Consider the following 54,546-nt stretch of genomic DNA (forward strand, 5'->3'; position numbering starts at 1 on the left):
CACACTTATCGGTTGTTTAATTGTTAAAGAGCGGTACTGCTAAATTCGGTACTACATACGGCTGCGCTGATTTCTCAGCGCCTAGCAGCTATCGAAATGTCAGGGTAAACCCTAATTTTTCGGCAACCGCCAAGCCCTCCACTATAACACAGCTTTTGCAGATTATGCAACCGGCTTCTGCCTGATTTGCACCCTATCTTGCAACCCCGCTTAACTTGCAAGCGGCCCTGAATTTCAGGGGCTGGTTACCGCACAGGTGGTTGATGATGCCTGCCAGGGAAATCCCTAATTCGTTATCACCAACCGAGCCCAAGACTATAGCACAATTTTTGCTGGTTGCGCAACTGGCTTCTGCCTGATTTGCCTCAACTCTTGCAATAACCGCTGCGCTTTCATTTCTGATCGCTTCTGCGGCGGGCCGGAAAACCGACTGACCCGTTGCACCTGCCTGGCTTCGCGATTCAGAACTGTGTGAACTGCGAAGGAGCGAGACTATAGCACAGAATTTTGAGCTGTGTGCCTGGCACGACACCCGTTTTGCAGAAATATGAATTATTGGGGGGACGCACCGCCCTTTGGCGTCTGGAGACGCCGCTGGCCGCCACGCGCACCGCGTCCGCCCGCCTTCACGCCCCTGGAGGAAGAGCGGCGTATCCGGAGAGCCCCTACATATATATAGAGAGCAACGCAAAGCCAGCGGTCCTGGCGGAGCGACCTCTTACTTATATACGCGGGAACGCACTCCCTATATAGAGCCCAGTCACTATATATATATATAGCGCCCGTCTACGGAGCCTATATAGCGCCCATCTTCGGCGCCGCCCCCACGAACGACGGCGCCCTCAGTATGAGCGCCCAGTGACGGGCTTTCCTGCCCCTCGGGTGGTCAGATACGCAGCTCGGTGGTCTCCTTGATCTGCTGAAGGGCGAAGAAGGAGCGCATGTCCACTACCGCCGGGTGGCGCATGAGCGTATCCATTGCGAACCGCGAAAAATGGGCGAGGTCCGCAACCTGGATGCGCAGGAGGTAGTCCATGTCGCCAGACATGGCGTAGCACTCGACTACCTCTGGCCAGAGCTGGACATCTCGGGAGAAGTCGCTCATGGGCGCATGGCTGGAGCCGCTGTGCTTGTTCAGACGGATGTTCACGTACGCCAACAAGCCCAGCCCTACTTTTGCGGCATCAATAAGCGCCACGTATTTCTTGATGAACCCCTGCTCTTCCAGGCGGCGGACCCGACGCAGGCAGGGACTGGGCGACAAGGAAACGCGGTCGGCAAGTTCCTGGTTGCTGAGGCGCCCGTCCCTCTGCAATTCGGCCAGGATCTTTAGATCTGTCCTATCAAGCTCGATACCAGACATTTTCAACCTCATAATTTAAACATTCGGCAATATTATTGCTCCAAAGCCGCACTTCTGCGCCATGTTTGCAATTGTCTGCCCGGCCTTCCTACCTACAATCTGCGTCTAGACTTGAACAACAAGTCGTCCTCACAAAACATGCAAGGGAGCAGACTTATGAGCAGCGCTTTCCAACCCTGGGACAACCCGATGGGCACCGCCGGGTTCGAGTTCATTGAATACGCCGCGCCGGACCCCGCAGCGCTGCGCAAGGTGTTTGAGCTGCTGGGCTTCAAGGCCATTGCCAAGCACCGTCACAAGGACGTCACCCTGTACCGCCAAGGCGGCGTGAATTTCCTGATCAACGCCGAACCGGATTCTTTCGCGCAGCGCTTCGCGCGGCTGCACGGCCCGTCGATCTGTGCGATTGGATTCCGAGTTCAGGACGCCAACGCGGCGTACAAGCGCGCCCTGGAGTTGGGCGCCTGGGGCTTTGACTCGCATAGCGGCCCCATGGAACTGAATATTCCCGCGATCAAGGGCATCGGCGATTCGCTGATCTATCTGGTGGACCGCTGGGCCGGCAAGGAAGGCCATGGCGGGATTGGCGACATCAGCATCTACGACGTGGACTTCATTCCCCTGGATCCCGCCAACGCGCAGACCGACGTGGCCTGGCGCGGCGCCGGCCTGACCTTGGTGGATCACCTGACGCACAACGTCCACAAGGGACGCATGGCGGAGTGGTCCGAGTTCTACGAGCGCCTCTTCAACTTCCGGGAAGTGCGGTACTTCGACATCGAAGGCAAGGTGACGGGCGTGAAGTCGAAGGCTATGACGTCACCCTGCGGCAACATCCGCATTCCGATCAACGAGGAAGGCACGGACGAGAAGGGCCAGATCCAGGAATACCTGGATTTGTACCGCGGCGAAGGCATCCAGCACATTGCCATGGCGACCGACGACATCTACGCCACGATCGAAGCCCTGCGGCAGACGGGCGTGGTGTTCCTTGACACGCCGGAGACTTACTACGAACTGCTGGACCGCCGCCTGCCGAATCATGGCGAAGACGTGGCCCGTCTGCAGAAGAACCGCATCCTGCTCGACGGCGCGCCCGGCGGCGGGCTGCTTCTGCAGATCTTCACCGAGAACCAGATCGGCCCGATCTTCTTCGAGATCATCCAGCGCAAGGGAAATGACGGTTTCGGCGAAGGCAACTTCAAGGCCTTGTTCGAATCGATCGAACTGGACCAGATGCGCCGCGGCGTGCTGAAGACCGTCGAATAAGCGTACACGCAGCAATACACGGCACCCCTACGGGGCGTCGGCTTCAAGGCCCCGCAGCATGGCGGGGCCTTTTCACGTCCGGCATGGAAAAAGATTCGGCCCCTCTGCGGCAGGAGCATGTCCTGCCGCAGAGGGGCCGTTTTGGCCATAAGGCTTGATGACCCGGATCAGCGCTTGAGGCGATCCTGGAACTGCTTGCGGAACTTGGCGACTTTGGGAGCAATCACGAACTGGCAATAGCCTTGCTCGGGATGCAGCGCAAAGTAGTTGCTGTGATAGTCCTCGGCTTGCCAGAACCGCGCGGGAGCCAACACCTTGGTGACGATCGGAGCGTCGTAGACCTGTTGATCGTTGACCTCGGCGATGACTGATTCGGCCTGCTCGCGCTGCGATTCGTCCTGCCAGAAAATCGCCGATTCATATTGCGGACCGATGTCGTTGCCCTGACGGCCCGGTGTGGTGGGATCGTGCGTGGCGAAGAAGACGCGCAGCAGATCGCTATAAGACAGCTCGGCCGGATCGTATTCGATGCGGGCGACTTCGATGTGGCCGGTGTCCTTGCCGCAGACCTGCTCGTAGCTGGGATTGTCCACGTGGCCGCCGCTGTAGCCGGGCAATACGCTCTTCACACCCCGCAGATCGGTGAACACTGCTTCGACGCACCAAAAGCACCCGCCGCCAAGAACGGCGACTTCATTGCCCGGTGATGGTTGTTCTGCCATGACGATTCCTTCCTGATCGGCGGCCGCTGCGCGCGGCCCGCGCCCCCGGCTCGATGCCGGGGCATGTGATTAAGGCTACTGCTTTGGCGGCGCCAGCGACAAGATCCATTCCGACAACGCGCGAGCGTCCTCGGCGGAAACGTGGGTCTGGGCCGGCATGGGCACGGCGCCCCAGGCGCCCCGGCCGCCGCCGCGGATTTTGCCAGCCAGGTAGTCCACCATGGCGTCGCCCTGCCCCGCGTACCTTTCGGCCACGCCTTTCAAGGGAGGTCCTACACGTTTGGCTTCTACCTGATGACAGGCCATACAGGCCTTGCTCTTGGCCAGATCCAGGCCAGTGGTTTGCGCATGCGCCGCGCCAGCGCCCAGGACGCCGGCCGCGGCCACCAACAGACTAATCTTCAAATGCATCGGTTACTGCCCCACGGCTCGCGGTGCTGGCGAGCTTGCCAAACTTGGCGAGCACACCGCGTGTATAACGCGGCTTGGGCTGGACCCAGGCCTGGCGACGAGCCGCCATGTCCTCGTCGCTGATGTTGAGCTGCAGCAGCAGCTTGTGGGCATCGATGGTAACCGAATCGCCCTCCTGAATCAGCGCGATGGGACCGCCGACATAGGCCTCGGGCGCGACATGGCCGACCACCATGCCCCACGTGCCGCCCGAAAAGCGGCCATCGGTGATCAAGCCCACGGTTTCGCCAAGCCCCTGGCCCACCAGCGCCGACGTGGGGGCAAGCATCTCGCGCATGCCCGGCCCGCCCTTGGGCCCTTCATAGCGGATGACGACGACGTCGCCGTCGCGGATCTGCTGGGCCATGATGGCCGTCATGGCATCGTCCTCGGAATCGAAGACGCGCGCGGGGCCCGTGATGACGGGATTTTTCAGGCCCGTGATCTTGGCGACGCAGCCCTCCGGCGACAGATTGCCTTTCAGGATGGCCAGATGCCCCTGAGGATAGAGTGCGCGATCGATAGGCATGATGACGTCCTGATCCGCGCGCGGCGCATCGGGCACGTCAGCCAGGGTTTCGGCGATGGTCTTGCCAGTGATGGTGATGCAGTCGGCATGCAGCAAGCCGGCGTTCAAGAGCAGCTTCATGACCTGTGGAATGCCGCCGGCGCGATGCAGGTCGGTAGCCACGTACTTGCCCGATGGCTTCAGGTCGCAGAGCACCGGCACGCGCTTGCGGATACGTTCGAAATCGTCGATGGTCCAGGGCACTTCGGCGGCATGGGCGATAGCCAGGAAGTGCAGCACCGCGTTGGTGGACCCGCCAGTGGCCATGATCACGGATACGGCGTTTTCGATGGACTCGCGCGTGATGATGTCGCGTGGGCGCAGGTTGCGCTTGACGGCGTCCACCAGCACGCGAGCCGATTCGGCGGCCGACGTGACCTTCTCCTCGTCTTCGTTGGCCATGGTGCTGGAGTACGGCAGGCTCATGCCCATGGCTTCAAAGGCGGAACTCATCGTGTTCGCGGTGTACATGCCGCCGCAAGAGCCCGAGCCGGGGATCGCGCACTTTTCGATCTGCTTGAAATCTTCTTCGGGCATGCGGCCCATCGTGTATTCGCCCACGGCTTCGAAGACGGACACGATGGTGAGGTCATTGCCTTTGTAGCGGCCGGGCTTGATCGTGCCGCCATATACGTAGATGCCTGGCACATTGGTGCGAGCCAGGGCGATCATGCCGCCGGGCATGTTCTTGTCGCAGCCGCCGATCACGACAACGCCATCCATCCACTGGCCTTGCGCGGCGGTTTCGATGCAGTCCGCGATAACCTCGCGCGAGACCAGCGAGTACTTCATGCCCTCAGTGCCCATCGACATGCCGTCGGAGATGGTGGGCGTGCCGAACACCTGCGGGTTGGCGCGGGACGAGCGGATGGCGTCGATCGCGGCATCGGCCAGGCGCTGCAGGCCGCTATTACAGGGAGTGATCGTCGAATGGCCGTTGGCCACGCCGATCATGGAATTGTCGAAGTCGGTTTCCTTGTAGCCCAGCGCGTAATACATGGCGCGGTTGGGCGCGCGCGCGACGCCTTGCGTGATATGGCGGGAACGTTCGTTGTGCGGCATGGTCAGTGTCTCCTGTCGGCCGTCGGGGCGCGGACATGGCGAACGCACCCGGGGGAAGCTGGCTCGCTTGCATGCGAATCTTCAGTGCTCGCCGGTTATTATCATTCAACTTTATTGTGTCGGGCAGAACATGCTGCAATATCCAAAATTCGACCCCATCGCCCTGCAGATCGGGCCGCTGGCCATCCACTGGTACGGACTGATGTACCTGGCGGGCTTCGCGCTCGTGTATTTGCTGGGCCGCCATCGCATCAAGAGCGGGCACACCACGTCGCTGAACGTGCGCGACCTTGAAGACCTGATCTTCTATAGCGTGCTGGGCGTGGTGCTGGGGGGCCGGCTGGGATACGTGCTGTTCTACAAGCCGGGCTACTACCTGTCACATCCGCTGGAAGTGCTGTACCTGTGGCAAGGCGGCATGTCGTTCCACGGCGGCCTGATCGGCGTGATCCTGGTGATGTTTCTTTTCGCGCGCAAGAAGCGCCTGCCGTTTTTTGCGATCAGCGACTTCATCGCGCCGCTGATTCCGCTGGGCCTCGGGTTCGGCCGCCTGGGCAATTTCATCAACGGCGAGTTGTGGGGCCGTCCCACGGATGTGCCGTGGGCCATGGTGTTCCCGGATAGCGGCGACGGGTTGCCGCGCCATCCGTCGCAGCTCTATGAGCTGGGCCTGGAAGGCATTGTGCTGTTTGCGCTGTTGTGGTGGTTTTCCAGCAAGCCGCGCCCGCTGGGACAGGTGAGCGGGCTGTTCCTGATGGGCTATGGAACGTTCCGCTTCCTGGTGGAGTTCACCCGCGAGCCCGACAACTTCCTGGGTCTGCTCGCGGGCGGTCTGAGCATGGGACAGTGGCTGTCCGTGCCGATGGTGGCGCTGGGCGCCATCATGTTCAGCCTTACTGCAAAACGATCGTCCCGTTGACCGACACGCTGACCGTCACGTTCCCGGCTTCAAGGGGAACGCTGGCGCCAGCGCTGCTGAAGGACGAGTCCTTGGCCATTGCCGCGCCCATCATGCGCGGCATCGGCACGGGGCCACCGGAACCGCCGAGTTCAAGCTTGGAAAGGCGATAGCCGGAAAAACCGAAGGCGTTGGCTGCGGCCAACGCGCGATCCTTGAACGCCTGCGCGGCTTCCTTCAGCAGCTTGCGTTCTTCGGCCTCGCGGGCGGCCGGCGACAGCGAAAAGCTGATGTTGGAAATTGCCGTTTTGTCGGACAGCTTGGAAGCCAGCGCGGCGGCAGCCGCGAAGTCCTTGGACTCCAGCACGATCTCGCCCTGGCCGCGCCACGAGGCGATCTTTCCCTTGTTGTTCATGTTGGGCCAGACATTGAAGTTGCTGGTGCGCACTTCCACGTCCTTCGTGTCGCGCGCGCGCTTGACCGCGTCTTCGAGCGCGGCGGTCAGCTTCTGGCCTGCGGCGGGCTGGTCCGGCGCGTCGACTTCGGCGGACAAAGCGATGCGAACGGTGTCTTGCTTGACCTCGGAAGAGGCCATGGCCTGCAGGGTCAGTTCGGGCGAACGGCTGGCGGCGGGTTCGACAGCGGGCGCCGCGGCGGGCGCCTGCGCCTGTGCGTAAACGGGCTGCGCGGCAGCGATGGCGGCCACGGCTGCGCACGCTGCACCAAGCTTGGTCAGCGAAAAAACACGGTGTTTGAACATGGACTGGTCCTAGGAGGGAGGACGGAGGGGAATTGCCTGGGGAGGCTCCCGGCGCGGACCTGCACGCATGGCAGGTCCGCTGGGATAGATGCCCCGCCTGTGCCGTCAAGGCCGGCATCTCGAACCCTGAGGTTCAAGGTGGTCGCGTTCCGAAGAGCATCGGGTTCGTCTGCAAGAGACAATCACTCCAGCTCTGCACTCCCGCAACCAATATGCCAAAAAGACATAGGTTCAGAGAATGTATGGCCTAGTCACGAACACGGCAGGGACAAACTGAAAATTCTTGAATACTGCTTATGAACGTTAGAGCAGTTTTTCCTGACCCGACAAGGCGTCATCGAGTACTGCGTTCATGTCCTCAATTCTACGCTTGAAGTCGCCGACCGCCAAACCGCCCAGCGGACCATCGGGCGCCTTCATGGCGAGCAGCTCACCAGCGACCTGCAATGCAGCCATCACGGCGATGCGCTCGTTGCTGGAGACCTTGCCCGTGCCCTGGATGCGCAGCATGAGCTGATCAACATGACGAACGGCGGCCATCAGCGTGGGCTTTTCTTCGGCCGAGCACGCCAGTGAGTACTCACGGCCCAGGATCGATACGTCTACACGTTCCATTAGTGTTGCTCTCCGGACGGCGCACCCGGCAAGCGGGCCAGGACGGCGTCGATGCGCTCGCGGGCCGACGCGGCGGCCACACGCAAGCGCTGTAGTTCTGTGTCGCGATTCTGCAGAGTGCCCTGCAGTTCGCTTTCGCGAGCGGCAAACCGCGACTCGAGCGCTTGACGCTCGGCGGTCTCGCGCGACAGTTGCTCGCGCAGCGCGGCTTCCGCCTGCTTGGCCTGTTCGAGCATGGCGGACACCGCGCCGTCGTGATCCTGCAGCTTGCTTTGCAGCGTGACGACTTCGGCTTCGCGGTCAGAGGCGCGCTGCTTGAGCGTGCGCTGCTCGGCTTCGAATTCGTTCAGGCGAAGACGCAACGCGTCACGCTCGGCGTGGAGTTGGCGGGTGCGTTGCACCAGTTGCCCGATTCGGGCGGCGAGTTGGTCTAGATCTTGCAGCATGGGCGCTATCGTAAACCATCCTGGGTTGGACCGGGCCTCTTCACGCAAGGTGAGAAACCCGGCAATATTCAGTAGGAAATACGGTGGGTGAACGGCGCGCGAAGGTTACCGATTCTTCAATGCCCTGAAAAGTCCCATCCGCCGAAATTGCCGCATCCGGCCGATCCGGCTTTCGCATTTCTTTCTATAAACTTTCACTTAGCTTTCAAAAAGCCCTCAATCTTCCCGCGCCGTTACAAACGGGGGTCGGGAGTTCCCCAATTTTAGGGAAAACCCCAGGCTTTCACAGACCTTACAGGGTTTGCAGCGTGGCGGGCGTCCATTACCATTCGGCCTTTCAAGAAACCACGTCGTCGCTTTCAGAATAACTAATGGCACCCCGAAGTGCCTTTTTTGTGCCTGTCACTCGCCTTTCGGAGAGTGACTCATCCGGCTACAAACCTCTTTTATCTACATGCTGTAAACAGGAGCCAACCAATCATGCAGCTACGCAATCGACAGGACTTCTGGTCGGGGGTGATGTTCATCGCCCTTGGACTGGGATTCGCCTGGCAGGCCAGCAGCTACCAAATGGGTACTGCTGCCCGAATGGGCCCAGGGTACTTTCCTTTCTGGCTAGGCATTGTTCTCGCATTGCTGGGCGCCATCGTGCTGCTTGGCTCGCTGTCCAAGAAAGCCCACGAAACTCACGTTGACAAGTTCGACTGGCGCATCGTCTTCCTGGTGGTGGGCTCCGTCGTGCTGTATGGCCTGGTCCTCAAACTGCTGGGTGTGTACATCTCGGTGTTCGTGCTGGTGGTCATCAGCAGCCTTGCCAGCCATGAATTCAGCCTGAAGGTCGCCGTCGCCAACGGTATCTTCCTGGTGGTGTTCACGTACCTGGCATTCATCAAGGGGCTGGGGCTGATCTTCCCGCTGTGGCCGTCGTTTCTGGGCATGAACTGAGGAGCAATCGGCCATGGAATTGTTTGACAACCTGATGATGGGCTTCTCGGTGGCGTTCACGCCCGAGAACCTGCTGTACGCACTGCTGGGCTGCATCCTGGGTACGCTGATTGGCGTGCTGCCGGGCATCGGCCCCGTTCCGACCATTGCAATGCTGCTTCCGATCACGTACGTGCTGCCCCCGGTGGCCGGCCTGATCATGCTGGCGGGTATTTACTACGGCGCCCAGTACGGCGGCTCGACAACAGCCATTCTTGTGGCGTTGCCAGGGGAAACGTCAGCGGTGGTGACCGTGCTTGACGGTCACCAGATGGCACGCAACGGCCGTGCGGGCGCAGCGCTGGCTATCGCCGCGCTGGGTTCGTTCTTTGCCGGTTGCGTCGCCACGCTGCTGCTCGCCGCCTTCGCGCCTCCTCTGGCTGAAGTCGCGTTCAAGTTCGGCCCCGCCGAGTACTTCTCGCTGATGTGTCTGGGCCTGGTTGGCGCCGTGGTGCTGGCTTCCGGTTCGCTGCCCAAGGCGATCTCGATGATCATCCTGGGCCTGCTGCTGGGCATGGTCGGCACCGATGTGAACTCGGGTGTTGCCCGCTTCGACTTCGGTGTGCCGGAACTGCAAGACGGCATCGACTTCGCCATCGTGGCCATGGGCGTGTTCGGCTTTGCCGAAATCATGACCAACCTGGAGCAGAAGGAAAACCGCGTCGACATTACCGACAAGATCGGCACCCTGTACCCGAACAAGCAGGAATTCAAGGAAGCCGCTCCCGCCGTGCTGCGCGGCACGGCTCTGGGTTCGGCCCTGGGTATCCTGCCGGGCGGTGGCGCGGTGCTGTCGTCGTTCGCTTCCTACACGCTGGAAAAGAAGATCTCGAAGAATCCGGAACGCTTCGGCAAGGGCCACCCGGCCGGCCTGGCGGGCCCGGAATCGGCGAACAACGCTGCGGCCCAGACTTCGTTCATCCCGTTGCTGACGCTGGGTATTCCCGGCAACGCCGTGATGGCGCTGATGGTCGGCGCAATGACGATCCACAACATCCAGCCCGGCCCGCAAGTGATGACGAGCCACCCCGAGCTGTTCTGGGGCCTGATCGCCTCGATGTGGATCGGCAACCTGATGCTGGTGGTTCTGAACCTGCCGCTGATCGGCCTTTGGGTCAAGCTGCTGAAGGTGCCCTACCGCATCCTGTTCCCGGCGATCCTGGTGTTCTGCACGATCGGTGTGTATTCGCTTAACTACAACCCGTTCGACATCTTCACCACCGCCATGTTCGGCATCATCGGCTACGTGTGGTCGAAGCTGAAGTGCGAAGGCGCCCCGCTGCTGCTGGGCCTGGTGCTGGGCCCCATGATGGAAGAAAACTTCCGTCGCGCCCTGCTGCTGTCGCGCGGCGATTTCACCACCTTCGTGACGCGTCCGTTGTCGGCCACGCTGCTGGCGGTGGCGGTCTTCCTGGTGATCCTGGTCGCCCTGCCGGCCATCCGCAAGAAGCGCGAAGAGACCTTCGTCGAAGAAGAGTAAACGGCAACGCGCCGGCCAATGGCCGCGCCCTTGCTACCGAACCCCCGGCCCCGCCGGGGGTTTTTTATTGCGCGGACGGATGAGCCCCCCGGAAAGCTACAACTAATTACAGCGCGCAACCATTCGTACATAGGCGCTTTCAACTACGTTAAGCTACGGGTTTACCCCACGCGATGATTCGCCATGAATTTCGACTGGAAGAATCCCTATACGACCACCCGCAGGCCCGTATTCGCGCGCAACGTCGTCGCCACCTCACAACCCTTGGCCGCCCAGGCCGGGCTGCGCATCCTGGCCCAGGGTGGCAATGCGGTAGACGCCGCCATTGCAGCGGCTTCCACGCTGGCGTTGACCGAACCCGTAAGCAACGGTCTGGGATCCGACTGCTTTGCGATCGTATGGGACGGCGCGAGGCTTCACGGACTGAACGCATCGGGCACGGCGCCGGCTGCATGGAACGTGGATTACTTCCGGCGCAAGCACCAGGGTTCGGTGCCGGCGCGGGGCTGGGATAGCGTGACTGTCCCGGGCTGTGTCGCCGGTTGGGGAGCCCTGCACGAAAAGCTGGGGCGCCTGTCCTTCGCCGATATCCTGGCGCCTGCCATCGAATACGCGGAACGGGGCTTCGCGATCTCGCCCGTCGTGCACGACAAATGGGCGGCGCAAGCCGACATCCTGCAACCGCAGCCGGGTTTCGCCCAGCATTTCTTGCCGCGCGGTCGCGCGCCGCACATCGGAGAGCACTTCGTCCTGCAGGGCGCCGCCGCCACGCTGAAGCGCATAGCCGCCAGCGGCGGCCGGGATTTCTACGAAGGCGAAACGGCGCACAAGCTGGTTGCGCATGCCCAGGCGCATGATGCCGCCATGACGTTGGCGGACTTGCGCGACTACACGCCGGAATGGGTCACGCCGATCAGCCAGTCCTACCGCGGGCACACGTTGCACCAGATTCCGCCCAACGGCCAGGGCATCGCCGCGCTGATCGCGCTGGGCATTTTGCAGAACTTTGACGTGGCGGCCCGCCCGGTCGATCATCCCGAGACGCAACACCTGTTGATCGAAGCGATGAAACTGGCCTTTGCCGATGTCTACGCGCACGTGGCCGATGCACGGCACATGCGCGTTGCCCCGGAAGAAATGCTGCGCGCCGACTATCTGGCCGAGCGCGCTCGACTGATCAATCCGCGGTCGGCCCAGGCGTTTGCTTCGGGTCATGCTCCGCAAGGCGGCACGGTCTACCTGACCGCCGCCGACCGCAACGGCATGATGGTGAGCTTCATCCAATCCAACTACATGGGTTTCGGATCGGGCGTCGTGGTGCCCGGCACCGGTGTCAGCCTGCAGAACCGCGGACACTGCTTCAGCACCGACCCGAACCATCCCAACGTCGTCGCCGGCGGCAAACGGCCGTTTCACACGATCATCCCGGGCTTTCTGATGCGCGACGGCGCGCCGGTCATGAGCTTTGGCGTCATGGGCGGCAATATGCAGCCGCAAGGACAGATGCAGGCGCTCGTGCGTTTGCTGGACTACGGACAGCAGCCGCAGGCCGCCTGCGACGCGCCCCGCTGGAAATGGAACCAGGGTCTGGAGGTGGATCTGGAACCGACGATTTCCGCGGCCGTTGCGCAGGGGCTTCGCGACCGCGGCCATGTCCTGCAAGGCCAGGACGATCCCTACATGGACTTCGGATCCGGCCAGTTCATCTGGCGCCTGGGCGATCCCGCCGTCGATGGCTACGTCAGCGCCAGCGACAGTCGCCGAGATGGGCTCGCCGCCGGCTTTTGATTGCGTTAAGGTTAGTGTCCTGAAACAGACCTACCCTTTTTACGCGGAGTCCATTGCATGGCAACGATCGGTACCAAGAGCTACGACGCGGTCGTAGCCCAGAAAGTCGCTTTCCTCGGCTTGGGCGTCATGGGCTTGCCCATGGCCGGGCATCTGGCCCGCGCCGGGCACGATGTCACCGTCTACAACCGTACCCCCGCCAAAGCGCAGGCCTGGGTTGCCGAGTTCGGCGGCCGTCACGCCGCCACGCCGCGCGAAGCCGTTGCCGACGCCCAGATCGTCTTTGCCTGCGTGGGCAACGACGATGACCTGCGCAGCGTCGTACTGGGTCCGGATGGCGCCTTCGCCGGCATGGCGCCCGGCGCCGTGTTCGTCGACCATACGACGGCCTCCGCGGACGTCGCTCGGGAACTCCATGCGCAAGCCAAGGAACTGGGCCTGAATTTCATCGACGCGCCTGTGTCCGGCGGCCAGGCCGGCGCGGTCAACGGCGTGCTGACGATCATGTGCGGCGGCGAGCAGGCCGTGTTCGACGCCATCAAACCCGTGGCGCAGTGCTTCGGCCGCGCGGTCACGTTGGTGGGCCCTCCGGGCGCGGGCCAGTTGGCCAAGATGGTCAACCAGATCTGCATCGCCGGCATCGTGCAAGGATTGTCCGAAGCCATCGCTTTTGGCCAGGCTGCCGATCTGGACATGAAGGTCGTGCTGGACGTGATCAGCAAGGGCGCGGCGCAAAGCTGGCAGATGGAAAACCGCGGCGGCACCATGGTCGACGACAAGTTCGACTTCGGTTTTGCGGTGGATTGGATGCGCAAGGACCTGGGCCTGGTGCTGGCCGAGGCCCGCAACAACGGCGCCCGCGTGCCAGTGACCGCCCTGGTCGACCAGTTCTATGGCGACGTCCAGAAGCTGGGCGGCGGACGCTGGGATACGTCCAGCCTGATCAAGCGCCTGCGCGACTGATCCTGGCGTGTCGACGCCCGGCGTATCGACGCCCGGCCTGTCGACGCATGGAAAAAAAGGCGAGCCTGGCGGCTCGCCTTTTGCATGGCGCGCATTGTGCGTTTACGCGGCAAGAGCATCCTGTCCGGCGCTCGGAACCAGCGCGTCGATGCGCTGCTTGGCCAAGGCCAGGCCTTCCAGAGCAGCCACTTCGCCCATCGCCATGCCTTCGGCGGCGATGAAGTTCACGTCGGTCATTCCCAGGAAGCCCAGCATCTGACGCAGATACGGCGTCAGGGTGTCCGAGGGAGTGCCCTCGGCCTTGCCGCCACGCGACGTCAGCACGAACACCTGTTTACCCTTGACGAGGCCTTCCGGCACGCCTTCAGGCGTATAACGGAACGTGACGCCGGCCCGGGCCAGGTGGTCCAGATAGCTCTTGAACTGCGCGGGCAGGTTGAAGTTGTACACCGGCACGGCGAAGACGACGCGGTCGGCTTCCATCAGTTCGGCGACGAGGGAATCGCTCAGTTCGACCAAGCGCTGCTGCTCGACGCTGCGGGCTTCGGCGGGGGTGAACAGGGCGCCGGCGGTGTTGCCGTCGAAATACGGGATGGGCTGGGCGCCGATGTCGCGAACCTTCACGACGGCGGCGGGATTGGAAGTCTTGATTCGGGCAATCAGGTGATCGGCTAATTGCTTGCTGTTGGAACGCTCGCCGAGAATCGAGGAAAGGATGACCAGGGTTTTCATGACAAATATCTCCAGTGATGGCCCGCAGCCGCGGGCGGTCAGCATCTGTCAGCGCCGCGCCCGAAGAACCGGGCCGGGCCTGCCGCCGACTGCGGCGTTGGCAGATGCCGAATGCATGGCGTCACTGTAGACCGGTCAATTCGATACATAAATACGGGTATCATGAACTGTTCGTTCCAAACTTAGAACAATCATGCAAGATCTCAATGACCTCTACTACTTCTCCCAAGTCGTCGAGCAAGGCGGATTCAGCGCCGCGGCCCGGGCGCTGGACATCCCGAAGTCGCGCCTGTCCCGCCGGATCTCGCACCTGGAGGAAAGCCTGGGGGTGCGTCTCTTGCAACGCACCACGCGCCGGCTGCGGCTGACGTCCGCCGGCGAGCGCTACCTGCACTACTGCCGCGAGATGGCCGCATCGGCGCGCGCGGCGGAAGACGCCATGCGTCAGTTGCAGTCCGAACCCGCCGGCCCGGTGATCGTGAGCTGCCCGGTGTCGATCGCCCAGGACGTGCTGGCGCCGATACTGCCCGAATTTCTTGATGCCTGGCCGGCGATCTCGGTGCAATTGCTGGTCACGAACCGCCGCGTGGACCTGATCCGCGAAGGCGTTGACCTGGCGCTGCGCGTGCGGACCAAGCTGGACACGGATGCCGAACTGGTCGTGAGGCACCTGGGCACGGCACGCGGAACGCTGGTGGCCAGCCCTGGATATTTGCAGCGCCACGGCGCACCGGACACGCCTCAGGACCTGGCCTCGCACACGACCCTGAGCTTCAGCGATCCCCAGAACGAAGTGCGATGGCCGCTGCGCAACGACAAGGGCGAAGAGGTGCAGATCGAATTGAAGCCGCAGTTGTCGTGCAACGATTTCATCGTGCTGACGGAAGCCGCCGTGCGCGGCCGCGGGATTGCCTTGCTGCCGTCGATCGCCACGCAGGAAGAGCTGCGCCGCGGACAACTGGTGCCAGTCCTGCCGCAATGGCAGTCGCCCGAGGGCATCGTGCACTGCATCTATCCGTCACGGCGGGGCATGATGCCCGCCGTGCGCACGCTGCTGGACTTCCTGTCGCAGCGCTTGCCCTCGATGTACCAGCGGCTTGAAAAAGCCGCTGTCCCGGCGCCTCAGTAACCGCGCGAGCGCTCTACCACGCCGGAGATGGACTCTCCGCGCAGCAGTTGGGCAACCTTGCCGGCGATCTGCGCAATGCTTTCGTCGCGCAGCGTGCGCGCCGCGATATGCGGCGTGACGTGGACGCGCGAGTCGCGCCAAAACGGATGGTCCTTCGGCAACGGCTCGGTATGGAAGACGTCCAAGGTCGCGCCCGCGATTTCGCCTTCTTCGAGCATCTGGACCAGGTCGTCCTCGACCAGGTGCTCGCCGCGGCCCACGTTGACCAGATGCGCGTCGGGCAGAAGTTGGGACAGCGTCTCGCGGTTGAGGATGCCGTGCGTGTCGGGCGTGAGCGGCAGCACGTTCACGAGGAAGCGGGTGCGCGCCAGAAAGGCCGGCAAGGCGTCCTGGCCTGCGAAGGATTCCACGCCCGGGATGTCGCGCGGCGAACGCGACCAGCCGGCCACGGGGTAGCCGAACTCGGCCAGGGTCTGGGCGACGCGCGCGCCCACTTGCCCCAGGCCCAGCACGCCCACGGGCCAATCGGCCTGGCGCGTGCCATCGCGAGTGTCCCAGTGCTGGCGCGCCTGTGCGTGGTCGAAAGCTTCAAAGTCGCGCGAGACGCGCAGCAAGGCATACAGCGCGTACTCGGCCATCTGCACCGACATGCCGGCGTCTTCGAGGCGCACGATACGCACGTGCGCCGGGATCTCGGGCATCTTCAGCAAAGCGTCCACGCCCGCCCCCAGGTTGAAGAGGGTCTGGAGCTGGGTTTCGTGCTTGAAGAGTTCGACCGGCGGACGCCATACCAAAGCAACTTCGGCGCCTGACGGCGGGCCGTCGGGATTCCACACGGAAATGCGGCAGCCGGGCATGGCGGCTTCAAGGCGAGGCACCCAGGAGTCGGGATCGTGGTGGGGACAGGCAAAGAGAATATGCATGGTCGGCAGCGCAAGCGATGGAAACCCCAAGCATGAGGGATGCCGCCGCACAAATCAAACGGCCCGGCATGAAGCCGGGCCGCGATCACTCGGATGCCACCGGATCACGCGGTCTGCGGCACCTGGGGCTTGTTCTTGCCCTTGCTGCGACGCACGAAGGCCCAGACCTGCAGCGCGATCAGCAAGGCGCTGGCGCCAATGAACCAAGCGCTGATCGGACGTTCGATGAACACCGCCAGATCGCCACGGGACAGCAGCAAAGCACGTCGGAAGTTCTCTTCGACCATCGGGCCCAGCACGAATCCCAGCAGGATCGGCGCGACGGAGAATTCCAGCGTCATGAGGATGGCGCCGATGACCCCGAAGGCAAGCACTTCCCAGATCTGGAAGAGGCTGTTCTGCGTGCTGAACACCCCCACCGCGATGAAGAACAGCGCCGACGGGAAGAGGTAGCGGTACGGCACCTGCAGCAGCTTGACCCACACGCCGATGAGCGGCACGTTCAGCACCATCAGCAACACGTTGCCTACCCAGAAGCTGGCGATCAGGCCCCAGAAGATGTCCGGATGCTCGGTGATGAGCTGCGGACCGGGCTGGATGCCCTGGATCAGCAGCGCCCCCAGGATCAACGCCATCACGGCATCGCCGGGAATGCCCAGGCTCATCGTCGGAATGAAGTCGACCTGGGTCTTGGAGTGCGAAGAGGCCTCGGGCGACGCCACGCCGGCGATCATGCCCGTGCCGAATTTCTCGGGCGTCTTGGAGATCTTGCGCTCGAGCGCATAAGCCACGAACGTCGTGATGGTGGGACCCGTGCCCGGCATCGCGCCGAACAGCGTGCCGACGGCCGTGCCGCGCACCATGGGCCAGAAGGCGGTCTTCAGTTCCTGCTTGCTGGGCCGCATGTCGCGCAGGCGCAGTTTGGCGCCGCTGCCGATGATGGTCATGCGGTTCACGCTCATCAGGAAGTCGGCCACACCAAACAGGCCCATCGAAATCGCCACCAGCTCCAGGCCGTCGGACAGGTCCAGCAGGCCGAATGAAAAGCGGATGGTGCCGGTGTTCACGTCGGTGCCGACAACGCCGCACATCAGGCCGAACAACGTCATCGCGACGCCCTTGAGCGGGGAGCCGCGCGACATGGTGGCGCCGGCAAGCAGGCCGAGCAGCATGATCGAGAAGATCTCGGTCGGACCGAACTTGAACGCCACTTCCACGAGCAAGGGCGATGCAAAGATCATCACGATGATGCCGACGGACGCCGCGAAGAACGAGCAGATCATCGTTATGCCCAGCGCCGTGCCGCCCTTGCCCTGTTTGGTCAATGGATAACCGTCAAGGCAGGTGACCGCGTGCGGCGGATGCGAAGGCAGATTGAGAAGAATGGCGCCGATCGCGCCGCCATACTGCGATCCGTAGAAGATACCGGCCAGCATCAGGATGGCCGGCACGGGCTGCATGACGTAGGTCAGCGGCAGCAGGATGGAGATCGCGGACAGTGCGCCCATGCCGGGCAGCACGCCGATGAGGTTGCCGACGAGCACCCCGAAGAACGACCACATCAGGTTGTGCCATTGGAACGCAACGCCGAAGCCGTACCAAAGGTCTACCAGTGCTTGAGAGATCATGGCGCTTCAACCCCAACGAAACAGCGGCAGCTGCAATTGCAACGCCCACCAGAAAACGACGACCGCGATCGCGGACATGGCGACCGACAGCAGGATTGCCTGCTTGATCGTGTTCGTGCGGTCGCCCAGCGCCGAGATGAAGACGATGGCGAACGTGGCGGGCAACAGACCGCCGTAGTGGCCCAGCAGCAGGAAGGCCAGGATGCCCAGCAGGATGCAGATGCTGCCGCGCATGTCAGGCATGCCTGTCGGGTGACCCTCTGCCGGCGCCGGCGAAGCGGGTTCGCCGGAGCGCGCGGATATCGCGATCAGCAAACCGGTCAGCGCCAACAGGCCGCCAAGCGCGGCGGGGAAAAAGCCGGGGCCCATGTGGCTGAGCGTGCCGATGTGATAGTCGGTCCCGCCGTAGACGGCGCCCAGTCCGATCAGGACCATCAGCGCACCGCCGTAGTAGTCCTTTCTGTTAATTGTTTTTTGCACTTCCATCCTCCTTCCTCGTGCGGGACCGTGCAGGCCCTTGATGCGCGCCCGGAACGAGCAACGCCCGGCCCTTGACGACAGGCCGGAAGGCAGATTACGGAAGGAAGCTGCTAATCCGCTTTCTGTGCGCTGTCGCGTTCCTGAATCCGGGGGTTATCCCTGATCGGTTGCCGCGACGGGCAAGAAAAATGCGGTGAGAAGGCGTGCAGCCGGGCTATTGGTCGCCCTTGAGCTGGACCTCGGTGGGCTGCGGATATTGGGATACGGTGTGAGCGCGTGGCAGCCAAAGCACCGACGCCAGGCCGACGCCGCCGTGGTCGTTGGCTTCGCCGTCGCGCAGTTCGATGTCGCCATCGTTGCGCCTGGCGTAGGCCCGCGCGATTCCCAGGCCCAGGCCGGAGCCCGACGAGGCCACGGGCTTGTCCGTGCCCACGCGCTCGAAACGCGTGAAGGCGCGCACCCGCAGCACGGGTTCCAGGCCGGGCCCGTTGTCGGACACCACGACTTCGACGCGGTTTTCCACCCGGCATACAGACACCGTGATGCGCGCCCCCATCGGCGCGTAGTGGATGGCGTTATGGACGAGGTTCGACAAGGCTTCGTGCAGTTCGGCCTCGTTGCCGGACACCGGAACGGACGTCTCCTGCCCTTCTTCGGCATCCGCTTGCACCCAGCCCAGGTCCTGCTGCTTTTCGTGCGCAAGCGGCAAGTACTGCAGCACGACTTCGCGCGACACGGCGTTCATGTCGAGCAGTTGCCGCGGAAGCTGGCTGGCCTGGTTGGCATGCGCCAGCGAAAGCAACTGCTCGGTCAGCCGGCGCGTGCGGCCGAGCTGGTCGACGATGGCCCGGAGCCCCTCCCGCGCCCGCGCGGGATCGCGTTCGCGCAGCGTGTACTGCGCCTGCGTCAGCATGATGGCCAGCGGCGTGCGCAGTTGATGCGAGGCGTCGGCAAGGAATTGTGATTGCTCGTCCAGCACCCGCCGATAGCGGGCGATGTGGTGATTGACGGCCTCGACCAGCGGCGCGACTTCGCTGGGCACGCGAGACGAGTCCAGCGGCGTCAGGTCGTCGGGGCGGCGCCCCCGGATATCCGCCTGCAGCCGCCGCAACGGCTTCAAGGCCCATGACACCCCCCACCAGACCAGCACCACGACGAGCGCCAGCATGCGCGCGTCGCGCAGGATTTCCTGGCGGCGCGCATTGTTCTCGGCTTCGATGCGTTTGCCGGTGCTTTCCGCCACTACCACGAGCACCTGGCGATGCTGGCCCTGGTAGTAGAGATCGCGCACCACCGACACCACGCGCACGGGATCGTTGCGGTACACGCTGTCGTAGAAGATGGGCTGGCCGTTGGAGCGAGGCCAGGTGGGCGGGCGAGGCATTTCCGGCATGCCCAGCAAGGTCTTGCCCTGGACCTGCGGCACGGGAGCGCCGTCGGGCAATGGAGGGTCGATTTCCTCGATGCGGAAATACTTGCGCAGGCCCGCGCGGGATTCAAGCATGACCTGCGCGTACAGCGGCGTCGCCACCTGCAGGTTGCCATCGGGCGTGAATTCCAGGCTGCTTTCCAGCACGCGCGCGGGCTCCACCAACGCGCTGTCGTAGGCTTCGTTGGTGATTTCGGCCAGCGTGCGGTAGTCGTTCAGGCTGTCGATGACCAGCAGGGCCACGACGCCGGGAAGCAGCAGGATGATCAGCAGCGCGCGGATGCCGACTCGCGGCAATCCCGGTATCCGCAGGCTCACTTAGGATTCCGCGGACTCGCTGGCGACGCTTTCCAGCATGTAGCCCAGCCCGCGCACGGTCACGATGCGCACGTCGCTGCCGGCCAGCTTTTTACGCAGGCGATGCAGCACGACCTCGATGGCGTCCGGATTGGCTTCGCTGTCGTGCGTGAACACCTTGCCGAACAGTTGCGACTTGTCCACCGGATAGCCGCTGCGCGTCAGCAGCGCCGCCAGCGCGGCATGTTCGCGGGGCGTGAGGAACAGCAGGGACCCGTCCAGCGTGAACGCGCGGCTTTCGCTGTCGTAGGAGAGCGAGCCGCACTGCAGGCGCGGATGCTGGCGACCGCGGCTGCGGCGCACCAGCGCCGTCAATCGGGCTTCGAGTTCTTCCAGCGCGAACGGCTTGGTCAGGAAATCGTCCGCGCCCAGGTTCAGGCCGCGCACCCGATCCTGCAAGGCGCCCTGGGCGGTGAGCAGCAGCACGGGCGTGCGGTCGTCGCGGTTGCGCATTTCGCGCAGGACGACCAACCCGTGCTTGTCAGGCAGGCGCAAGTCCATGACGATGGCATCGTATTCGGTGCCCGCCATGAAGGCTTCGGCCGTGCGGGCGTCGGCGGCGTGGTCGGGCACGAACCCGCTTTGGGCGAGCGCGCGCATCAGCCAGGACGCCATGTCCCGTTCGTCTTCAACCAACAATATGCGCATGACCGTCCGTTCCTTCGGGCAAATTCTCTGCAGCCCGCTGCCCATGCACGCGCTGGCGCAGGTAGCGGGTTTCGTGATGACGCCGAAAGAGGATAGCCGACAACTCGTTCAACGCCTGGGTATAGACGTCTCGCTTGAACTCGATGACGGCATCCAGCGGAACCCAGTACTGGCTCCAGCGCCAGGCGTCGAATTCCGGATGCTGCGTCGCGCGCAAGCAAACATCACTGTCACGTCCCACCAGGCGCAACAAGAACCAAATCTGTTTTTGTCCTTTATAGTGGCCACGCCACTCACGCCGGACAAAGTGATCGGGCACGTTATAACGTAACCAATCGCGTGTACGCCCCAAAATCCGGACATGCTCGGGCTTCAAGCCCACTTCTTCATGGAGTTCGCGATACATGGCCTGCACCGGGCTTTCGCCATACTTGATGCCGCCCTGGGGGAACTGCCACGCATGTTCCCTGATACGCTTGCCCCAAAAGACCTCGTTTCTAGTGTTGACGAGAATGATGCCGACATTGGGGCGGTAGCCTTCGCGGTCAAGCATGGGCCACCCCCACCGAATTCAATACAATTACGGTCGATTATACGTATCTGCTGCCACCTTTAAACATGCGCGCATCCAACTACCATATCAACACCCTCAAAGAAGCCCCGTCCGAAGCGGAAGTCGCCAGCCACCAGCTGATGACGCGCGCCGGGATGATCCGCAAGCTTGCGGGCGGCATCTACACCTACATGCCCCTGGGCCTGAAGATCATCCGCAAGGTCGAGGCCATCATTCGGGACGAAATGAACTCGGCTGGCGCCATCGAGCTGCTGATGCCGGTGGTGCAACCCGCGGAACTCTGGCAGGAATCGGGTCGCTGGGAGCAGTACGGCGCGGAACTGCTGCGCATCAAAGACCGCCACCAGCGCGATTTCGTGCTGCAGCCGACGTCCGAGGAAGTCATCACGGACATTGCGCGCAACGAAATCCACAGCTACCGCCAGTTGCCGCTGAATTTCTATCACATTCAGACCAAGTTCCGGGACGAGCGTCGCCCCCGCTTCGGCCTGATGCGCGGCCGCGAATTCACCATGAAGGACGCCTACTCCTTCGACCGCGACGAAGCTGGCGCCCAGCGCAGCTACGACACAATGTTCAACGCCTACATGCGCATTTTCGGCCGCCTTGGCCTGGAATTCCGCGCTGTGTCGGCCGATACGGGGTCCATCGGGGGCACGCGCAGCCATGAATTCCAGGTCATCGCCGACACGGGCGAAGACCTGCTGGTCTACAACGCGGATTCCGACTACGCCGCCAACATCGAGCTGGCGGAAGCGCCCTCTCTGTACCCCACCCGCGCCGCGGCCGCCCAGGCCATGGAAGACGTGGCGACGCCGGGCGCCGCCAAGTGCGAGGACGTGGCCAAGCTGCTGGATATCCCGCTGGAACGCACGATCAAGTCGATCGTGCTGGCGACCGACGGCGAAAAGGGCAAGGTCGACATCTGGCTGCTGCTTCTGCGCGGCGACCACGAACTCAACGAAATCAAGGCGGGCAAGCTGCCCGGCCTGTCGGGCTTCCGCTTTGCCACGGAATCCGAGATCGTCGAGTACTTCGGCTGCAAGCCCGGTTACCTGGGCCCGGTCAAGACGGCCAAGCCCGTCCACGTGATCGCCGACCGCACGGTCGCCAACATGGCCGACTTCGTCTGCGGCGCAAACCGTGAAGATTTCCACACCCAGGGCGTGAACTGGGGCCGCGACCTGCCCGAACCGGACCTCGTGGCCGACCTGCGCAACGTCGTGGCCGGTGATCCGTCCCCCGACGGCAAGGGCACGCTGTCGATCCAGCGCGGCATCGAAGTGGGCCATGTCTTCTATCTGGGCAAGAAGTACTCCGAAGCCCTGAAGGCCACCTTCCTGGACGAAACCGGCAAGCCCGCCGTGCTGGAAATGGGCTGCTACGGCATTGGCGTCACCCGCATCGTGGGCGCCGCCATCGAACAGAACCACGACGCGCGCGGCATCATCTGGCCCCGCGCGATCGCGCCATTCGAGGTCGTGATCTGCCCGGTGGGCTGGGGCAAAAGTGAAACGGTGCGTGACACCGCCCAAAAGCTGTATGAATCGCTGCTGGCGCGGGGCGTGGACGTCATTCTGGACGACCGGGACGCCCGCCCCGGCGTCATGTTCGCCGAGTGGGAATTGATCGGCGCGCCGCTGCGCGTAACAGTTGGAGAACGCGGCCTGAACGACGGTGTGGTGGAATTGCAGGCCCGTCGGGAAACCGAAGCAGCCAAGATTGCGGTAGAGTCCGCGCTTGAAGCGGTGCTGACCAAACTCGACACCCTGTAACCCTATAGCAACTACGGACTTTTCGCGTCCCGACCCGCACCTTTCTTTTATCCGCATCGTGACCGATCCGAAGTCCCCAGAGTCCACCCTGCAGGTCCGTGTCTACTATGAAGACACGGACGCCGGCGGGGTGGTCTTCTACGCTAACTACCTGAAATTCCTGGAGCGCGCCCGCACCGAGTGGCTGCGCGATCTTGGAGTCAACCAATCCGGACTGGCGGCCAGCGAACAAAGACTGTTCGTTGTCCGCGCCCTGGACATGTCGTACCGCAAACCGGCCAGACTGGACGATTTGCTTACCATACGCAGCCGAGTCACCAAACTGGGCCGCGCTTCGATACACTTCGCGCAGCGCGCGGAGCGCAACGGGGAACTGCTTGCCGAAGGCAACATCCAAGTCTGTTGCGTCGATGCCATTCACATGCGGCCGGCAGAGTTGCCGGCTGACATCCGCGCAAAACTGGAATTCATTCAGGAATAACCATGCAAGTCACCAACGACATGTCGTTGCTTTCGCTGATTTCGCACGCCAGCGTGCCGGTCCAGCTGATCATGCTGATGCTGTTGGGCATCTCGATCATGTCGTGGACCTATATCTTCGCCAAGCGGATGGCGATCAAGCGCGCGCACGACCAGACCCGCCGCTTCGAAGACGACTTCTGGTCGGGCGGCGACCTGTCCATGCTGCAGCAGGCCGTGGCGTCGCGCCGCGACGAACAAGGCGCTCTGGCCCGCATCTTCGATGCCGGCATGACCGAATTCCTGAAGGCCCGCCGGGGCAACGCCGGCAGCGATGCAACGGCATTGCTGGACGGCCCGCGCCGCGCCATGCGCGCCGCCTACCAGCGCGAAATGGATTCGCTGGAATCCCACCTGAACTTCCTGGCCTCCGCCGGCTCGGTGTCGCCGTACATCGGCCTGCTGGGTACTGTCTGGGGGATCATGCACGCGTTCATCGGCCTGTCGAACATGCAGCAGGCCACGCTGGCCTCGGTGGCGCCCGGCATCGCCGAAGCGCTGATCGCAACCGCCATCGGCCTGTTCGCCGCCATCCCGGCCGTCGTTGCCTACAACCGCTTCACGAATGACATCGACCGGATCTCGATCCGTTTCGACAGCTTTGTCGATGAATTCCTGAACATTCTGCAACGGCAGGTGCGCTAATGCCCTCGGTAAGCTCACGCGGCAGGTCCGGCCGCCGCATGAAGGCCGACATCAATGTGGTGCCGTACATCGACGTGATGCTGGTGCTGCTGGTCATCTTCATGGTGACCGCGCCCCTGATCACGCCGGGCCTGATCCAGCTTCCGTCGGTGGGCGCCGCCTCCGACGTGCCGGTCAAGCCCCTGGAAGTCCAGATTTCAGAAGACGGCAAGATCGCCCTGCGCATGCGCGAACCCGGCGCAACCATGCAGGACATCGCGCGTCCCGAGCTGGTGGCTCAAGTGCGCTCGCGCATTACCGCGGAAACCCCCGTGGTCATTGCCGCCGACGGCAAGGTGCCCTACGAAACGGTCGTGAAGGTCATGGACGAGCTGCGCACCAACGGCATCACCCGCCTGGGCCTGCTGGTGGACCAGTCCGCCGGGGCCGCTCAGCCCGCACCCGCCCAGAAACGCTAACGCGCCGCCTTCCGCCGGCCCGGCCGGCATGCACCGCACATGACGCCACCCATAATTCGACACCGCAGCGGCCCGCCGGCCACTCCGCCCAACAACGACAACCGGAATTCGCTGATTCTGGCCGTGGCGGTGCACCTGCTGCTGCTGGTCGCCCTGATCTTTGGCGTGAACTGGCACACCGAGAACCCTGGCCCCGTCCAGGTGGAACTCTGGGCAGACGGCAATTCGCCCGTCTCGCCGCCGCCCACGCCCCAGCCCGAACCTCCCAAGCCGCAACCCAAACCGCAGCCTCAGCCCGAGCCCGAAAAGACGCCCGAGCCCCCGCCTCCGCCGCCGCCTCCTCCTCCGCCTGAACCGGAACCCCAGGTTCAGCCCAAAACCGAGGAAGCCGATCCCGAGATCGCCATCCAGGAAGCGAAGAAGAAGCGCGAGCAGGAAGAGAAGGCGCGCGAAGCCGCCGAGGCCGCCAAGGAAAAGGCGCGTCTTGAAGAAGAGCGCAAGCAGGCTGAACTGAAGGAAAAGAAGCGCATCGAACAGGAACGCCAGGCCGCCGAAAAGGCCGCTGCCGAGAAGGCTGCCGCGCAGAAGGCGGCAGCGGAAAAGGCCGCCGCCGAGAAAGCAGCTGCGGAAAAGGTTGCTGCCGAGAAGGCCGCCGCTGAAAAGAAGGCGAAGGACGACGCTGCCAAGAAGGCGGCCGCCGAAAAGGCCGCCGCGGAGAAGGCTGCCGCTGAAAAGGCCGAAAAAGCTGCTGCCGAAAAGGCGGCTGCTGAGAAGGCCGCCGCTGAAAAGGCGGCCGCCGAGAAAGCTGCCGCCGCGAAGAAGGCCGCCGCCGACAAGGCCCTGAAGGACGCCTTCCGCAACGACGCCCTGGGCGCAGCCGGCATTCCGGGAGGCACCGCCGACCGGAACCAGGCTGGCGGCGGGCGCGACAGCGGATATGGCGCCAAGGTCCGCGCCTGCGTGCAACCAGGGGTGGCATATCCGACCCCGGCCCGCAGCGGCTCGCAAAATCCGACCGCGCAATACCGGGTACAGTTAGGTTCTGACGGGAAGGTTAATCGTGTCACGTTGACTAGCTCTTCGGGCAACGCGGGTTTTGACCGCGCGGTCGAGACCGGCATCCAACGATGCAACCCGTTCCCGAAGCCCTCCACGGGCCGCTACGAACCCATTATTGACGTTGTGTACAGAATGTATGATTGACAGGAGATTGACGAATATGACTCCCGCTTATAGTCGACGAGTGCCCCCCTTCGCTCTCTGGAGATCGTATGGAATCGGGCTGCTGATGGTGGCCTTGGCCTGCCTGATGGCCATGAAGCCCGCCCATGCGCAGTTGCGTGTCGATATCTCGGGCACCGGCGCCACCCAGTATCCCGTGGCCATTGCCGATTTCGCCGTTGACGACACCCATGGCCGCGCGCTGGCCGAAGTCATCCGCGCCGACCTTACCCGTACGGGCCAGTTCCGCCTGATCAACGCGGCCGGCTCCGGACTGAATGTCGATTCCCCGATCGCCCATGACGACTGGCGCGGCAAGGGCGCCGACTTCGTCGCTTACGGCAGCATCACCCGTGGCGCCGATGGCCGCTATGACGTGCGCTATCGCCTGGCCGACACGGTGAAGAAATCGCAACTGGACGGCGTCGCGTTCTCGGGCACCGAACAGGAACTGCGCCGCGTGGCCCACCAGATCGCCGACCGCATCTACGAAAAGATCACCGGCGTTCGCGGCGTGTTCTCGACGCGCATCGCGTACGTGCTGAAGAAGGGCTCCACCTACGAATTGCAGGTGGCCGACGCTGACGGACAGAATCCGCAGGTCGCCCTGCGTTCGCGCGAACCCATCATCTCGCCGTCCTGGTCGCCCGATGGCGCCAAGCTGGCGTATGTGAGCTTCGAATCGGGCAAGCCCGTCGTCTACGTGCACACGCTGGCCACCAGCGCCCGCGCCCCGGTCGCCAACTTCAAGGGCAACAACAGCGCCCCCGGCTGGTCGCCTGATGGCAGCAAGCTGGCCGTCGCCCTGACGCGCGATGGTTTGTCGCAAATTTACGTCGTTAATGCGTCGGATGGCTCGAATCCGAGCCGAGTTACGCGTTCTCCCGGGATTGACACCGAGCCGAGCTTTACGCCCGACGGTGCTTCCATTATCTTTACGAGTGACCGCAGCGGCGGGCCGCAAATCTATCAGACCGGCTCGACAGGCGGCGAAGCACGCCGTCTCACGTTTAATGGTGGTTACAACATCTCACCCCGAATTTCCCCCGACGGATCGACGCTGCTGTACGTTGCAAGACGAGACGGCGCGTTTCGAATCGCATCTCTGAACTTGTCCACTGGTTCCGAAGCCTTGCTGACTGATGGTCGTGACGATCAGTCACCTAGCTTTGCGCCAAATGGAATGCAAGTCCTCTACGCCGCCATCCAAAATGGCCGTAGCGTGCTTGCAGGAGTATCGAGCGATGGACGCGTACGACAGACGCTTTCGGTACTGAACGGGGAAATACGTGAACCGACTTGGGGCCCATTTACCCGATAACACGTGTGACTCTCTTTGCAAAGGAACTATCATGAAGTCGCGCATTGCCAAAAGCCTAACCATCGCCGCTCTGGCCGCCGCCCTGGCAGCCTGCAGCTCCGTCCCTCTCGACGATAAAGCGGGTCAGGGTGGAGGCGCTGGCCAAGGATCCTCGGCCTCCGGCCAGATCCTTGATCCCTTTAACCCCCAAAGCATCCTGGCGCAACAGCGCTCGGTGTACTTTGATTTCGACAGCTACACCGTGTCGGACCAATACCGCGGCCTGGTCGAAACCCACGCCAAGTATCTGGCTTCCAACCAACAGCAGAAGATCAAGATCGAAGGCAACACCGACGAACGCGGCGGTGCTGAGTACAACCTGGCCCTCGGCCAGCGTCGTGCCGACGCCGTGCGTCGCATGATGACCCTGCTGGGCGTCAGCGACAACCAGATCGAAACCATCAGCTTCGGCAAGGAAAAGCCGCGCTCGACGGGTACGACTGAAGCCGATTTTGCTGAGAACCGCCGCGCCGATATCAACTATCTGCGTTAAGCTTCTCGCTTAGTCTGGAGCCCTACCACGCGTCGGGACGGTCAGCCGGCCGTCCCGACGTTTGTTTTTATACCCGGGAATATTCATGCGCGATTACGTTCTGTCCCTGCGTCCCCTGATTGTGGCCACTGGCCTGGCGCTTGCCGCCCTGACGGCCCCCGCTCACGCTTTTTCCGACGATGAAGCCCGCAAGGCCATCCTGGATTTGCGCCAGCAGGTGCAGCAGCAGAACGAGCAAAGCCAACGCGCCAAGCTTCAACTGGCCGACCAGATTCAAGCCCTGCAACAGGAAGTCGCTCAACTGCGCGACCAGCTCGAGCTGGTGTCGCGCCAGCAGCCCAGCGCCAAGCCGGGCGCCGCTGCCGGCGGATCGAACCCGCCGGGCGCCTCTGCCGGGGATCCCCAGGAACAGGCCGCCTATGACGGCGCGATGGACCTGTTCCGCAAGGGCCAATACAAGGAAGCGGCCGAATCGCTGGCCGCGTTCACCGCGCTTTATCCCAACAGCCAGCTTGCGCCCAGCGCCCAGTTCTATCAGGGCAGCAGCCGCTACGCGATGAAGGACTTCAAGGGCACCATCGAGCAACTGAACGCCATGGTCCAGAAGTCGCCGGATAACGCCCGCGCGCCCGATGCGCTGCTGATCATTGCCGGTAGCCAGATCGAAATGAACAACCGCGCCGGCGCCAAGACGACGCTGCAACGCATCGTTCGCGACTACCCCACGACGCCCGCCGCCAGCACGGCCAAGAGCCGGCTGCAACTGCTGCAGTAATGCGCCAGGCCGCCAGCGCGGCTGGCGCTTACCGGCACATTCTTCGCCGCCGGGCGGGGCTCATTGCCCTGCTGCTGGCGGCGATTTCATTTGCGCTGCTGATCGATTTCACGGTTGGCCCGTCGGGCCTGCCCTGGCGCGATCTCTGGCGCACGCTGGCCACGCCCGCCGACGCCGACCCCACGTTCCGTGTGATCGTCTGGGACATCCGCCTGCCGTCCGCCTTGATGGCCGCGCTGGTGGGCATGGCGCTGGGGTTGGCGGGCGCCGAAATGCAGACCATCCTGAACAACCCCTTGGCCAGCCCCTTCACGCTGGGCGTGTCGTCGGCCGCGGCCTTCGGCGCGTCCCTGGCGATCGTGCTGCATCTCGGGCTGCCGGGAATCTCGGCGGGATGGCTGATCGCGGCCAATGCGTTTCTCTTTGCCCTGATGGCCGCACTGTTGCTGGACGCCGTGGCGCGTTGGGGCGGCATGAACACGTCGGGCGTCGTGCTGTTCGGCATCGCCATGGTGTTCACCTTCAACGCGCTGGTGTCGCTGGTGCAATTCACGGCCAGTGCGGAAGCCCTGCAGAACCTGGTGTTCTGGACGATGGGCAGCCTGGCGCGGTCCAGCTGGACGAGCGTCGGCGTGCTGGCGCTGGCGTTCGCGCTGGCGCTGCCGCTGGCGATGCGTCAATCCTGGAAGCTGACCGCCCTGCGGCTGGGTGAAGACCGCGCCGCCAGCTTCGGCGTGGACGTGCGCCGGCTGCGCGTGTCGACGCTGGCCCGCGTGAGCCTGCTGTCGGCGCTGGCCGTGGCGTTCGTCGGCACCATCGGCTTCATCGGCTTGGTGGCGCCGCATATCGCGCGCCGCCTCTTCGGCGAAGACCACCGTTTCTATCTGCCGGGCAGCGCGCTGGTGGGCGCGCTGATCCTGTCGCTGGCATCCATCGCGTCCAAGAATCTCATGCCGGGCGTGGTGGTGCCCGTCGGCATCGTGACGGCGCTCGTCGGCATCCCGTTTTTCGTTTCCGTCGTGCTGCGCAGGCAATTGCCATGACGAAGCACGACGGTTCGAACGCTTTCACCGGATTGGCCGTGCAGCGCCTGACCGCCGGCTACGGTCGCGAGGACGTGCTGCGCAGCCTGTCGATCCCCGCGCTGGCCGCGGGCGAGGTCACGGCGCTGCTGGGTCCGAATGGCAGCGGCAAGTCCACCTTGCTGAAGGCCTTGGCTGGCCTGGTCCATCCTCGCGCAGGACAGGCGACGCTGGACGGCCTGGACCTGACGCGCCTGAACCACGGCGAGCGCGCCCGCCACGTGGTGTATCTGCCCCAGAGCCTGCCTGCCGCCGTGCACCTGCGCGTCTTCGAATCGGTGTTGGTGGCGGCCAGGGCAAGCGAGGCCGCGCAACCGCCCGCGGACCTTCCGGCCATCGATCGGCTGCTGGAACGGCTGGGCATCGCGCACCTGGCGCTGCATTACCTGGACGCGCTGTCAGGCGGGCAGAAACAACTCGTGGGACTGGCCCAGGCGCTGATCCGCCATCCGCGCGTGCTGCTGCTGGACGAGCCGCTATCGGCCCTGGATCTGAATTACCAGTTCCACGTCATGCGGCTTCTGAAGCAGGAAACGCGTGACCACGGTTTGATCAGTCTTATCGTCCTGCATGACCTGAACGTGGCGCTGCAGCACGCGGACCGGGCCGTGATGATTCACGAAGGCAGGATGCATGCCGCGGGCGCGCCCGCCGACGTGATCACACCGGCCGCGCTGGCGGCCGTCTATGGTGTGCAGGCGCGCGTCGAGACCTGCTCGCGGGGTCGGCGGCAAGTGCTGATCGACGGACTGGAAGAGCACCCCGCCTGATTGGCCGGAGGGCGCGCAAGACGCGCGGCCGCCGACGCGAGAAGGCGAATAGCCTGGAGAAAGTGCTCAGGCGCGCAAGGCGACGTCCGCCACCGGCGCGCCGGTCATGTCAGCCAACTGCGCGGGCGTGAGGTTGAACACCGCGTGCGGGTGGCCCGCGGCAGCCCAGAGGCTGTCGTAGTTGAACAGGTCCGCATCCAGCAGCACCACCGGCTTGACCGCATGGCCGATGGGGCACACGCCGCCGATTGCGTAGCCGGTCATGTCACGCACGAATTTCGCGTCGGCCTTGGCCAACGGCCCCACCTGCGTCGCCACCTTGGCTTCGTCCACCCGGTTGGCGCCGCTGGCGATCACCAGCACCGGCGCATCATCGGTGGCGCGTCGGAAAATGATGGACTTGGCGATCTGGGCCACCTCGCAGCCCAGCCCGGCCGCCGCTTCGGCCGACGTCTTGCCCGTCTGGGGCAGGACGACCACCGGTTTGTCGTGCCCAATTTCCAGCAGCAGGCGCGCAACGCGCTGGGCGGATTCGGGCAAGGCGGCGAGGGATTCTGGGGACATCGAGCGGAACTCCGTTGCAGGGATGGGGCGGCGCGGACCCGCCGCGGCGGCAAGTCGTTGACGAGTTTATCAGCGACCCGCCAAGCGCAGCCGCCCGCCTCGCCGGGCTAGAATGCGGACCTGGCTTCCCGTCCCCACCCCCATGCGTTCCGAACCCGTCCTGCCCCTGCAAACCGCACCGATCGGCGGTTACGCCATGTCCTACACCGAATACGGCAGCGGCCCACCCCTGGTGCTGGTGCACGGTTCCTTGTCCGACAGCCGCTACTGGAAATCGCAGATGGCGCCGCTGGGTGGCTCTTTCCGCGTGCTGGCGGTATGCCTTCGGCGGTACTGGCCGGAAACCTGGGATGGCGAAGGCGGCGGCTTTTCGATCGCGCAGCACGCCAGCGACGTGCTGGAGTTCATCGACCAGGTGGCGGGCGGCCCTGCCCATCTGGTGGGCCATTCGCGGGGGGGACGCGTCGTGCTCGACGCGGCCCTGCAGCGGCCGGAATTGCTGCGCACCCTGACGCTGGCGGACCCGGGCCTGCCCCTGCCCGGCGGCAATGACGAGCGTGGCGGCTTCCGGCAGCGCGCGCTGGCGCTGATCCGCCAAGGCGACATCGAAGAAGGTCTGGCGCTGTTCGTCGACACCGTCACGGGACCGAACACCTGGCAGCGCATGGTGCCGTGGTTCAAGGAGATGGTCCGCGACAATGTCGGCACGCTTTTCGGACAGGCCGAGGAAAAACCCGACACGTTGACGCCGCAACAGATTGGCGGCCTGACCATGCCGGTCCTGTTGATCGGCGGCGCGCTCAGCCCTGCGCCCTACCCGGCCGTGCTGGACGCCCTGGCGTCATGGCTGCCGCAGGCGCGTCGCGTGGATATCGTCGGCTCTTCGCACGGCATGAACCTGGGCAATCCGCGCGCATTCAACGGCGCCATCCAGGACTTCATCGGGGCCTGACGCACAGGCCCGTCAGGGCTCGACCGACGGCGTGTGCTTCAGGCGGCGCAGCACGAACGTGGAGCGGCTGTGCCGCACGCCGCGCAACTTGTACAGACGCTTGCGCAGGAATTCCTCGTACCCCTCGGTGCCGGCCACGGCCACCTTGATCAGGTAGTCGTATTCGCCCGTCACCAGAAAGGCTTCCACCACTTCAGGCAGGCGGCTGATCTCTTCGCCAAACCGGGCCAGCGTGTCGTCGTCGTGGTGTTCCAGCGTGACTTCGATCATCACCGTGTCGGGCAGCCCGAGCGCCTTCTGGTTCAGCAAGGCGGCATAGCCTTCTATCACTCCCGCTTCTTCCAGCGCCCTGACGCGATTCCAGCACGGCGTGGGAGAAAGGCCGACCGTCTCGGCCAGCTTCAGGTTGGTCAGCCGCCCATCCGCGCGCAGCGCGCGCAGGATTTTTCGGTCGGTCTCGTCGAGTTTTGGCAAAGAGGACATATGCGAAAGATGAATTCCCTGTTTTCGCGAATTTTACTGAAGGAAATTTTCCGCAAACGCGAAAACCGGCGTGAATCAGGAAACCTATTTTGCAGGCTGGGCCGTAGACTTTCCTCAAAGACGGGCACTATCCCACCCGTCGGATTCGGCGCTCACGCTGCGGCACAACCCGGCGCGCGCGCCGGCAGTTCCAACGCAGCAACGCCGCGCGCCGATCCGCGCGGCTGGAAACCATGTCCCACGCAGCAGCACCTGCAAGAAGCGGTCTCGGCTTGTCCGCCGCCGTCATGCTCTTCACAGCCCCGGCGCTATTCGCCTCGAATATGGTGGCCGCCCGCTGGGCCCACGACGCAAACCTTCCCCCCGTATTCCTCGCGTTCGGCCGCTGGTTGATCGCCCTGCTGATCCTCCTGCCGATTGCCGCCCCTGCCCTGCGCAAGCACCGCAAGGCCTTGTGGCGCGGCTTGCCGACCCTGTTGCCGCTGTCGGTCCTGGGCATGGGCGTGGCGGTGGCGCCCCAATACATCGGTGCGCAGACCACCAGCGCCACCAATATCGCTCTGATCTTTTCGTGCAGTCCGCTGCTGGTGGCGTTGCTGGAATCCGTGGTCTGGCGCAAGCCCATGTCGGCGGCGCGCGCGGCCGGGCTGGCGCTGGCGCTGGGCGGTGTGCTGGTCGTGTTGGCCCGCGGCGACGCCCAGGCGCTGGCTCGCCTGGAGTTCGGACAGGGTGACCTGTGGGTGCTGCTGGCGGCGACGGGATGGGCGCTCTACACCGTGCTGCAAAAACGCCTGACGCTGCCTACGGTGCCCGACAGCGCCCGGCTGGCCGCAATGATGCTGGGTGGCGTGCTGGCCCTGGCGCCGTTCGCAGCCATCGAGGCCGCGGCCGGGATGGCGCCGCCGTGGTCAGACCCGCGTCTGGCCGCGGTGCTGCTGTTCCTGGCAGTGGTGCCCAGCCTGGGCGCGTACTACGTCTATGGCCGTCTGATCAGCCAAGCCGGCCCGGCCACTGCGGGGCTGTCCATGTTCCTGGTGCCGGTGTACGCCGCGTTGCTGGCCTGGCCGCTGCTGGGCGAGGCGCCGCAGCTGTTCCATGCCTACGGCTTCGTGATGATCCTGCTGGGTGTGAAGCTTGCCGCGTCGCGGATGCGCCCGACGGCGGCCGCAGCCGCCGCCTGAGTTCCTGGCGTCAGCGGCCCGATCCCTGGGCCGCGATCACTTCCTGCGCAACCTGGCGAGGCGCTTCGGCGTAGTGCTTGAACTCCATGGTGTAGGTGGCGCGGCCCTGCGTAAGCGAACGCAGCGACGTGGAATAGCCGAACATCTCGGCCAGCGGCACTTCGGCGCGCACGACCTTGCCGCCGCCGCCCGCGATGTCTTCCATGCCCTGCACCATGCCGCGGCGCGATGAAAGATCGCCCATGACGTTGCCGGTGAAGTCCTCGGGCGTTTCCACTTCGACCTGCATCATGGGCTCGAGCAGCACCGGGTCTGCGCGGCGCATGCCTTCCTTGAACGCCATCGAGCCCGCCATCTTGAAGGCGTTTTCGTTCGAATCCACGTCGTGGTAGGAACCAAAGAACAGCGTCGCCTTCACGTCCACGACCGGATAGCCCGCCAGCACGCCGGCATTGAGCGATTCGCGAATGCCCTTGTCGACGGCGGGAATGAATTCGCGCGGCACGACGCCGCCCTTGATGGCGTCGACGAATTCATAGCCCTTGCCCGGTTCTTGCGGTTCAAGCTTGAGCACCACGTGTCCGTATTGGCCACGGCCGCCCGACTGCTTGACGAACTTGCCTTCGACTTCGTTGCAGGGCTTGCGGATGGTTTCGCGGTACGCCACCTGCGGCTTGCCGACCGTGGCTTCGACGCCGAATTCGCGCTTCATGCGGTCGACCAGAATTTCCAGGTGCAGTTCGCCCATGCCCGAGATGATCGTCTGGCCGGATTCTTCGTCGGTGCGCACGCGGAACGACGGATCTTCCTGGGCCAGCCGGCCCAGCGCGATGCCCATTTTTTCCTGGTCGGCCTTGGTCTTGGGCTCGACGGCCTGCGAGATGACGGGTTCCGGGAAGACCATGCGTTCCAGGATGATGACGTGCGCAGGATCGGTCAGGGTGTCGCCAGTGGTGACGTCCTTGATGCCCACGGCCGCGGCGATGTCGCCCGCATAGACCTCGGTGATCTCGCGGCGCTCGTTGGCGTGCATCTGCAGGATGCGGCCCAGCCGTTCCTTCTTTTCCTTGATGGGATTGAAGACGGAATCTCCGGACTTCACCACGCCCGAATAAACGCGGAAGAACACCAACTGGCCCACGAAGGGGTCGGTCATGATCTTGAACGCCAGCGCGGAGAACGGCTCGTTGTCGGCGGGATGGCGTTCGATTTCGTGGTCGCGCTGGTCGTGGCCCTTGATGGCGGGCACGTCCAGCGGCGACGGCAGGTAATCGATGACGGCGTCCAGCATCGCTTGAACGCCCTTGTTCTTGAAGGCGCTGCCGCACAGCATCGGAACGATCTCGTTGGCGATGGTGCGGGCGCGCAGGCCCTGCTTGATTTCCGCTTCGGTGAGAGGTTCGCCGGACAGGTACTTTTCAAGCAGGGTTTCATTGGCCTCGGCGGCCTTTTCGACCATCTTGTCGTGCCATTCCTGCGCCTGCGCCTGCATGGACGCCGGAATGTCCTCGTACTGGAACTTCACGCCCTGGCTGGCTTCGTCCCAGATGATGGCCTTCATTTTGACCAGGTCGATCACGCCTTCGAAGTGGTCTTCGGCGCCCACCGGCAACTGGATGGGAACGGCGTCGCCCTTCAGGCGTTCGGCGATCTGGCGATGCACGCGCAGGAAGTCCGCGCCGACGCGGTCCATCTTGTTGACGAATGCCAGGCGCGGCACCTGGTATTTGTTGGCCTGGCGCCAGACGGTTTCGGACTGCGGCTGCACGCCGCCCACCGCGTCATAGACCATGACCGCGCCGTCCAGCACGCGCATGGAACGCTCGACCTCGATGGTGAAGTCCACGTGGCCGGGGGTGTCGATGATGTTGATGCGATGTTCAGGATAGTTGCCCGCCATGCCTTTCCAGAAGGCGGTGGTGGCGGCGGACGTGATGGTGATGCCGCGCTCTTGTTCCTGCTCCATCCAGTCCATTACCGCGGCGCCGTCATGGACTTCGCCGATCTTGTGGGTAATGCCGGTATAGAAGAGGATGCGCTCGGTGGTCGTCGTTTTGCCTGCATCAATATGGGCGCTGATGCCGATATTGCGGTAAAGCTCGATGCGCGTCTTGCGGGTCATGGCCTCTTCCCTAGCGGTTGGGTGCGGATGCATAAATATTACGCGCCGCGCGGCAAGATACAAGCCTGAAACGGCCCTCCGCAAAGAGTTAGCGGGGTACATGGGTTTGCCCGGGGCATACCATCGTATAGCCCGGTCGCGACGCGCCCGGATGTCCGCATCGGGTTCCGCGAAACCGCTCCGTCGGCTTCCGGCCCGCCTGCGGCGCCCATGAAAAAGCCCCTCGGTCAGAGGGGCTGCGTCGCATGGGGCGCGTATTTGCGCCGGTTCGGCGCAATTACTTCTTTTCTTCCTTGACGCGGTACACCAGCACGGCGGTGCTGGCCAGCGACAGCACCTTGGCGGTGACGCTGCCCAGCAGAAGGCGCGACAGGCCGCTGCGGCCGTGGCTGCCGATGAAGATCAGATCGCAACCGGAATCACCGGCGGCCTGCACGATGCCGTCGGCGACGTTGAAGTTGGACACGGCGCGCGCATCGGCTTTGACGCCTGCGGTGTCGGCACGGTCGGTGATCTGCTTGAGGTACTTGTCGGCTTGCTCGGCAGAGGCCTTTTCGTAGTCTTCGTCGGTGATGGCGTAGGCCGCGGCCATGCCGTCAAAACCGATGGTGGCAGCGAACGGCTGCGTCACGTAGAGGGCCACGACTTCGGCGCCGACAGAGCGCGCAAAGCAAATGCCAGCGTTGGCGGCTTGCGCCGAAAGCGGGGAACCGTCGGTGGGAATCAGGATCTTCTTGAACATCTTGCCTGCTCCTGTCTTAAAGGAATCTTTATGCTACCGGAAAGCCGCCGGGTCCACATCAGACCGAAACGGGGGCTTTGACGAGCGTCAATGGCGGGTTTATCCCAACTGCTGGGCGGCGGCGAACAGGTTCGTGCAGCGGGTGCCGGTACGGCAGTATGCCAGCACAGGGCTCGGCAGGGTACGCAAGAGTTCGGCGAAGCGGGCCACGTCGGCGGCCGTCATGGCGCTGCCAACCACGGGCTGGTATTCGATTTGCAGGCCGGCCGCCTGGGCGGCGCGGGACACGTCGGCGGCGGTGGGCTGGTCGGGACCGCCTTCGAAATCAGGGCGGTTGATGATGACGCTTTTGTAGCCGGCGGCGGCTACGTCGGCCATGTCGTCGGGACCCAGTTGCGGGGCGACGGCAAAGTTCTGGGTCAGGGGCTTGATGGGTGCGGACATGACGGTTCCTTCGATGGCTTGGCGATACAGCTGCATATTATTGATTGTAGGAGCCGTTTTGCGCGAAAAGTTTTTCCAATTCGCTCCAGATGCCCCGGTGGTCGGCGATGGACACCGAGAACCGCAGCATGGTGGACGGCGCCTGTGACGGCGAGAACAGCGTGCCCGGCGCCAGCAGCATGCCGCGGTCGGCGGCGGCACGGGCCAGCACTTCGGTATCCCGCCCGCAATCGGCCCAGACGAACATGCCGGCGTGCGGCTCATGAGGCACCTTCAGCCCCAGTTTCATCAGTCCTTTCATGCAGCGCTGGCGAGCGTCGTCGACCCGCGTGCGGACGCGTTCGATATGACGGCGGTACTGGCCCTCCATGAGGACCCGGTGCACGACGCGCTCGCCCAGTTCGGGCGAGGTCAGTCCCGCCAGCATCTTCAGGTCCGCCAGCCGCTGCAGGACCTCGGGATTGGCAGCCACGTATCCCACGCGCAGGCTGGCGGCCAGCATCTTGGAATAGCCGCTGACGAAGATGACGCGGTTCAGGCGGTCCAGCGCGGCCAGCTTGATGGCGCCGCCCGGATGCAGGTCGCCGTAGGTGTCGTCCTCGACGACCATGAAGTCGTGGCGTTCGGCAATGCGCAGGATGCCGTAGGCCGCTCCGGCGGACAGTGTGTGCCCGGTGGGATTGTGGACCGCGCCGTTGATGATGAAGAGCTTGGGCTTGTGCTGCGCCGCCAGCTGCTCCAGCTGCGCAAGGTCCGGACCATCCGGACCGCGAGGCACGCCGATCAGTTGGGCGCCGAAAGCCGCCAGCCGGCCGAATATGACGAACCAGGCGGGGTCCTCGACCAGGACGGTGTCGCCCGGCTTGACCAGATGCCGCGCGACCAGGTCCAGGCCGTGGGTGACGCCGTTGGTCGTCAGCAGATTGAGTTCGGGATGCGCGGGCACGCCTTCGTTCTGCAGCAGCGCCGCGATCTGCTGGCGCAGGGGCCCGAATCCCTGGGGACTGCCGTAGCTGACCAGGTTGGCGCGCACCGAGCGGCCCACCGCCCGCACGGCGCCCGCCACCATCTCGGGATCCAGCCAGTCGGCCGGGAGCAGGCCCGCGCCGCCGGGCATGCCGGGCGCCTGGGATTCGCGGAACATACTGCGCAGCAACCAGGCGATGTCCACGCGTGCCGGCGCCGCCAGCGTACTGGGCGCGGCCGTGGCCACCGCCGCCAGCGGGCCGCTGCGCGCCCGCACGAAGAACCCCGCGCCACGCCGCGACTGGACCAATCCGCGCGCCACCAGGCGATCGTAGGCTTCGACGACGGTGAAACGGCTGACGCCGGACTGCTCGGCCATTTTCCGGATGGACGGCAGACGAGTGCCGGGGCGCAGGCCTTGTTCGTCGATGCGGCGGGCCAGGCCGTCGGCCAGCTGCGCGACCAGGGTGGCGTCGGCCTGGCGCACGGGCTGCCAGGGGATGGAGGGGGCTGAAGGCGTAACTGTCATGGAGATTTCACCAGGCCAGTGATTAAAGTGACATGCCAAGGTGTACCGGTACTGTACTGATGGCTATGCGTAGAGTGACAGCAATGCGGCCGGCCTGCAACTGCAGGCGCCGCAGATTCCAAAATTCCCCTCCGGTGCCGTCATGACTCGTCCCCTGCTGTACCCCACGCCCCCGGCCCGCCCCGCCGACTCTTCCGCCCTTTGGGAAGGATATGGGTACGGCTTTCTGGGCGTGCTGGTGTTTTCGCTGACCTTGCCGATGACCCGGCTGGCGGTGGCCGAATTGGCCCCCTTGCTGGTGGGGCTGGGCCGCGCGTTGATTGCCGCCCTGCCCGCCGTCGCCCTGCTGTGGCTGACCCGCAGCCGCCGGCCCAATCGGCAGGAATGGCCCGGCGTCCTCCTGGCGGCGCTGGGCATCGTCGTGGGATGGCCGCTGGCTTCGTCCCTTGCGATGCAGACGGTTCCGTCTTCGCAGGGCGCGGTGTTCAACGGCCTGCTGCCGCTATCGACCGCTGCGTTTGCCGCGCTGCGCAGCGGCGAACGCCCGTCTGCCGCCTTCTGGGGCTGGGCCTTCGTGGGCGCCGCGCTGGTCACGGCTTATGCGCTACGCCAGGGGGAAGGCACGCTCACGGCCGGCTACCTGTGGCTGCTGGTGGCCGTGGTGTTGGGCGGGCTGGGTTACGCCGAAGGCGCGCGGGCCTCGCGCACGCTGGGCGGCTGGCGCACAATATGTTGGGCGCTGGCGATCAGCGCCCCCGTGGTCGTCGTCCCCGTAGGCTGGATGGCCGCTCAGCAGGCGCACTGGCCCAGCACGGACGTCGTGGCCGCCTGCGCCTACCTGGCGTTCGGTTCGATGTTCCTGGGCTTTTTCGCCTGGTATCGCGGGCTGGCCGCGGGCGGGATCGCCCGCGTGGGACAAGTGCAGTTGCTGCAACCGTTCCTTACCGTGGTGGCCGCCGCCCTGCTGTTTGGCGAATCCGTCGAGGCCGCGACGTTCGTGTTCGCAGCCGCCGTGATTGCCGTTATTGCCGGTGGCCGCCGCGCCATCGTGAGGACTTCAAAATGAGCCTGTTCACCGCCAACTGGGCTGATATCCCCCTTGCTTCCCTGTCCCTGCTGGGTCCCCTGGCGCTGTTCGCGCTGGTCAGTTCCATCACGCCCGGCCCCAACAATGTAATGCTGGCCTCGTCGGGACTGAACTTCGGCTTTCGCCGCAGCCTGCCTCATTTGCTGGGCGTGAACCTGGGGTTCACGCTGATGATTTTCCTAGTGGGCGTCGGCCTGGGCTCGGTCTTTCAGCAGACGCCCGGCCTGTACACCGTGTTGAAGTACGCGGGCGCCGCCTATCTGCTTTACCTGGCCTGGAAGATTGCAAACTCGGGTCCGCTGGAAGAGGGCAAGGCGCGCGGCAAGCCGTTCACGTTCCTGCAGGCGGCGGCCTTCCAGTGGGTTAATCCCAAGGCGTGGGTGATGGCCGTGGGCGTGGTGGCCACCTACACCCCGCAAAATGGCTTCTTCGCAAACCTGGTGATCGCCACGATCGTGTGTGGCGTGGTCAACCTGCCCAGCATCGGCATCTGGGTGACGTTCGGCACGGCGCTGCGGCGCGTGCTGCACAAGCCGGCGGCGATCCGCGCCTTCAACGTGGGCATGGCCCTGCTGCTGGTGGCGTCGCTCTATCCGGTGGCCCTGGAACTGCTGCGCTAACGGGCAGGTTCAGGCCAGCAGCCCGACCACCACCGCCGGCGTGACCAGCACGTTGAATAGGCCCGCCATCACCATGACCAGGCCGGCGACGGCGCCCTCTTCGGCGGCCATCTCACGCGCTTTGGCGGTGCCCGCCCCGTGCGCGCCCATGCCGAACAGCGCGCCGCGCGCCAGCGCCGAACGCAGCGGCAGCCACCGGCACATCAGTTGCCCGATCGCAGCGCCGAAAACGCCGGTGACGATCACGAAGACGGCGGTCAGATCCGGCACGCCGCCCACGTGGGACGACACGGCCACGGCGAATGGCGTTGCCACGGAACGCGGCAACAGGCTGAGCCGCAGGTCTGGCGGCAGGTCCAGCAAGCTGCCCAGCAGCCAGGCGCTGGCGCCGGCGATGCCGCTACCCACCGCGACACCCGCCGCCAGCACGGGCCAGTAGCGCCGGATCAGGCCGCGCTGTTCATACAGCGGCAGCGCAAACGCCACGATGACGGGTCCCAGCATGGCCATCAGCCAATGCGAGCCGGACATGTAATCCCGATAGCCCGTATGCAGCACGAGCGCCAGCGTCAGCAGGAGCGCGGGCGCGACGACCAGCGTGGACGTCCACCAGTAGGCGTAGCGACGGTAGAAGAGCCGCGCGCACACGTAGGCCGCGACCGTGGCCGCCGGCCAGAACACCAGGTTGAATTCAAACGGCACGGCGATTCATCCAGCGGTAGCAGAAGTCAATGGTCAACGCCGTGCCGGCCATGACCAGCGCGGTGCCGAGCAGAATCACGGCCAGCAGTTTCAAGCCCAGCAAGCCCAGGAATTCGCGGTGGTCCAGCAGCGACATGACCGCGGGCACGAAGAACAGCAGCATCTCCCCAAGCAGCCAGCTTGCGCCACGCTGCACGTTGCGCACCCGCAACCGCCGCGTGGCCAGGAGGACCAGCACCAACGCCATGCCAATCACCCCGCCCGGCACGGGCAGGCCCGAGGCCAGCGCCAGCGCCTGTCCCAGCAGCGAAAACAGGATGATCAAGGCGATCTGCAGCATTCGGCTGCGGCGCAGCGTGCTGCGCAAAAGAACGGAAAGGCGTAAGCGAGACATGTGACAGGGTTCCAGCGGCAAGCTCATGTTTTACGCCTGGCAGCCCTATAGATAAAATGAATTCGAAGAATTCACCTTATTCCAAATCGGCATATATATGGAATTGCGCACCCTTCGCGCGTTGGTCGAGGTCGTCCGCCAAGGCGGCTTTTCGCAGGCCGCCAAAGTCATCTACGCGACCCAGCCCACGGTCAGCAAGGCCGTTCGCCAGTTGGAGGACGAATTGGGCATGCCGTTGCTGGACCGCCACGCCCAACCCTTACGGCTGACCGCCGCAGGCGAGATCGTCTATCGGCGCGCCCTGACGATGTTGGCGGAGCGCGACGACCTGAACGCCGAGCTCGACGAACTGAAGGGATTGAAACGCGGCGTGCTGCGCCTGGGCCTGCCGCCGCTGGGCAGCAGTTCGCTGTTCGCGCCGATGTTCGCGCGCTTTCGCAGCCGCTACCCGCGCATCGAAATCAGCCTGGTGGAACATGGCAGCCGGCGCCTTGAAGAGATGGTAATGGCCGGCGAGATCGAACTGGCGGCGTCGCTGAAGCCGGTGCCCGACAACTTCGAGTGGCAGCCCGTTGCGCGCGAACCGCTGGTGGCCCTGATGCCCGCCGACCATCCGCACGCGCGGGCGAAATCGGTGGGACTGGACGAGTTGCGGGATTCGCCCTTCATCCTGTTCGAAACGGGCTTCGCCCTGAACCGGATCCTTCACGACGCCTGCCAACGCGCCGGCTTTGCGCCGGCCATTGCGGCACGCAGCGGCCAGATCGATTTCATCGTGGCGTTGGTGGCGGCCGGGCTGGGCGTCGCGTTCCTGCCGCGCATCAAGGCCAACGAGGAACTGCACGCAGGCGTGGCGCGCGTGCCCCTGCGCGACGCGGGGACGGATTGGGAGATGGTCCTGGTGTGGCGCCGGGGCGGTTACCTGTCGCACGCCGCACAGGCCTGGCTTGCCCTTACGCGCGAGGTCCATCCCGCCACGGCATGAACGCGCGGCGCTGGGCCCCGCCCGCCGCGCCGGAGTATGCTGATGCCGGAACCCTACCCGACTTGCAGGGTCAGACCATTCATGCCCGCCCTGCCCCGATTTTCCGCCCGTCGACTGTTCGTCGCCATTTTGCTCTGCGCCTCCGGCGTGGTGGGCTGCACGCAACTGGATTCCTGGCAGCGCCAGACGATTTTTTCTCCCCAGTCCGAACCGCAAACCTGGTGGCGCGAGCCTGCTGCGGGCACCGAGGTCTACGACCTGACGCTGGCCAACGACGACAAGGTGCGCGCCTGGTACTGGCAAAGTCCGAACGCGGGCGCTCCCACGGTTCTGTATCTGCATGGCGCGCGATGGAACCTGAACGGCAGCGCGTTTCGCATCGACGGCTGGGCCCGCATGGGCTATTCCGTGCTGGCGATCGACTATCGCGGTTTCGGCGCGTCGTCGCCGCGACTGCCGTCCGAAGAAAGCGCGCTTGAAGACGCCATGGCGGGGCTGAAGGAGTTGGCGCGGCTTCAGCCGGATCCCGCGCGCCGCTTCGTGTACGGACACAGCCTGGGCGGCGCTATCGCCATCGACCTGGCTTCGCGCCCCGAACAGCCGGATTTTGCGGGCCTGATCGTGGAATCCAGCTTCACCAGCATCGGCGCGATGCTGGCGACCCTGCGCTGGGGCAAGGTGCCCGGCGCCAGCCTGCTGGTCACGCAGCCGTTCGCGTCGGTGGACAAGCTGGCGCAGTTGCACACACCGATGCTGTTCATGCATGGCACCGCCGATCGCGTCGTGCCGCACACCATGAGCGATGAATTGTTCGCGGCCGCGCGCAACGTGGCGCCGGACCTGAAGCGCCTGGTGAAGATCGAAGGCGCCTCGCACTCGGGCGCGTTCCGCAGCGGCACGCAATACGAATCGGCCGTGAAGACCTTCATGCAGGACGCCAGCCAGGCCTACCAGCGCAACAAGGGTTAGGCCCGGGCCTCTGCGCCGTCGGCACGACGGGCCAGCCATTTCAGCACCCGGGGCCGGGCGCGGTCGTAGGCCAGGTTGTAGAAGAACGCGTAGGGCAGATAGAACAGCACCAGCGCGATATCCAGCACGAACGCTTCCCACAGGCTGATATTGAGCCACCACGCCGCCAGCGGGATCACGATCAGGATCAGCCCGAATTCGAATCCGAACGCGTGCACCACGCGAATGCGGAAGGTGCGCGTCCAACCCAGGCGGTTTTCAATCCGGTCGAATCCCGCGTTGTAGATCATGTTCCACACCAGCGCGATCCAGGCGATCACGGCCGTGAGCACCCCCATTTCGAACAGGGACTTGCCCATGGCCCACGCCGCCACCGGCGCGCACAGGCCGATCGCGATGATTTCGAACAGAAAGGCGTGAAGGAAACGTTCTTTGATTGTCTTGTTGGCTTGCGTCATGACCCACCTGCGGTCGTTTGCTACGGAGTGACGGCATTGTCCGCGACATTTCCGGTACGATAAAGATAATATCCATCGGAAAAACCGATACACCTCACCCAGACAAGCATGCGCCATTCCCTCGAATCGCTGGCCGCCTTCGCCCAAGTGGCCTCCGAAGGTTCGTTCTCGGCTGCCGCCCGCAAATTGGGCAAGAGCCAGTCCACCATCAGCGAAACGATCGCAAATCTGGAAGTGGACCTGAACGTCACACTGTTCGACCGCAGCCAGCGGCAGCCCTCCCTGACGTCGGCGGGCAAGGTGCTGCTGGGACAGGCCTTGCAGGTGCTGGCCGCCAACGACCGCCTGAACCGCAGCGCCAGCCAGCTTTCCGAAGGCCTGGAACCCCGGCTTACCGTCGTCTTGTCCGATACGTTCCAGTCGCGCACGTTCGAGGCCATGCTCAGCCAGATCGACCAGCGCTATCCCGCGCTGCGGTTCGAATGCCTGATCGCCGAGTACGAGGATGTGGTGGCGCTGGTGCAGCAGGGCCGCGCGCATGTGGGGCTGATGGCCGCGCAGGAGACCTATCCGCCCGACGTGGCGCACGCCTGCCTGGCGGAAGGGTCGGAAATCGTTTTGTGCGTGGGGCGATCCCACGCGCTTGCCAGCCTGCCGGCCGTGACGGCCGACCACCTGAAGGCCGAACGCGAGCTGCGGCTTAGCACCTTTGAACTGGACGACAAGGATGCGACGCCCGCGCACGCAACCTGGTCGGCGCCCGGCTATCTGATGCTGCTGGAAATGGCCAGCCTGGGGTTTGGCTGGACCGAGTTGCCGCGCTGGATGATCCAGCGCTTTGGCGGAGATCAGTTGGTCGAACTGAACGTGCCGGGCTGGCCGCGCCAGATCCGCGTGGACGCGGTGTGGTCCACCCGCCGCGCGCTTGGGCCGGCCGGCGCGTGGCTCTTGCAGAGCCTGACGCAGGGATAGCCTGCCGCGTCAGTCCGCCGGGAACCGCAGGCGCGTGATGCGCACGCCGTTGGCATCCAGCCAGTTGTCCAGCTTGGGATTGGCCAAGACGTCAAATTCGGCCTGCCGCTGGCGCGCCATGGCGTTGTTGCCCGCCGCGTCGCCCAGGGCGGGATGGCACATCAGAAGGTCGCCCTCGCGGGCATTGGCAAGCCAGGTCTTCAGCAGACGCGCATAGCCCCGCCTGCCGCCATCGAACGCATATACGCCCAGGAATCGCCGGTTCGTCAGCAAGCCGTTGGAACGCGCTTCTTGCGCCAGCGCTCGCGCCCCCAACGCGCCGATGATTCGGGCCTTGAGCGTTTCCTTCAGTGGAATGCCGCTATACGTGCCGGGCCTGGTGTGGCGCAGCCACGGCGGATTCGCTGCATAGCGTTGCTTGAGCAGCGCCAGGATGCGCTTGCGGATGCGCGGCAACTGATGCACGTGCTGGTGGCCGTCGACATAGTCCGGCGCGCGGCCGAATGCGGCTTCGAAGGCATCGAACTGCCGGGCCAGCTGCGCATCGATCCAGGCGACGTCAAGGAGACCGGTGTAGGCCTTCAGGATCAACGTGCTTAACGAGGGCATCGGATCCGCCGTCGGATCCAGCGTTTCAGAGAGGTTCACATGCAACCCGATATCCACGTCCAGCGCGTTCAGGCGCGGCGCATTCGCGGCGAACGTCGGGCCCAGCGCCAGGCAGCTCACCGCGCTGAGACGCTGCATGCGCGCCAACGCAATCATGCCCTCGTCGATGTCCGCATTCATGCCAAAATCGTCACCGCACACCGCTACGTTTTTATTCATCTGTCCGCACCTTCATTCTTTCTTCAGTTCCCTTCGACATGCGCGCCCTGCTCCGGCAAATCAGTCTCTTCGTCGCCGTCGGCTGCGCCGCGGCGGCCACCCACTGGGCCGTTGCCGTGGGTTGTGTCGAAGCCTTCGGCGCCCCGCCACTGGCCGCCAACCTGGTCGGATGGCTGACCGCCTTCGTCGTTTCCTTCAGCGGCCATTACCGCCTTACCTTTCGGCAATCGCCCATACCCTGGACCGTGGCGGCCCGCCGTTTCTTCCTGATTTCCGCCATTGGCTTCGCGATCAACGAATCGGCCTACGCGTGGCTGCTGCACGCCACGGACATCCCGTACGACACGCTGCTCGCGCTGATCCTGATCGGGTTGGCGTTCGCCACCTTCGTCGCCAGCCGCCTGTGGGCGTTCCGGCACAAATCGCCTGCTTGAAATCCGCCGGGGCGCGGCGGCAAGCCCAGGTCAGTTCTGAGCCTTTCCTGCGGGACGGCCGCGCCTTTGCCGGACGACGAAGAGCGGCCGGCCCTTTACCTCGTCAAAGATGCGGGCGACGTATTCGCCCACCACGCCCAGCGATATGAGATTGACGCCGGCGAAGAACAGCACCGCCGTGACGATGGTCGTCCAACCGGAAACCGCGTTGCCCGACAACAGATAGTCGCCCACCAGGAAGACGGCGTAGGCCAGCGCCAGCACGGCGAACGCGACACCGACCACGCTGACCAGGCGCAGCGGCCACGTGGTGAAGGCGGTCAGGCCGTCCAACGCAAGGCGAAACAGACGAAGGCCGCTGTAACGGCTGGCGCCATGCATGCGTTCGTCCGGTGTGTAGGGCAAAGCCTCGCCCTTGAAGCCGACCCACGCATACAGGCCTTTCATGAAGCGCGTGCGCTCGGGCAAGGCGATCAGCGCGTCCACCACGCCGCGGTCCATCAGCCGGAAGTCCCCGGCGTGCGCGGGCACCTGCACGCCGCGCGCGCCGCTGAGCAGTTTGTAGAACCAACGCGCGCCCGACCGCTTGATCCAGGATTCGTCGGCGCGGTCCTCGCGCACGGCGTAGACCATCTCGGCGCCGGCCGCCCAGCGCGCAAGCATCTGCTCGATCAGCGCGGGCGGATGCTGCAGGTCGGCGTCCAGGCAGATCACCACGTTTCCGGTGGCGGCCTCCAGGCCGGCGCTGAGCGCGGCTTCCTTGCCAAAGTTGCGGGACAGCTCGACATGCCGGAATCCGTCGTGTTCGACCCATTCCGCCATCAGGTCGTCGGTGCCATCGGTGCTGCCGTCGTCGGCCACGATGATCTCCCAACTGGTGCACAGCGCGGACAGCCGGTTACGCAGCAAGGGCAGCAATACCCGCAGGTTCTCGCATTCGTTCAGGCAGGGAATGACGCAGCTGACACGCGTGTCATAAGGCACGTCCGCCGCCTGCGGCGGCCAAACCGATCTCAGCGGAAACGATTTGGCCGGCAAGTGCTGCAAAAGCGGGTCGGATCGAAATTGGATGTGCATTGGGACTTTGACGACAGGGAATGCGGACACGATGCGGGCAGTATGCGCAGGGCCTCGTCGAATTTTCATGAAATGCCCGCGATGCCCGCGCGGAACGCGGTTCATTAAAATGGCGCGCCATCTCCCGTTAGCAGGTCGTCATGCAATTCCAAGTCCGCCCCATGCTGGCCAGCGATGTGGACGCCATCCTTCTGGCCCAGACCCTGGCCTATCCCCGCTTCCTGCTGGAAAGCGCGGAATTCTTCCTGAATCGTCTTGCCCTGGCCCCGCAATACTGCTGGGTGGCCCAAGCCGGCGAAGGCCTGGCGGGCAAGGAGTTGTTCGGTTATCTCGTTTCCTACCCCTGGGACGCCGGCTTGCCGCCCGCCCTGGATGTGCCATTGACCGCCTTGCCAGCCGGCGCCGACCACTGGTTCCTGCACGACTGCGCGGTCGTGCCGGAGGCGCAAGGGTTGGGCGTGGGCCAGGCCCTGGTGCGCGCGGCCGCCGGGCGCGCCATGCACAATGGCCTGACGCACGCCAGCCTGGTATCGCTGGCGTCCGCGGCGGGCTACTGGCTGCGCCACGGATACGCGCCGCTGGCCGCGAATAGCGCCGGGCTGGCCGATAAGCTGGCCGGGTACGGCCCCAACGCCAGTTACATGTCGCGCGGCTTTCCCTTCTAGGCGGTTTGCGCCGCGGCCCCTCGGCGTCAGATCCACCAAGCGCCGTATGACTCAACCTTCCACCCCGTGTACAGCCAGCCCCCGCCAGCCGTAAGATAGATCCGCAGTCCGCGAGCGATGCGGCGGCAATGGTTCGAATAGCCTGACTTGCTGCGCCCCGGCGGGGCGCGAAGGTTCATATGATCTCGCTTTCGCCCGTCCAGTCTTTTCTCGCCTGCTGCCTGGTCCTCGTCGTCGGACGCGTGCTGACCACCCGCATCGGCATCCTGGCCCGCTACAGCATTCCCGATCCCATCGTGGGCGGCTTGCTGTTCGCCGTGCTGGCTTACCTGCTGTCGACGTGGGGCGGCATGGCGGTCTCACTGGAGACCAGCATCAAGCCCACCCTGCTGCTGCTCTTTTTCGGATGCATCGGGCTGACCGCAGACCTGAAACTGCTGGCCCGCGGCGGCCCCCGCCTCATCGCCTTCCTGATGGTGCTGATTCCGTTCCTGGTCCTGCAGAACGCCGTGGGCCTGGGCATGGCCTGGCTGCTGGACATGCATCCGCTGATGGGCCTTCTGGGCGGCACGATCACGCTGGTGGGCGGACACGGAACCGGCGCCGCGTACGCCACCCGCTTTGCGGATTTCAACAACATCCAGGACGTGATGCCGCTGGCCATGACGGCGGCGACGCTGGGCCTGGTCCTGGGCGGCGTGGTGGGCGGGCCGGTGGCCGAATGGATCATACGGCGCTACAAGGTGTCGGGCAGCAAGGATCCCGCCGCCGGCGAAGGCGGCCAGGTTGTCGACCTGAAAGAGGATCGCCAGCCGCCCAACCCCGGCACCTTCATCCTGTCCCTGACGGCGGCATTCGTCTGCCTGGTGGTGGGCGGCATCCTGGCGGCCTGGGTGGAAAACGCCCCGGTCAGCCTGCCCAATTTCCTGTGGTGCCTGGCCACCGGCGTGGTCATCCGCAACGCCGGCCCGTTGGTGGGAATCAGGCTCGACGACCGCGCGACCGACATCATCGGCACGATTTCGCTGTCGCTCTTCCTGGGCATGACGATGATGACGCTGGACCTGTCCAGCGTCGCCCGGCTGGCCGGTCCGCTGGCGCTGATGCTGGCGGTGCAGACCCTGGTCTGCGCGCTGTACGCCGCCTGGGTGGTGTTCCGGATGCTAAAGCGCGACTACGAAGCGGCCATCATGTCCGCGGCGTTCTGCGGGTTTGCGCTGGGCGCGACGGCTACCGCCATCGCCAACATGCAGGCGCTCACGCGGCGCCACGGCCCCGCGCCCGAGGCCTTCATCGTGGTTCCCGTCACCGGCGCCTTCCTGGTCGACATCCTGAACGTGATCGTCCTGAGCTCGCTGATCCCCTTGCCGTTCGTGGGAGGGATGTAGCCATGTTCAAGAAACTGATTCTGCTTGCGCTTTGCCTGCTGCTGGCGGCTTGCGGCCGCGCGCCGGACACCGACGCCTTGCGCGCCGACGTCGAACGCAGCCTTGCCGCCACCTATGGCCAGGATCTGTTCCGCATCGCCGAACTGCGGCGCATGGGTTCCGCCACCGACAGCACGGCCCCCCCGGGCGAAAAGCGGCGCGTGGTCTATTACGACGTGGATCTGGAGCTGGCCCGAGACATATCGCTGGGCGCCTGGGACCAACCCGGCGCGGCGTCGCTGGTGACGTTGCTGGGCGCGGGCCCGCGCAGCATCAGCGGCGTGAAGTCCGGCGGCAACCAGGCCGGCGACCGCATCGTCGCCCATGCCAGCGCGATCTACCGGCAGGAAGACGGCGCATGGAAACTGGTGACCCCCGCGGGCTTCAAGGCAGCCGAAGCGCCCTCGCTGGACACGGGCGCCCCGCCTACGGTGACTCGCCAATTGCTGGACACGCTGGACCAGATCACGCATTCGGTTTCCTACAGCGCCTCCAGCACAGCGCAGCACGTCGTGCAGCAGGAACTGGAGCGATCGGTGGCCCGCATCAATGGCCGGCTGTCGCGGCTGCAGCAGGGCTACCCGCTGGCCGGGGGGCCCGACCGTGGCGAATACCTAGCGTTCTCCCGCGCGCTCAGCGACGTGGCGCGCGCGCGCCAGATCCGCGTGTCTCCCTTGATCACGGGCGGCGGCGCGGACAACATTGCGCTGCTGCGCAGTGGAGATGCGGTGGTCGGGCTTGCCCAGGCCGACACCGCCCGTCTTGCCTACGAGGGCAAAGGCCCGTTTGCGAAACAGGGTCCGTTCCCCGGCCTGCGCGCGCTGGGCAGCCTTTATCCGGAAATGGTCCACATCGTGGTGCGCGACGATCCCGCGCTGCGCGGGGTGACGGACCTGAAAGGCAAGACGATCGCGCTGGGCCCGGAGGGATCGGCGGTGCGCGCCACGCTGGAATCGGTGCTCGCGGCGCATGGCATGCAGGCCGGCCGCGACTACACCGTGGTGGAGACGCCGTTCATCGCCGCGTTGCCGCTGCTGCACTCTGGAGCCGTGGACGCCGCCGCCCAGGTGATCGGGGTGCCGGCCACGCCGCTGCGCGACGCGCTGATTCCCGCCCAGCTGAAGCTGCTGCCGCTGGACGCCGCGGCGATCAAGACCCTGACGTCGGAGAACAGTGTGCTGATGCCGCTGGACATCTCGGCCGGCACGTATCCCAACCAGCCCGAACGCATTCCCACCGTCGGCATGGCCGCGTTGATGCTGACCACCACCGACCTGACGCGCGACGAGGCGCTGGTGGTCGTGCGCGCCGTGTACCAGACCGGTCAGGACCTGCTGGCAGCCGGCTCGGCGCAGGGATCGCAGGTGTCGGCCGCCACCGCCCGCGTTGGCCTGAGCGTGCCGCTGCACGACGGCGCCGAAGAAGGCATCGCCGAACTGGAGCGTGGCAAACCGCGCTGAGGCCGGTTGCGCTTATGATGGCGCTCCCTATCAGGAATTCCGATGAACAAATTCGACCTCCAAAAGAACCAGGCCCTCAAACTGGCCGGCCAGCTCAAGCAGTCGGCCACGCCTGACCGTTTCGGCGCCGCCTCGCAAATGCCGGACCGGCGCGAACAGCGCAAGCTCGACCAGGCGGCCGGCCTGGTGCCTTTCCCGCTCAAGCTTTCCCAAACGCAAGCCGACAAACTGCGCGCCGCCGCAGCCGAGCGCGGCGTATCCACCAACGACCTCGTCGCCGAAGCGCTGCAGAAAGCGTTGGGCGAATAGTCTTCATGCAGATCTGGGTCGACGCGGACGCCTGCCCCGCGGTCATCAAGGACATTCTGTACCGCGCGGCGCAGCGCTGGCAGGTGCCCTTGACGCTGGTGGCGAACCAGGCGCTCTACACGCCACCGTCACCGCTCATCCGCGCCGTGCAGGTGCCGCGAGGCTTCGACGTGGCCGATGCCCACATCGCCGAACGTGTGGAAAAAGACGACCTGGTCATCACCGGCGACATCCCGCTGGCCGCTCAGGTGCTGGAAAAAGGCGCGATGGCGCTCAATCCCCGTGGCGAACGCTATTCGCCGGAAACCATCCGCGAACGCCTGGCGCTGCGGGACATGATGGAAGAGCTGCGCGCCAGCGGCGTGGACACGGGCGGGCCGTCGTCGTTCAGCCAGGCCGACCGCAAGGCGTTCGCCAACCAGCTGGACGGCCTGCTGTCCCGCGCTGCCCGGCAACGGGCGCAAAAAGGCTGACGTCGCCGGCCGCGACAGCGGTCAATAGAAGGTGATGTACGCCTTGTACAGGATGGCGCCGATGGCGGTGACAAGGCCCAGCCCCATCAACGCCATGCCAAGATTCCGATCCCGGAACCCGAACCCGATCAGCATGAGCGCCACGCCGGTGACGATGATGATGAGCATGGTGTTGGTGTGCGGACCCATGGCCTTCTCCTGTTTGGCGATCCCTGAACCGGTGTGAAGCCCCGGGTTGGGCAGTCGATCGCCGTTCATTAATTCGTTTTATCGATGATAGACAGGCGTGAAACAGGCTGGCCGCGATGCGATGGGCTCGATTGCGGCATATCAGAAGAAGAGTAATGATTTGGCCGGAATGCGGCAACGTGCAAGCGGCGATCAACATGCGGATCGATCAACATGCGGGTCGATCAACACGATGCTGGCGAGACAAAACAAAAAAGCCAACCGATGAAGGTTGGCTTTTTGCTTACTGCCCGAAGAACAAAACCTTGGCCACTCGCGTGAAACCGGCCTTGTCTTTCTGGGGCTCTTCAAATGTTTAAAAACCTTTGAAGGGTCTTTGGTGGGTAGTACTGGGTTCGAACCAGTGACCCCTGCCGTGTGAAGGCAGTGCTCTACCACTGAGCTAACCACCCCGAAAGAGGCGAAATAATAGCACGTTTTTTTGAACGTGTGCAAGTCGCCAAATTAGTTCGCTTATGCCGCGACCTCGGCGGGCGCTTCCAGCTTGCGCCACACGCACTGGCCGTTCACGGATTTGTCCAGCGCGGCCAGGTAGGCTTCGTGCTCGGCCAGTTCTTCGGGGGCTGCGTACAGGACCGGCAGGCCCGAGGCGTCGAACTTCGCCAGCACCACGCCGTCGCTGCCAGTGCCGGCGCTGTCGTCCACGTCGATCAGCAGCGCATCCTGCCCGCGCGTCATGGCGAGCCAGACTTCCGCCAGCAGTTGCGAGTCAAGCAATGCGCCGTGCAGGGTGCGGTGGGCGTTGGAGATGCCGAAGCGGTCGCACAGCGCGTCCAGCGAATTGCGCTTGCCGGGGAAGAGCGACCGGGCGTGCAGCAGCGAGTCGGTGACGGTTTCGCAGAAGTCGTTGATCGGGCCGCGGCCGGTCTTGGCGAGTTCGGCGTTGAAGAATTTCACGTCGAACGCGGCGTTGTGCGCGATCAGTTCGGCGCCTTGGATGAATTTGACGAACTCATCGGCGACCTCGGAGAAGCGCGGCTTGTCCGACAGGAACTCGGTGGTCAGCCCGTGCACCGCCAGCGCCTCGGGGTCGCTGTCGCGGTCCGGGTTCAGGTAGATGTGCAGGTTGTTGCCCGTGGCCATGCGGTTGACGAGCTCGACACAGCCGATTTCAACGATGCGATGGCCCTGGGCAGGGTCCAGTCCGGTGGTTTCCGTGTCAAAGATGATCTGGCGCATAACTCTTTATTCCGACGCTTGGGGCTGCGAGGCCGGCGGCGTCTGCGGGTGATGCGCTTCGCTGCCGGCCGGCTTCTTGCGTGCGGTGGCAATCAGCGTGTAGGCCACCGGCACGACGAACAAGGTCAGTAGTGTACCCAGCATCAGTCCGCCAACCAGAACCCAGCCGATCTGCTGGCGCGATTCCGCCCCTGCGCCAGTGGACAGGGCAAGCGGCACCGTCCCCAGCACCATGGCGCCCGTCGTCATCAGGATGGGCCGCAGACGAAGCACGCTGGCCTCGGTCACTGCCTCGAAAAGCTCCCTGCCCTCGTCGCGAAGCTGATTCGTGAATTCCACGATCAAGATGCCGTGCTTGGTGATCAGGCCCACCAGCGTGATGAGGCCGATCTGGCTGTAGATGGACAGCGTTCCGCCCGTCAGCCACAGGGCCAGCAGCGCGCCCGTCATGGACAGCGGCACCGACAACATAATGATGAACGGGTTGCGCCAGCTTTCGAACTGCGCGGCCAGCACCAGGTAGATGAAGGCCAGCGCCATCGCGAAGACCAGATAGATACTGCCCGACGAATCGCGGAACTCGCGCGACTGCCCGTCCAGGTCCGTCACGATCGTGTTGGGCAGGACGTCGCGCGCCACCTGGTGCATGTGCGTCAGGACTTCGCCCAGCGCGTAGCCCGGCGCCACGGCGGCGTCGATCTTCACGGCGCGCAGCCGGTTGAAGTGGTTCAGCGACTGCGGCGACACGCCCTCGTGCACGCCCAGCAGGTTGTCCAGCTGGACCATGCTGCCGTCGCGCGCCCGCACGTAGATGCCCGAGATATCCGTGGGGTTCGCGCGATCGCGCGGCGTCACCTGCACGATGACGTCGTATTGCTCGCCCTCGTCCTTGTAGCGGGTGACCTGGCGGCCGCCCAGCATGGACTCCAGCGTGCGGCCCACGGTGTCCACGTTGGCGCCCACGTCGGCCATCTTGTCGCGATCCACGCGCACGCGCAGTTCGGGCGTGTTCAGGCGCAGGTCGGTGTCCAGGTTCAACAGGCCGGGATACTTGCGCAGTTCAGTCAGGAAGATCTGGGTCAGCCGCGACAGTTCTTCATACGAAGCCTGGCTCATGATGATGAATTCCACCGGTTTGGAGCGGGCCGACTGGCCCAGCGACGGCGGATTGGTCGGAAAGGCGCGCACGCCGGGCAGCGACGCGAACTGCGGCTGCAATTGCTGCGTGATGGCCTGCTGCTTGCGTTCCCGCTCTTCCCAGGGCTTCAGGCGCAGGATGGCGGTGCCGTCCGTCACGGTGGGAAAGCCCACCGTCACCTGGCTGCCGCTGGCTTCCGGGATGGCGGCATAGAACTGTTCGATGCCCAGCATGCTGTCCAGCGTGTAGTTCAGCGTGGCGCCTTCTGGCGAATTGACGATGCCGAACACGACGCCGCGGTCTTCGACGGGAGCCAGCTCGCTCTTGACCACCTTGAACAGCACGCCGCTGCCGGCCGCCACCGCCAGCCCGATGACCACCACGATCCAGCGGTGCCGCAACGACGCGCCAAGCATGCGCCGGTAGCCGTTGCTCATGCCATTCAGCCAGCCTTCGATCAGGTTGTACCAGCGGCTGTGGCTGCTTTCGTGCCGCAGCAGCACGGAACACATCATGGGTGTCAGCGTCAGCGCCACGAAGCCGGACACCAGCACGGCGCCCGCCAGGGCCAGCGCGAACTCGATGAACAGCCGGCCGGTGCGGCCCGTGGCGAAAGCCAGCGGCGCGTACACGGTCACCAATGTCATGGTCATGGCCACCACGGCAAAACCGATTTCCTTTGATCCGCGCAGCGCCGCTTCCTTGCGCGGCATGCCGTCCTCGATGTGGCGGTAGATGTTTTCCAGCACTACGATGGCGTCGTCCACCACC

General features: G+C 64.6%; 59 protein-coding genes, 1 tRNA gene and 1 other RNA gene (1 of these 61 only partly in view). 31 read left to right on the forward strand and 30 right to left on the reverse strand.

What is annotated here, in order from left to right; genetic code table 11:
• Positions 1-886: 886 nt before the first annotated feature.
• On the reverse strand, positions 887-1,363 hold the full coding sequence (locus RT614_RS25870) for an Lrp/AsnC family transcriptional regulator (RefSeq protein ID WP_313625122.1): 477 nt from the start codon (positions 1,361-1,363) through the stop codon (positions 887-889).
• Positions 1,364-1,519: 156 nt separating this feature from the next.
• On the opposite strand from RT614_RS25870, the gene hppD reads away from it, so the two are divergent.
• Positions 1,520-2,632, forward strand: a complete 1,113-nt coding sequence (hppD, locus tag RT614_RS25875) for a 4-hydroxyphenylpyruvate dioxygenase (RefSeq protein ID WP_313625124.1) — start codon at positions 1,520-1,522, stop codon at positions 2,630-2,632.
• A 167-nt stretch (positions 2,633-2,799) separates the two neighbouring features.
• On the opposite strand, the gene msrA is transcribed toward hppD, so the two are convergent.
• The 3 genes from msrA to ilvD all read right to left on the reverse strand — a co-directional run bounded on the left by msrA (position 2,800) and on the right by ilvD (position 5,434).
• Complete coding sequence (gene msrA / locus RT614_RS25880; RefSeq protein ID WP_313625126.1) at positions 2,800-3,354, reverse strand: peptide-methionine (S)-S-oxide reductase MsrA; 555 nt, start codon at positions 3,352-3,354, stop codon at positions 2,800-2,802.
• A 75-nt stretch (positions 3,355-3,429) separates the two neighbouring features.
• The gene (locus RT614_RS25885) at positions 3,430-3,765 is read right to left on the reverse strand and encodes a c-type cytochrome (protein ID WP_313625127.1); all 336 of its coding nucleotides are present in this window, start codon (positions 3,763-3,765) and stop codon (positions 3,430-3,432) included.
• Positions 3,749-5,434 (reverse strand): dihydroxy-acid dehydratase, encoded by a 1,686-nt coding sequence (gene ilvD, locus RT614_RS25890; RefSeq protein WP_313625129.1) that lies wholly within the window; start codon positions 5,432-5,434, stop codon positions 3,749-3,751. The genes RT614_RS25885 and ilvD overlap by 17 nt, the downstream gene beginning before the upstream one ends.
• A gap of 130 nt (positions 5,435-5,564) precedes the next feature.
• On the opposite strand from ilvD, the gene lgt reads away from it, so the two are divergent.
• Positions 5,565-6,353 (forward strand): prolipoprotein diacylglyceryl transferase, encoded by a 789-nt coding sequence (gene lgt, locus RT614_RS25895; protein WP_313625130.1) that lies wholly within the window; start codon positions 5,565-5,567, stop codon positions 6,351-6,353.
• On the opposite strand, the gene RT614_RS25900 is transcribed toward lgt, so the two are convergent.
• The 4 genes from RT614_RS25900 to RT614_RS25915 all read right to left on the reverse strand — a co-directional run bounded on the left by RT614_RS25900 (position 6,328) and on the right by RT614_RS25915 (position 8,153).
• On the reverse strand, positions 6,328-7,092 hold the full coding sequence (locus tag RT614_RS25900; protein ID WP_313625132.1) for an SIMPL domain-containing protein: 765 nt from the start codon (positions 7,090-7,092) through the stop codon (positions 6,328-6,330). The genes lgt and RT614_RS25900 overlap by 26 nt on opposite strands.
• Before the next feature lie 86 nt (positions 7,093-7,178).
• A non-coding RNA gene (gene ssrS, locus RT614_RS25905) (6S RNA) lies at positions 7,179-7,364 on the reverse strand.
• Positions 7,365-7,395: 31 nt separating this feature from the next.
• On the reverse strand, positions 7,396-7,707 hold the full coding sequence (locus tag RT614_RS25910; RefSeq protein WP_313625134.1) for a cell division protein ZapA: 312 nt from the start codon (positions 7,705-7,707) through the stop codon (positions 7,396-7,398).
• Entirely contained in the window at positions 7,707-8,153 is a 447-nt protein-coding gene (locus tag RT614_RS25915) for a hypothetical protein (protein ID WP_313625135.1), read from the reverse strand. The genes RT614_RS25910 and RT614_RS25915 overlap by 1 nt, the downstream gene beginning before the upstream one ends.
• Positions 8,154-8,633: 480 nt before the next feature.
• On the opposite strand from RT614_RS25915, the gene RT614_RS25920 reads away from it, so the two are divergent.
• The 4 genes from RT614_RS25920 (at position 8,634) to RT614_RS25935 (ending at position 13,368) form a co-directional block, all read left to right on the forward strand.
• A complete protein-coding gene (locus RT614_RS25920; RefSeq protein WP_313625136.1) occupies positions 8,634-9,098 on the forward strand; it encodes a tripartite tricarboxylate transporter TctB family protein in 465 nt (154 codons plus the stop codon).
• A gap of 13 nt (positions 9,099-9,111) precedes the next feature.
• Complete coding sequence (locus tag RT614_RS25925) at positions 9,112-10,617, forward strand: tripartite tricarboxylate transporter permease (RefSeq protein ID WP_313625138.1); 1,506 nt, start codon at positions 9,112-9,114, stop codon at positions 10,615-10,617.
• Positions 10,618-10,800: 183 nt separating this feature from the next.
• Complete coding sequence (locus RT614_RS25930; RefSeq protein ID WP_313625140.1) at positions 10,801-12,405, forward strand: gamma-glutamyltransferase family protein; 1,605 nt, start codon at positions 10,801-10,803, stop codon at positions 12,403-12,405.
• Between the two features lie 57 nt (positions 12,406-12,462).
• Positions 12,463-13,368, forward strand: a complete 906-nt coding sequence (locus RT614_RS25935) for an NAD(P)-dependent oxidoreductase (RefSeq protein WP_313625141.1) — start codon at positions 12,463-12,465, stop codon at positions 13,366-13,368.
• A 102-nt stretch (positions 13,369-13,470) separates the two neighbouring features.
• Here RT614_RS25935 and RT614_RS25940 read toward each other — a convergent pair whose 3' ends face one another.
• Positions 13,471-14,100 (reverse strand): FMN-dependent NADH-azoreductase, encoded by a 630-nt coding sequence (locus RT614_RS25940; RefSeq protein WP_313625143.1) that lies wholly within the window; start codon positions 14,098-14,100, stop codon positions 13,471-13,473.
• 193 nt (positions 14,101-14,293) lie between these two features.
• Here RT614_RS25940 and RT614_RS25945 point away from each other — a divergent pair, with 193 nt between their 5' ends.
• A complete protein-coding gene (locus tag RT614_RS25945) occupies positions 14,294-15,229 on the forward strand; it encodes a LysR family transcriptional regulator (protein ID WP_313625144.1) in 936 nt (311 codons plus the stop codon).
• Here the strand turns inward: RT614_RS25945 and RT614_RS25950 are convergent.
• The 6 genes from RT614_RS25950 to RT614_RS25975 form a co-directional block, all read right to left on the reverse strand.
• On the reverse strand, positions 15,223-16,152 hold the full coding sequence (locus RT614_RS25950; protein WP_313625146.1) for a glyoxylate/hydroxypyruvate reductase A: 930 nt from the start codon (positions 16,150-16,152) through the stop codon (positions 15,223-15,225). The genes RT614_RS25945 and RT614_RS25950 overlap by 7 nt on opposite strands.
• Before the next feature lie 104 nt (positions 16,153-16,256).
• The gene (locus RT614_RS25955) at positions 16,257-17,780 is read right to left on the reverse strand and encodes a tripartite tricarboxylate transporter permease (RefSeq protein ID WP_313625147.1); all 1,524 of its coding nucleotides are present in this window, start codon (positions 17,778-17,780) and stop codon (positions 16,257-16,259) included.
• Positions 17,781-17,786: 6 nt separating this feature from the next.
• Complete coding sequence (locus RT614_RS25960) at positions 17,787-18,266, reverse strand: tripartite tricarboxylate transporter TctB family protein (protein ID WP_313625148.1); 480 nt, start codon at positions 18,264-18,266, stop codon at positions 17,787-17,789.
• A 208-nt stretch (positions 18,267-18,474) separates the two neighbouring features.
• Positions 18,475-20,007, reverse strand: a complete 1,533-nt coding sequence (locus RT614_RS25965) for a sensor histidine kinase (protein WP_313625150.1) — start codon at positions 20,005-20,007, stop codon at positions 18,475-18,477.
• Positions 20,008-20,694: a response regulator gene (locus RT614_RS25970; protein ID WP_008157866.1), complete on the reverse strand. Its 687-nt coding sequence runs from the start codon at positions 20,692-20,694 to the stop codon at positions 20,008-20,010.
• The gene (locus RT614_RS25975) at positions 20,675-21,247 is read right to left on the reverse strand and encodes an RNA pyrophosphohydrolase (RefSeq protein ID WP_056327909.1); all 573 of its coding nucleotides are present in this window, start codon (positions 21,245-21,247) and stop codon (positions 20,675-20,677) included. The genes RT614_RS25970 and RT614_RS25975 overlap by 20 nt, the downstream gene beginning before the upstream one ends.
• A gap of 65 nt (positions 21,248-21,312) precedes the next feature.
• On the opposite strand from RT614_RS25975, the gene RT614_RS25980 reads away from it, so the two are divergent.
• The 10 genes from RT614_RS25980 to RT614_RS26025 all read left to right on the forward strand — a co-directional run bounded on the left by RT614_RS25980 (position 21,313) and on the right by RT614_RS26025 (position 30,366).
• Entirely contained in the window at positions 21,313-23,043 is a 1,731-nt protein-coding gene (locus RT614_RS25980; protein ID WP_313625152.1) for a proline--tRNA ligase, read from the forward strand.
• Positions 23,044-23,101: 58 nt separating this feature from the next.
• Entirely contained in the window at positions 23,102-23,524 is a 423-nt protein-coding gene (ybgC, locus tag RT614_RS25985) for a tol-pal system-associated acyl-CoA thioesterase (protein ID WP_008157873.1), read from the forward strand.
• A gap of 2 nt (positions 23,525-23,526) precedes the next feature.
• On the forward strand, positions 23,527-24,207 hold the full coding sequence (gene tolQ / locus RT614_RS25990; protein WP_313625155.1) for a protein TolQ: 681 nt from the start codon (positions 23,527-23,529) through the stop codon (positions 24,205-24,207).
• Positions 24,207-24,665 carry an ExbD/TolR family protein gene (locus tag RT614_RS25995; RefSeq protein ID WP_313625157.1) on the forward strand — a complete coding sequence of 153 codons (459 nt, stop codon included), beginning with the start codon at positions 24,207-24,209 and terminating at the stop codon, positions 24,663-24,665. Before tolQ ends, RT614_RS25995 begins: the two co-directional genes overlap by 1 nt.
• Positions 24,666-24,704: 39 nt before the next feature.
• Entirely contained in the window at positions 24,705-25,868 is a 1,164-nt protein-coding gene (gene tolA, locus RT614_RS26000; RefSeq protein ID WP_313625158.1) for a cell envelope integrity protein TolA, read from the forward strand.
• 16 nt (positions 25,869-25,884) lie between these two features.
• On the forward strand, positions 25,885-27,207 hold the full coding sequence (gene tolB / locus RT614_RS26005; protein WP_313625160.1) for a Tol-Pal system beta propeller repeat protein TolB: 1,323 nt from the start codon (positions 25,885-25,887) through the stop codon (positions 27,205-27,207).
• A gap of 31 nt (positions 27,208-27,238) precedes the next feature.
• A complete protein-coding gene (gene pal / locus RT614_RS26010; RefSeq protein WP_313625162.1) occupies positions 27,239-27,739 on the forward strand; it encodes a peptidoglycan-associated lipoprotein Pal in 501 nt (166 codons plus the stop codon).
• Positions 27,740-27,824: 85 nt separating this feature from the next.
• Entirely contained in the window at positions 27,825-28,514 is a 690-nt protein-coding gene (gene ybgF / locus RT614_RS26015; protein WP_313625164.1) for a tol-pal system protein YbgF, read from the forward strand.
• Entirely contained in the window at positions 28,514-29,557 is a 1,044-nt protein-coding gene (locus RT614_RS26020) for an iron ABC transporter permease (RefSeq protein ID WP_313625165.1), read from the forward strand. The genes ybgF and RT614_RS26020 overlap by 1 nt, the downstream gene beginning before the upstream one ends.
• Complete coding sequence (locus RT614_RS26025) at positions 29,554-30,366, forward strand: ABC transporter ATP-binding protein (protein WP_313625167.1); 813 nt, start codon at positions 29,554-29,556, stop codon at positions 30,364-30,366. The genes RT614_RS26020 and RT614_RS26025 overlap by 4 nt, the downstream gene beginning before the upstream one ends.
• Positions 30,367-30,432: 66 nt before the next feature.
• On the opposite strand, the gene RT614_RS26030 is transcribed toward RT614_RS26025, so the two are convergent.
• Complete coding sequence (locus RT614_RS26030) at positions 30,433-30,930, reverse strand: YbaK/EbsC family protein (RefSeq protein WP_313625168.1); 498 nt, start codon at positions 30,928-30,930, stop codon at positions 30,433-30,435.
• 142 nt (positions 30,931-31,072) lie between these two features.
• Here RT614_RS26030 and RT614_RS26035 point away from each other — a divergent pair, with 142 nt between their 5' ends.
• Positions 31,073-31,882, forward strand: coding sequence for an alpha/beta hydrolase (locus tag RT614_RS26035; protein WP_313625170.1), 810 nt, complete (start codon positions 31,073-31,075; stop codon positions 31,880-31,882).
• Between the two features lie 12 nt (positions 31,883-31,894).
• Here RT614_RS26035 and RT614_RS26040 read toward each other — a convergent pair whose 3' ends face one another.
• Entirely contained in the window at positions 31,895-32,365 is a 471-nt protein-coding gene (locus RT614_RS26040; RefSeq protein ID WP_313625171.1) for an Lrp/AsnC family transcriptional regulator, read from the reverse strand.
• Positions 32,366-32,637: 272 nt separating this feature from the next.
• Between RT614_RS26040 and RT614_RS26045 the strand changes: the two genes are divergently transcribed.
• Positions 32,638-33,546, forward strand: coding sequence for a DMT family transporter (locus RT614_RS26045; protein ID WP_313625172.1), 909 nt, complete (start codon positions 32,638-32,640; stop codon positions 33,544-33,546).
• A 10-nt stretch (positions 33,547-33,556) separates the two neighbouring features.
• Here the strand turns inward: RT614_RS26045 and fusA are convergent, their stop codons facing one another.
• The 4 genes from fusA to RT614_RS26065 form a co-directional block, all read right to left on the reverse strand.
• Positions 33,557-35,668, reverse strand: a complete 2,112-nt coding sequence (gene fusA / locus RT614_RS26050; RefSeq protein ID WP_313625173.1) for an elongation factor G — start codon at positions 35,666-35,668, stop codon at positions 33,557-33,559.
• Positions 35,669-35,945: 277 nt separating this feature from the next.
• Positions 35,946-36,410, reverse strand: a complete 465-nt coding sequence (locus RT614_RS26055) for a universal stress protein (protein ID WP_313625174.1) — start codon at positions 36,408-36,410, stop codon at positions 35,946-35,948.
• Positions 36,411-36,509: 99 nt separating this feature from the next.
• A complete protein-coding gene (locus RT614_RS26060; protein WP_313625175.1) occupies positions 36,510-36,854 on the reverse strand; it encodes a TIGR01244 family sulfur transferase in 345 nt (114 codons plus the stop codon).
• Between the two features lie 37 nt (positions 36,855-36,891).
• Complete coding sequence (locus RT614_RS26065; protein WP_313625302.1) at positions 36,892-38,307, reverse strand: PLP-dependent aminotransferase family protein; 1,416 nt, start codon at positions 38,305-38,307, stop codon at positions 36,892-36,894.
• A 184-nt stretch (positions 38,308-38,491) separates the two neighbouring features.
• On the opposite strand from RT614_RS26065, the gene RT614_RS26070 reads away from it, so the two are divergent.
• Both RT614_RS26070 and RT614_RS26075 read left to right on the forward strand, forming a co-directional pair.
• Complete coding sequence (locus RT614_RS26070; RefSeq protein ID WP_313625176.1) at positions 38,492-39,415, forward strand: DMT family transporter; 924 nt, start codon at positions 38,492-38,494, stop codon at positions 39,413-39,415.
• Positions 39,412-40,056, forward strand: a complete 645-nt coding sequence (locus RT614_RS26075) for a LysE family translocator (protein WP_313625177.1) — start codon at positions 39,412-39,414, stop codon at positions 40,054-40,056. Before RT614_RS26070 ends, RT614_RS26075 begins: the two co-directional genes overlap by 4 nt.
• A gap of 9 nt (positions 40,057-40,065) precedes the next feature.
• Here the strand turns inward: RT614_RS26075 and RT614_RS26080 are convergent, their stop codons facing one another.
• Both RT614_RS26080 and RT614_RS26085 read right to left on the reverse strand, forming a co-directional pair.
• Entirely contained in the window at positions 40,066-40,758 is a 693-nt protein-coding gene (locus RT614_RS26080; RefSeq protein ID WP_313625179.1) for an LrgB family protein, read from the reverse strand.
• Positions 40,748-41,152, reverse strand: a complete 405-nt coding sequence (locus RT614_RS26085; protein ID WP_313625181.1) for a CidA/LrgA family protein — start codon at positions 41,150-41,152, stop codon at positions 40,748-40,750. The genes RT614_RS26080 and RT614_RS26085 overlap by 11 nt, the downstream gene beginning before the upstream one ends.
• Positions 41,153-41,249: 97 nt before the next feature.
• On the opposite strand from RT614_RS26085, the gene RT614_RS26090 reads away from it, so the two are divergent.
• Positions 41,250-42,137: a LysR family transcriptional regulator gene (locus tag RT614_RS26090; protein ID WP_313625183.1), complete on the forward strand. Its 888-nt coding sequence runs from the start codon at positions 41,250-41,252 to the stop codon at positions 42,135-42,137.
• An 81-nt stretch (positions 42,138-42,218) separates the two neighbouring features.
• Positions 42,219-43,106 (forward strand): alpha/beta fold hydrolase, encoded by an 888-nt coding sequence (locus RT614_RS26095; RefSeq protein ID WP_313625184.1) that lies wholly within the window; start codon positions 42,219-42,221, stop codon positions 43,104-43,106.
• On the opposite strand, the gene RT614_RS26100 is transcribed toward RT614_RS26095, so the two are convergent.
• A complete protein-coding gene (locus RT614_RS26100; RefSeq protein WP_313625186.1) occupies positions 43,103-43,564 on the reverse strand; it encodes a multidrug/biocide efflux PACE transporter in 462 nt (153 codons plus the stop codon). The genes RT614_RS26095 and RT614_RS26100 overlap by 4 nt on opposite strands.
• A 108-nt stretch (positions 43,565-43,672) precedes the next feature.
• Between RT614_RS26100 and RT614_RS26105 the strand changes: the two genes are divergently transcribed.
• Positions 43,673-44,536, forward strand: a complete 864-nt coding sequence (locus RT614_RS26105) for a LysR family transcriptional regulator (RefSeq protein ID WP_313625188.1) — start codon at positions 43,673-43,675, stop codon at positions 44,534-44,536.
• 9 nt (positions 44,537-44,545) lie between these two features.
• On the opposite strand, the gene RT614_RS26110 is transcribed toward RT614_RS26105, so the two are convergent.
• Positions 44,546-45,364 (reverse strand): ChbG/HpnK family deacetylase, encoded by an 819-nt coding sequence (locus tag RT614_RS26110; RefSeq protein ID WP_313625190.1) that lies wholly within the window; start codon positions 45,362-45,364, stop codon positions 44,546-44,548.
• Between the two features lie 38 nt (positions 45,365-45,402).
• On the opposite strand from RT614_RS26110, the gene RT614_RS26115 reads away from it, so the two are divergent.
• A complete protein-coding gene (locus RT614_RS26115; protein WP_313625192.1) occupies positions 45,403-45,798 on the forward strand; it encodes a GtrA family protein in 396 nt (131 codons plus the stop codon).
• 30 nt (positions 45,799-45,828) lie between these two features.
• Here the strand turns inward: RT614_RS26115 and RT614_RS26120 are convergent, their stop codons facing one another.
• A complete protein-coding gene (locus RT614_RS26120) occupies positions 45,829-46,875 on the reverse strand; it encodes a glycosyltransferase family 2 protein (protein ID WP_313625193.1) in 1,047 nt (348 codons plus the stop codon).
• Positions 46,876-47,036: 161 nt separating this feature from the next.
• On the opposite strand from RT614_RS26120, the gene RT614_RS26125 reads away from it, so the two are divergent.
• The 5 genes from RT614_RS26125 to RT614_RS26145 all read left to right on the forward strand — a co-directional run bounded on the left by RT614_RS26125 (position 47,037) and on the right by RT614_RS26145 (position 51,209).
• The gene (locus RT614_RS26125; protein WP_313625303.1) at positions 47,037-47,540 is read left to right on the forward strand and encodes a GNAT family N-acetyltransferase; all 504 of its coding nucleotides are present in this window, start codon (positions 47,037-47,039) and stop codon (positions 47,538-47,540) included.
• Positions 47,541-47,719: 179 nt separating this feature from the next.
• Positions 47,720-48,928: a sodium/glutamate symporter gene (gltS, locus tag RT614_RS26130; RefSeq protein ID WP_313625195.1), complete on the forward strand. Its 1,209-nt coding sequence runs from the start codon at positions 47,720-47,722 to the stop codon at positions 48,926-48,928.
• Between the two features lie 2 nt (positions 48,929-48,930).
• A complete protein-coding gene (locus RT614_RS26135; RefSeq protein WP_313625197.1) occupies positions 48,931-50,427 on the forward strand; it encodes a TAXI family TRAP transporter solute-binding subunit in 1,497 nt (498 codons plus the stop codon).
• 42 nt (positions 50,428-50,469) lie between these two features.
• Complete coding sequence (locus tag RT614_RS26140; RefSeq protein ID WP_313625198.1) at positions 50,470-50,736, forward strand: hypothetical protein; 267 nt, start codon at positions 50,470-50,472, stop codon at positions 50,734-50,736.
• 5 nt (positions 50,737-50,741) lie between these two features.
• Complete coding sequence (locus RT614_RS26145; RefSeq protein WP_313625200.1) at positions 50,742-51,209, forward strand: YaiI/YqxD family protein; 468 nt, start codon at positions 50,742-50,744, stop codon at positions 51,207-51,209.
• A 21-nt stretch (positions 51,210-51,230) separates the two neighbouring features.
• Here the strand turns inward: RT614_RS26145 and RT614_RS26150 are convergent, their stop codons facing one another.
• Positions 51,231-51,398, reverse strand: a complete 168-nt coding sequence (locus tag RT614_RS26150; protein ID WP_313625202.1) for a hypothetical protein — start codon at positions 51,396-51,398, stop codon at positions 51,231-51,233.
• Positions 51,399-51,495: 97 nt separating this feature from the next.
• On the opposite strand from RT614_RS26150, the gene RT614_RS26155 reads away from it, so the two are divergent.
• Entirely contained in the window at positions 51,496-51,666 is a 171-nt protein-coding gene (locus RT614_RS26155; protein ID WP_313625203.1) for a hypothetical protein, read from the forward strand.
• Positions 51,667-51,775: 109 nt separating this feature from the next.
• Here RT614_RS26155 and RT614_RS26160 read toward each other — a convergent pair.
• The 3 genes from RT614_RS26160 to RT614_RS26170 form a co-directional block, all read right to left on the reverse strand.
• Positions 51,776-51,850 (reverse strand) — tRNA-Val (locus RT614_RS26160).
• 61 nt (positions 51,851-51,911) lie between these two features.
• A complete protein-coding gene (dnaQ, locus tag RT614_RS26165) occupies positions 51,912-52,637 on the reverse strand; it encodes a DNA polymerase III subunit epsilon (protein WP_313625204.1) in 726 nt (241 codons plus the stop codon).
• Between the two features lie 6 nt (positions 52,638-52,643).
• Positions 52,644-54,546, reverse strand: the 3' portion of a protein-coding gene (locus RT614_RS26170) for an efflux RND transporter permease subunit (protein ID WP_313625206.1). It continues 1,190 nt past the right edge of the window; the window shows 1,903 of its 3,093 coding nt (coding positions 1,191-3,093); its start codon lies beyond the right edge, outside the window — the gene reads right to left on this strand; its stop codon occupies positions 52,644-52,646.

It is taken from the genome of Achromobacter sp. (assembly GCF_032102605.1).
In the GTDB taxonomy this organism is placed as follows: Bacteria; Pseudomonadota; Gammaproteobacteria; order Burkholderiales; family Burkholderiaceae_B; genus Achromobacter.

Excerpts from the sequence above, each read along its gene's own strand:
- RT614_RS25920 (WP_313625136.1), top strand. The coding sequence starts at position 8,634 with ATGCAGCTACGCAATCGACAGGACTTCTGGTCGGGGGTGATGTTCATC.
- RT614_RS26120 (WP_313625193.1), bottom strand. The coding sequence starts at position 46,875 with ATGCACATCCAATTTCGATCCGACCCGCTTTTGCAGCACTTGCCGGCC.
- RT614_RS25930 (WP_313625140.1), top strand. The coding sequence starts at position 10,801 with ATGAATTTCGACTGGAAGAATCCCTATACGACCACCCGCAGGCCCGTA.
- RT614_RS25915 (WP_313625135.1), bottom strand. The coding sequence starts at position 8,153 with ATGCTGCAAGATCTAGACCAACTCGCCGCCCGAATCGGGCAACTGGTG.
- tolA (WP_313625158.1), top strand. The coding sequence starts at position 24,705 with ATGACGCCACCCATAATTCGACACCGCAGCGGCCCGCCGGCCACTCCG.
- RT614_RS25970 (WP_008157866.1), bottom strand. The coding sequence starts at position 20,694 with ATGCGCATATTGTTGGTTGAAGACGAACGGGACATGGCGTCCTGGCTG.
- RT614_RS26125 (WP_313625303.1), top strand. The coding sequence starts at position 47,037 with ATGCTGGCCAGCGATGTGGACGCCATCCTTCTGGCCCAGACCCTGGCC.
- RT614_RS26060 (WP_313625175.1), bottom strand. The coding sequence starts at position 36,854 with ATGTCCGCACCCATCAAGCCCCTGACCCAGAACTTTGCCGTCGCCCCG.
- RT614_RS26020 (WP_313625165.1), top strand. The coding sequence starts at position 28,514 with ATGCGCCAGGCCGCCAGCGCGGCTGGCGCTTACCGGCACATTCTTCGC.
- RT614_RS25995 (WP_313625157.1), top strand. The coding sequence starts at position 24,207 with ATGCCCTCGGTAAGCTCACGCGGCAGGTCCGGCCGCCGCATGAAGGCC.
- pal (WP_313625162.1), top strand. The coding sequence starts at position 27,239 with ATGAAGTCGCGCATTGCCAAAAGCCTAACCATCGCCGCTCTGGCCGCC.
- RT614_RS25980 (WP_313625152.1), top strand. The coding sequence starts at position 21,313 with ATGCGCGCATCCAACTACCATATCAACACCCTCAAAGAAGCCCCGTCC.
- RT614_RS26135 (WP_313625197.1), top strand. The coding sequence starts at position 48,931 with ATGTTCAAGAAACTGATTCTGCTTGCGCTTTGCCTGCTGCTGGCGGCT.
- RT614_RS26105 (WP_313625188.1), top strand. The coding sequence starts at position 43,673 with ATGCGCCATTCCCTCGAATCGCTGGCCGCCTTCGCCCAAGTGGCCTCC.
- RT614_RS26085 (WP_313625181.1), bottom strand. The coding sequence starts at position 41,152 with ATGTCTCGCTTACGCCTTTCCGTTCTTTTGCGCAGCACGCTGCGCCGC.
- RT614_RS25910 (WP_313625134.1), bottom strand. The coding sequence starts at position 7,707 with ATGGAACGTGTAGACGTATCGATCCTGGGCCGTGAGTACTCACTGGCG.
- RT614_RS25940 (WP_313625143.1), bottom strand. The coding sequence starts at position 14,100 with ATGAAAACCCTGGTCATCCTTTCCTCGATTCTCGGCGAGCGTTCCAAC.
- ilvD (WP_313625129.1), bottom strand. The coding sequence starts at position 5,434 with ATGCCGCACAACGAACGTTCCCGCCATATCACGCAAGGCGTCGCGCGC.
- RT614_RS26030 (WP_313625168.1), bottom strand. The coding sequence starts at position 30,930 with ATGTCCCCAGAATCCCTCGCCGCCTTGCCCGAATCCGCCCAGCGCGTT.
- RT614_RS26100 (WP_313625186.1), bottom strand. The coding sequence starts at position 43,564 with ATGACGCAAGCCAACAAGACAATCAAAGAACGTTTCCTTCACGCCTTT.
- RT614_RS26075 (WP_313625177.1), top strand. The coding sequence starts at position 39,412 with ATGAGCCTGTTCACCGCCAACTGGGCTGATATCCCCCTTGCTTCCCTG.
- RT614_RS26040 (WP_313625171.1), bottom strand. The coding sequence starts at position 32,365 with ATGTCCTCTTTGCCAAAACTCGACGAGACCGACCGAAAAATCCTGCGC.
- RT614_RS25900 (WP_313625132.1), bottom strand. The coding sequence starts at position 7,092 with ATGTTCAAACACCGTGTTTTTTCGCTGACCAAGCTTGGTGCAGCGTGC.
- tolQ (WP_313625155.1), top strand. The coding sequence starts at position 23,527 with ATGCAAGTCACCAACGACATGTCGTTGCTTTCGCTGATTTCGCACGCC.
- dnaQ (WP_313625204.1), bottom strand. The coding sequence starts at position 52,637 with ATGCGCCAGATCATCTTTGACACGGAAACCACCGGACTGGACCCTGCC.
- RT614_RS25960 (WP_313625148.1), bottom strand. The coding sequence starts at position 18,266 with ATGGAAGTGCAAAAAACAATTAACAGAAAGGACTACTACGGCGGTGCG.
- RT614_RS25925 (WP_313625138.1), top strand. The coding sequence starts at position 9,112 with ATGGAATTGTTTGACAACCTGATGATGGGCTTCTCGGTGGCGTTCACG.
- RT614_RS26095 (WP_313625184.1), top strand. The coding sequence starts at position 42,219 with ATGCCCGCCCTGCCCCGATTTTCCGCCCGTCGACTGTTCGTCGCCATT.
- RT614_RS25870 (WP_313625122.1), bottom strand. The coding sequence starts at position 1,363 with ATGTCTGGTATCGAGCTTGATAGGACAGATCTAAAGATCCTGGCCGAA.
- gltS (WP_313625195.1), top strand. The coding sequence starts at position 47,720 with ATGATCTCGCTTTCGCCCGTCCAGTCTTTTCTCGCCTGCTGCCTGGTC.
- RT614_RS26090 (WP_313625183.1), top strand. The coding sequence starts at position 41,250 with ATGGAATTGCGCACCCTTCGCGCGTTGGTCGAGGTCGTCCGCCAAGGC.
- RT614_RS26025 (WP_313625167.1), top strand. The coding sequence starts at position 29,554 with ATGACGAAGCACGACGGTTCGAACGCTTTCACCGGATTGGCCGTGCAG.
- RT614_RS25950 (WP_313625146.1), bottom strand. The coding sequence starts at position 16,152 with ATGCATATTCTCTTTGCCTGTCCCCACCACGATCCCGACTCCTGGGTG.
- RT614_RS25935 (WP_313625141.1), top strand. The coding sequence starts at position 12,463 with ATGGCAACGATCGGTACCAAGAGCTACGACGCGGTCGTAGCCCAGAAA.
- RT614_RS25885 (WP_313625127.1), bottom strand. The coding sequence starts at position 3,765 with ATGCATTTGAAGATTAGTCTGTTGGTGGCCGCGGCCGGCGTCCTGGGC.
- fusA (WP_313625173.1), bottom strand. The coding sequence starts at position 35,668 with ATGACCCGCAAGACGCGCATCGAGCTTTACCGCAATATCGGCATCAGC.
- tolB (WP_313625160.1), top strand. The coding sequence starts at position 25,885 with ATGACTCCCGCTTATAGTCGACGAGTGCCCCCCTTCGCTCTCTGGAGA.
- lgt (WP_313625130.1), top strand. The coding sequence starts at position 5,565 with ATGCTGCAATATCCAAAATTCGACCCCATCGCCCTGCAGATCGGGCCG.
- RT614_RS26115 (WP_313625192.1), top strand. The coding sequence starts at position 45,403 with ATGCGCGCCCTGCTCCGGCAAATCAGTCTCTTCGTCGCCGTCGGCTGC.
- RT614_RS26055 (WP_313625174.1), bottom strand. The coding sequence starts at position 36,410 with ATGTTCAAGAAGATCCTGATTCCCACCGACGGTTCCCCGCTTTCGGCG.
- RT614_RS26070 (WP_313625176.1), top strand. The coding sequence starts at position 38,492 with ATGACTCGTCCCCTGCTGTACCCCACGCCCCCGGCCCGCCCCGCCGAC.
- RT614_RS25975 (WP_056327909.1), bottom strand. The coding sequence starts at position 21,247 with ATGCTTGACCGCGAAGGCTACCGCCCCAATGTCGGCATCATTCTCGTC.
- ybgF (WP_313625164.1), top strand. The coding sequence starts at position 27,825 with ATGCGCGATTACGTTCTGTCCCTGCGTCCCCTGATTGTGGCCACTGGC.
- RT614_RS25955 (WP_313625147.1), bottom strand. The coding sequence starts at position 17,780 with ATGATCTCTCAAGCACTGGTAGACCTTTGGTACGGCTTCGGCGTTGCG.
- RT614_RS26145 (WP_313625200.1), top strand. The coding sequence starts at position 50,742 with ATGCAGATCTGGGTCGACGCGGACGCCTGCCCCGCGGTCATCAAGGAC.
- RT614_RS26150 (WP_313625202.1), bottom strand. The coding sequence starts at position 51,398 with ATGGGTCCGCACACCAACACCATGCTCATCATCATCGTCACCGGCGTG.
- hppD (WP_313625124.1), top strand. The coding sequence starts at position 1,520 with ATGAGCAGCGCTTTCCAACCCTGGGACAACCCGATGGGCACCGCCGGG.
- RT614_RS26140 (WP_313625198.1), top strand. The coding sequence starts at position 50,470 with ATGAACAAATTCGACCTCCAAAAGAACCAGGCCCTCAAACTGGCCGGC.
- RT614_RS26035 (WP_313625170.1), top strand. The coding sequence starts at position 31,073 with ATGCGTTCCGAACCCGTCCTGCCCCTGCAAACCGCACCGATCGGCGGT.
- RT614_RS26110 (WP_313625190.1), bottom strand. The coding sequence starts at position 45,364 with ATGAATAAAAACGTAGCGGTGTGCGGTGACGATTTTGGCATGAATGCG.
- RT614_RS25945 (WP_313625144.1), top strand. The coding sequence starts at position 14,294 with ATGCAAGATCTCAATGACCTCTACTACTTCTCCCAAGTCGTCGAGCAA.
- msrA (WP_313625126.1), bottom strand. The coding sequence starts at position 3,354 with ATGGCAGAACAACCATCACCGGGCAATGAAGTCGCCGTTCTTGGCGGC.